Source organism: Embleya sp. NPDC127516 (assembly GCF_044765325.1).
Classification (GTDB): Bacteria; Actinomycetota; Actinomycetes; order Streptomycetales; family Streptomycetaceae; genus Embleya.
In genome coordinates this window covers 1-41241 of the sequence record NZ_JBIWJT010000055.1, presented here as the reverse complement: position 1 = coordinate 41241, position 41241 = coordinate 1, and the positions used below count along the sequence as shown (strand labels likewise).

The window sequence follows — 41241 nt, the reverse complement described above, 5'->3', positions numbered from 1 at the left end:
CTGCTCCACGATCACATGCGCGTTCGTCCCACTGACACCGAACGACGACACCCCGGCACGCCGCGGACGACCCGTCTCCGGCCAAGCCCGCGCCTGCGTCAACAACTCGACCGCACCCGAAGCCCAATCCACATGGGGAGAAGGAGCATCCACATGCAGCGTCCTGGGCAGCACACCGTGCCGCATGGCCATCACCATCTTGATGACGCCACCCACACCCGCCGCGGCCTGCGTATGACCGATATTCGACTTCAACGAACCCAACCACAACGGCCGATCCCCCGACCGCCCCTGACCGTAGGTCGCCAACAACGCCTGCGCCTCGATCGGATCACCCAACCGCGTACCCGTACCATGCGCCTCGACCACATCGACCTCGTCCGCCACCAGAGCGGCATTCGCCAGGGCCCGCCGAATGACGCGCTGCTGCGCGGGCCCGCTGGGGGCGGTCAGACCGTTGCTGGCACCGTCCTGGTTGATCGCCGAGCCGCGCACGAGGGCGAGTACCTCGTGGCCGTTGCGACGGGCATCGCTCAACCGCTCCAGGAGCAGTACGCCCACGCCTTCGGCCCAGCCCGTGCCGTCCGCGCCCTCGGCGAACGCCTTGCAACGGCCGTCCTGTGAGAGCCCGCGTTGGCGGCTGAACTCCACGAACATGCCGGGGCTGGACATCACCGTGACGCCGCCCGCCACGGCCAGCTCGCAATCGCCCACGCGCAGTGCCTGCGCGGCCAGGTGCAGGGCGACCAGGGACGAGGAGCAGGCGGTGTCCACGGTGACGGCGGGGCCGCGCAGACCGAACGTGTAGGGGACACGGCCGGAGAGCACCGAGATGAAGTTGCCGGTCAGCAGATATCCGCCGGCCTTCTCGTCCGCCTCGTGCAGTCGCGGCCCGTAGTCCTGGGCGAGCGCGCCGAGGTAGACCCCCGTGCTGCTCTCGCGCAGCGCGGCCGGATCGATCCCGGCCCGCTCCAGGGATTCCCACACGGTCTCGAGAATCAGGCGCTGCTGCGGGTCCATGGCGAGGGCCTCGCGCGGACTGATACCGAAGAACTCGGCGTCGAACCCATCCGCGTCGTGCAGGAATCCGCCCTGGCGGGTGTACGAGCGGCCCGCGCGGGACGGGTCGTCGTCGAAGAGGGTGTCCAGGGGCCATCCCCGGTTGACGGGGAAGCCGGAGACGGCGTCCTTCTCGTCCAGGACGAGCCGCCACAGGTCTTCCGGTGAGGCCACGTCACCGGGGAAGCGGCAGGCCATGGAAACGATGGCGATCGGCTCGTCCGGCGCGGCAGCGGTGATCACCGGTTCGGCGGGCGCCGCCTCGGCGGCGGTGCCGGTCAGTTGCGCCGCGAGGTGGCGGGCGAGTTCCGCCGGCGTCGGGTGGTCGAAGAGCAGGGTTACCGGGAGCCGCAAGCCGGTGGCCTCGACGAGGCGGTTGCGCAGTTCCACCGCGCGGGCGGAGTCGAGGCCCAGGTCCCGGAACGACTCCGCGCCGTCGACGCCGCCGTTGGGGTCGAGCCCGACGACCAGGGCGGTCTCGGCACGCACCAACTCCAGGAGACCGTCCGTGACCTCATCCGAAGCGCGCGCGCCCGCCGTGGCCGCGGCCTGCTCGTCCGCGACCCCGCCTCGCGACGGGGCCGGGCGCGCGGGCAGTTCGGTGAGCGCGGAGTCCGGGCCGAACGCCGGCCGCCAGTCCACGGTGACGCCGCCGGTGTGCAGCCGCGCGAGCGAGGCGAGGAAGCGGCGTGCTCCGGGTTGGTTGCGGCGCAGCGACTCCACCAGGATTGCGTCGGACCCCAGGTCGTCCAGGGTCTGCTGGAGCGCCATGGTGATGACCGGGTGCGGGCTGACCTCGATGAAGACCTGGTGGTCCGCCTCGAGTGCGCGCACGGAGCGCTCGAAGCGCACGGTGTTGCGCAGGTTGGCGTACCAGTAGGCGGCGTTCAGCGCGGTGGTGTCGAGGAAGTCGCCGGTCACCGTCGAGTGGAACGGCACGGTGGCGGTGTGGGGCTCGATCGGCGCCAGTCCGGTGAGCATCTCCTCGCGCAGTGCCTCGATGTGCGGGGAGTGGGCCGCGAGGTCCACCGGGATCCGCTTGGCCGCGATGCCCTCGGCGGGGAGTTCTTCGAGCAGCCGGTCGATGACGTCGCGGTCGCCGGACAGGATCACCGCCTGCGGTCCGTTGACCGCGGCGACGGCGAGTCGGTCGCCCCACTCGACGAGTTTCGGCTCCAGCGAGGCGAGCGACGCCGCCACGGAGATCATCGCGCCCCGGCCCGCGAGTCGTGCCTGGGCCTTGCTCCACAGTGAGACGACCCGCGCCCCGTCCTCCAGGGACAGGCCGCCTGCGACGACGGCGGCGGCGATCTCGCCGTTGCTGTGTCCGAGCACGGCCGCGGGCCGCACCCCGAAGGACTTCCACAGTTCGGCGAGGGCCACCATCACCGCGAACAGGGCGGGTTGCACGACGTCGTCACGGTCGAGGGACGCGGCGCCGGGTGTTCCGCGCAGCACGTCCTCCAGCGACCAGTCGATGTGCGGGGCGAGTGCCCGGGCGCCGGCCCGGATGCAATCGCGGAACACGTCGGAGTCGTCGAGGAGTCCGGCAGCCATGCCGATCCACTGGGAGCCCTGGCCGGGGAAGACGAAGACGACCCGGTTTCGCGCCTCGGCGTTGCCGCTGATCCGGGTGGCGCTGCGCTCGCCGTGGGCGAGCGCGGTCAGTTCGTCGGTGAGTTGCCGGCCGTCGTCGGCCCAGGCGACGGTCCGGTGGCGCACGGCGGAGGGTTCGGAGTCGGCGTGCGCGGCCGCGAGGGACAGGGCGAGGTCGCGTGGCGCGGACCGGTTCTCCTCGCGGTGCGCGAGCAGGTGACGTGCCCGCTCCCGTACGTCGTCCTGGGTCGCTCCGGAGACGATCAGGGGCAGTGTGGCGGTGCGAAAGCCCGGGCGTCCGGTGGCGAAGTCCCCTTCCGCGGCGGCCTCGACGAGGATTCGGCAGCCCGCGCCGCTCGTGCTCGACGAGGACCGGCCGTGCCGGACGGACAGCACGGCCTCCAGCAGCGCCGCCATGCCGGATGCCGGGCCCGACTCGCGTGGCGCCCCGTCCGGTCCGTCCGTCGCGTCGGTGTCGTCGGCGTGCAGTACCGCGTGTACGTGATCGCGGTCGGCTCGGGCCCGGGTGAGCGTCTTGAGCACCAGTACGACGCCGGCGGTGCTTTCGGGGCCGTCGACCCCGCCCGCGAGCGCCACGTCGGTCCGGCCCTCGCGCAGGCTCCGCGCGGCCAGGAGTACGGCCCGCGGCGCGGACGCGGCGCCGGTGGTAACGGTCGGCTCGAGTCCGCGCGGGCCGACGGTGCGGCCGGTGTCCGGCACCGCGAGGAACAGTTCGTCCCCGCCGCCGCGGAAGTCCTCCGGCGCGATGCCGGCGGTCGCCAGTGCCTTGCGGACCAGGGTGCGGAGCCGTCTGCCGGCGCCGGCGGTGGAGCCGGGCTTCGGGGCCGGCACCCGCCCCTGGGTGAACAGCTTCCAGTAGGACTCCGGGTCACGGGCACCGGGGAGGCTGCAGGACATCCCGACCACGGCCACGGGGTCCCCGGCAAGTCCTGCCGCGCTGCGGGTGTCGTCAACAGACATGCCATTCCTCACTGGTGGTCAAGTGGTGTCCGGGGAGGGCCCGCGGCGGGCGGTTCGCGGCCGGCGGGGCGGACGGGTGTGTTCCGTCCGTGCGGCGCGGACCGGGTTCCGCACCGCGGCCCGCGTCGGGTCCGGGTGCTCCCCGTCGGCATCGACGACCGCGGCCCCCGGGATGTCCCGGTGTCCGCCCCGGTGGACCCATCGGGTTCGGTGGGCCCACCGAGGGGCGGGGCCGCGCGGTGTGCCGCGTGGCCGGACGACTCCGGTCGTTCCGCCGCGGGCGGCGGACGAGCCGGTTGCGGGGCGGCTGCTGGGTGCAGCGGCCGCCCCGGGTTCGAGGGCGACGACGGCGGGGACTCCCGCACCGTCGTCGCCGGAGCGGGCCAACCCGTCGCGGGCGTCGAGGAACCAATCCGAGGTCGCGGTTGCCGACAGGGACCGGAATTCATCCGGGTCGTGCGCGCCGGGGGCGTCGCACGACATCGCGGTGTCGGTGATGTCGGTGGCCGTGGCACACATGCGAACCCCCTTCCGGTTCCCTCGACGTACGGCTCTCACGGGTTGTGCTGTGGTCACCGCCGGGAGGCCAGCAGCTTCAGCAATGCGTCCGGCGCGTGCATGAAGTCGTGGTGGCCGCCGTCGACGACCCGGATGTCGACCGAGTCCGAGTACGCCCGCCATCCCTCGAGTTGGTCGAGGCTGACGTCGGGGTCGTCCCGCCAGTGCAGTACGACGATGGGACAGTGCAGCACGACCGGCTCCACCCGCCGGTACTCGCGCGCCGCGGCGAGGTCGCGCAACAGCACGGCCATGCCCAGGTCGACCATGTCCGGCCGCGGCTCGATCCCCCGGCCGCGCACGACCGACTCCAATTCGGCGCGCAATCGGGTCTCGCTCATGGTGAGCATCCGGTCGTTCGAGGCGTCGTGCGGTGCCGGCTGGCCCGACACGAACAGGCACTCCGGTCCCGGCAGGCAGCGTTCGGCGAGCCGGATCACGGTCTCGAACGCGGGCAGCGCGCCCGCGCAGTGCCCGAAGAACGCGAACGGCCGGTCGAGCCGCGGCACCAGGGATTCGGTCAGGTCGGCGGCGAGGTTCTCGTAGGTGTCGTAGTGGGGTTCGGCCAACCGATTCTCCCGGCCGGGGAACTGCACCGGGCAGACCTCGACGTCGTCGATGGCGGCCGGCCAGGCGCTGAAGGCCGAGGCTCCGGACCCGGAGTAGGGGAAGCAGAAGATCCGGGCGCGGTGGTCGCCGGTCTGCGGTCGGACGAACCACGGCGACGGGGCGGCGGAACCGGAGGTCATGGCGTCGTTCGTTTCTGGGCGACGATGGGGAGGTGGGTCATCCCGGCGATGAAGTACGAGCGCAAGTGCTGCGGTTCACCGCCGAGTTCGATCGATCCGAACCGTCGGAACAGTTCCTCGAAGAAGATCCGCAGGGTCATCCGGGCCAGCGGTCCACCGATGCAGTAGTGCGGGCCGAAGCCGAACGCGACCTGACGGCTCGCGTTGCGCGTCACGTCGAAGGTGTGTGGGTCGGTGAACCGGGTCTCGTCCCGGTTGGCCGACCCGATCCACGCGACGGTTGCCCCACCGGCCGGGATCGTGCCCTCGCCGATCCGGGTGTCGCGCACCGCGTACCGCATGAAATTACAGGCGGCCGAGGTCCAGCGCAGCCCTTCCTCGACCAGGTTCGGTACCAGCGACGGGTCGGCCCGGACCTTGTCGAACTGTTCGGGCCGCTCGATCAGCGCGAGCACCGTGCCCGAGACGGTGTGCGGCGTCGTCACGTTGGCGCCCAGGAGGATGCTGTAGCCGTCGAGGGCGATCTCTTCGTCGGTCAGCGGCGCGCCCCCCGCTCGCACGCTCATGAGGTGGTCGAGCAGGCTCCCGTCCTCACCCCCGGTGGATCGCCGCCGTTTGACCCGGTCCGTGACGTAGGTGACCAGTTCGTGGTGGGAGATGGCCAGGGTCGCGGCTTCGCTGCCGTGCTTGAAGTGCGGATCCGAGGGCGCCGTCACCATCGCGGTGAGCTGCACGAGCTCGTCCCAGTCCCGCTCCGGGATGCCGAGGAGCGGCCCCGTGACGATCGCCGGGAGGCGCAGCGCCTGTTCGGCCAGGTCCCAGGTGCCGCCGTCGAGCGCGGGTTCGAGGAAACGCGCGACCGACTGCCGGATCCGGTCCTCCCAGGGCGCCACCGCGCGCGCGGTGAGCTTGGCGCCGATCGCCCTGCGGACCTGGGTGTGTCGGGGCGGGTCGGTGGAGGTCAGCAGTTTGCCTGCCGCGACGTCGTCCACCCCGAGGTGGGTGACCACCGTGCCGCGCTCCGAGGTGAACTCCCGGTGGTCGCCGAGCACGCGGCAGACATCGTCGTAGCGGGTCACCGACCAGAACTCCCGGCCGTCCGGCAGGACTTGGTGGTGCAGGGGGGCCTTGGCCCGCATCACGTCCCAGATCGGGTGCGGATCGCCCGAGGTGTACAGGTCCAGGTCGAACAGGTCGACCCGGTCGAGGTCGACGTCGCGTGCTGCACCCGGCGTCAGCCTCACGTCCCTCCCCTCCCCCGCTCGATCAGCGCGGCGACCCGGGAAGGGGTCTGCGCCAGGTAGAACTCGCGCACGGACAGTGCGACGCCGTAGTCCTCGGACACCCGGTCGATGATCTTGATCCCGATGAGCGAATTGCCGCCGATCGCGAAGAAGTCGTCATCCGCCGCGACTTCGCGACCGTCGAGATATTCGCTCCACAACGCGGAGATCTCCCGCACGAGTGACTCCGGTGCGCTCGAAGGCGCGGCTTGCCCGTCCGATGCCTCGTCCTGCCCACCTCGCCGATGGACCTGCGGCGACGATTCCATTGCCAGCCTTTCCTTTCTCCGCCGAACCGGAGTGCCCACCCATGCCATTACCGGCACCATCCATCGGACCGTCACCGCCTTCGCGGCCGCCGGGGTCCCTTTTCCCTGTCGGCCCGGCGAGACGAATTCTCTTGAACAGCCGGGCGAATGTCTTGCGAATGTCTTCCGCGCACGCCGTGCCGGTGGTGTTCGGCGGTCGGATCACGCCGCGGTTTCATCGGTGCGAGTTTTCGACCGCGCACCGGGGTCATCGTGCGGCCAACGTATTTGGCCGGGAAAGCCAGGGCAAGAGACGTAGGTACGGACCCTGCTCCGGACACCTCTTGTCCCGCCGACGGGACATGCCACGTGGCACCGATCCCCGACCCGCCGTGAAGTCGGCACGAATCACCCGGGTATCGAATCCGACACCGCCGCCTCGATCCGTCCTCCGGCCGGAGCGGTGCCGTAATCCGTCCGGAAATTCACGATGTCGCGCCGATGGCGGGAATCGGGGTGTCACGCATACAGTCGGAGCGGATGGCGCAGGAAGAAGGCGCCTAGCGGGCCGTCTCCCGGGCCGTGGCGGAGAGGCCCCGGACGGTGCCGGAGATGAGGTCGGTGACCTCCCGGCTGTGCTCGTCGAGGTAGAAGTGGCCGCCCTGGAAGACGTGCAGGGCGAACTCGCCGGTGGTGTGCTCCCGCCAGGCTTCGGCCTCGGCGATCGTGGTGTGCGGGTCGTCGGTGCCGACCGACATCGTGATGGGACAGTCGAGCCGGACATCGACGACCCGGGGGTGCGTCTCGATGGCCGCGTAGTCGCCGCGGACGGCGTACAGGATCGAGGCCATCATGTGTTTGTTCTCCAACCAGACGGGGTCGGTGCCCCCGACGGAGCGCAGTTCCTCGAGGATGCCGGCGTCGTCACGACGGTGGACCGTTCCGCCGCGCAGTCGCGAGGGCGCGGGGTAGCCGGAGGCGAACAGCCAGGCGGGCGGGGCACCGGTGTCCTCCTGGAGGCGGCGGGCCACCTCGAAGGCGAGGGTCGAGCCCATGCTGTGGCCGAAGAAGACATTGGGCCGACCGTCCTCGCAGCGGCGCAGCGCCGCGTAGGTGAGGTCGGCGAGTTCGGCCACGCTGTCCACGCAGCCCTCGGCACGCCGGTCCTGCCGTCCGGGGTATTGGATGGCGAGCACGTCCAGTTCCGGCGAGAGGGCTTTCGAGAGTGTGTAGTAGTAGCTCGCCGAACCCCCGGCGTGCGGAAAGCAGACGACTCGGAACTCGCTGTCGTCGCGGGGATGGAAGCGTTGGATCCACTCCCCTGTGAATTTCGCCGATCCCGTCATGCCCAACCCTTCCGTGAGTCTGCCGATTTCGCTGTGCGGCCCCGCCTGTCGGCGGCGGCTTCAGGAGGCCCGGTCGGCCGAACGGGCGGCCTGCTCGTCCAGGAGGGACGCCACCAGGCGTGGCTCGACGTTGCCGCCCGAGACCAGTACTCCGATGTCTCGGGCGCGCCCGTCGGCGGCGAGGCGCAGGGCCCCGGCCACGGCCGTGGCGGCGGCGGGCTCGATCAGCAGTCGGGCACGCAGAAGCACCAGGCGCATCGCCTCGGCGATGGCGCTCTCCTCGATCGTGAAGACCCCGGCGACCGTGTCGTGGACCAAGTCGTAGGGCAGTCGGCCGATCCGGTCGGGGCGCAGTCCGTCGGCGATCGTGGGCTTCGCGTCCACGGTGACCGGTCCCCCGGCGCGCAACGCCTCGGTCAGGGCCGGTACGGCGCCGGGCTCGGCACCGTAGACGTCGATGCCTCGGCCGGCGGTGGCCAGGCAGGCGCCGGCCACCGCGCTGCCGCCTCCGACGGGCACCACCACCGCGTCCAGGCGGCCGTCGGCCGCGGCCACCTGGTGGATCAGTTCCGCGGTGGCGGTTCCCTGGCCGACCACCACGTCCGGGTTCTGGTAGGGGTCGATCTCGTCGTAGCCGCGGGTGTGCCCGAGTTCCTCGACCACCGCGATCCGCTCGGCCAGGGTGGTGCCGGCCAGGAGCACCTCGGCGCCGGTCTCACGAATGCGCCGCACCTTGGTCGGCGCGGCGTCGGTGGGCAGTACCAGCACGGCCGGCAGTCGGCATCGGGCGGCGGCCAGGGCCACGGCTATGGCGTGGTTGCCGGTGGACTGCGCGACCACGCCGACGCTGCCGGCTCCCGTCAAGCGATCCATGGCCAGGAGCGCGCCGCGTATCTTGAAGGAGCCTCCACGCTGGAGGTTCTCCGCCTTCAGCCAGAGCCGGGCCCCGGTCGGCCGCTCCAGTTCCTCGCTGCGGACGACGGGCGTCCGCGTCACGCGGCCGGCGATTCGCCGCCGAGCGTCCTGCACGCCTTCGAAGCTCAGCAGCGGTGGCTGGTCGGTGACGGCCACGGCGTCCCGGCCGATCGGCATCACGCGTCTCCGTTTCGCCGCGACGTCGAGGTGTCCTTCGCGGATCCGACGGAAACGACCCGGTGATCGCGGGCGGATTCCGCCGCTATCACCTCCAGCACCTCGCGGCCGAGATCGACCAGGTACATGTGGTCGCCCGGGAACTCCACATAGCTGAAAGCGCCCGTGGTGGCGTCCCGCCACTGGCGGGCCTCTTCGGCGGTGACCAGGCCGTCGGAGTCGCCTCGCAGCGAGCAGATCGGCACCGACACGGGCTCGTCGACGCTCGGGACGTAGTTCTCGTGCATCTCGCAGTCGGCCTGCAGCACCGGCAGGATCAGTTCACGCATCTCCGGGTGGTCGAGGGCCTCGTGCCTGAACCCCGCGAACTCCTCCACCCGGGCCAGGAATTCCTCGTCGGGGAGCCCGGTCGCCCGCCGCTCCCGCTGTGTCCACGGCCCCGGCGAACCGCTGACGACCAGCCGCTCGACGTGCACGTCGCGCTTGCTCAGCAGATGCACCAGCTCGTACGCGAGCACCGCGCCCAGGCTGTGCCCGAACAGCACCACCCGCGCCCCTTCGCCGAGGTCCGCGACGATGCCCTCGATCTCGTTCTCGGCCGCCTCGACGACGTTCCGGTACGGCGTCTCCAGGATCCGTCGCTCCCTGCCGGGCAGTTCGACCGAGAGCACGCGCCACCGGTCCGCGGCCGGCGCCCGCCACGGGTGGAAGAACGACGGTCCCGCTCCCGCGAACGGCACGCACAGCAGCGCGGTCCGGTCCCCGTTGTCCGCGGACATGCCGGGTTCTTTCACCCCGACCAACCCCAATCATGCATTCGATGGTTCGGCGAATCGGTTCCGGGAAATCGTTGTCCGGTCATTCCGCCAGCTTGCGGACGATGACCTCCATGGCTTCGGCCACGGGTGCGGGCATATTCATTTCGTGGTGCGAGGCGTGCACGTCGTGCACCTCGATGGAACCGAGGACGTACGGCCGCCACAGGTGCGCGTACGAACCTTCCTGATCCGTCGCGCTGAAGAACAGCACATCGCCGCGGTAGACCGGCGATTGGAAATCCATCATCAGGTTCGTGTTGTTGGCCAGCACCTTCGACATGGTGTCCAGGGCGGATTGCAGATTGTCGGTGCCGATGTATTGGCCGAAGTAATCCTCGAGTTCCGCCCGGTAGTCGGAGAGGGTTTTGCCGGCGTGGATCTCGGTGAACCCGTGCCCTCCCGGTTGGGAGTCCAGGATGGCCGTGAGAGCGACTCGGTGCCCACGCCGGTCGAGCCCCTCCGCGACGGCTTGCACGAGTGTGCCGCCGTAGGACCAGCCGACGAGGTGGAAGGGCCCTTCGGGCTGGATCTTCAGCATCTCGGCGATGTAGTCGTCGACCATCTCCTCCACGGACCCCACCGGCGTGTCCACGCCGTCGGAACCGCGGGACTGCAGGGCGTAGGCCGCCCGGTCCCGCACGTACGGCACGAAACCGAAGAACGCCCAGCCCAGCCCGCCGCCCCCGTGGAAGAACCACAGCGGCGGCTTGCCCGTGCCGGGATCGTTGTTCAACGGCAGCACCACCGCGAACGGGTCGGGGTTGTCCACGGGTATGCCGCCGATCACCACCAGCGAGGCCAACTCGGCCACCGTGGGGTACTTGAGGATCGTCCTGAGCGGCATGTCGACGTCGAATCGACTGCGGATGCGGTCGCTGAGCCGGGTGGCCAGGAGCGAGTGCCCGCCGAGCGCGAAGAAGTCGTCGTCGATCCCGACCCTCTCGATGCCGAGCAACTCGGCGAAGAGGGAGCACAGTTCCTCTTCGTGGGCGTTGCGCGGCTCGCGACCGACCTCGGTGTTCGCATCCTCGGCCGGCAATGCCTCGCGGTCGAGTTTCCCGTTCGGGGTCAGCGGGATCTCCGAGAGCGGAATCACCGTGGCGGGCACCATGTACTCCGGGAGGCGCCCCCGCAAGTACTCGGGCAGCTCGGCGAGCAGCGCCTGCACGCCGTCGTCGGCCTCGGCCGGCTCGGGCATCACATAACCCACGATGCGCTTGTCGCCGTCCTGGTTCTCCCGCACCACGGCCGCCGCCTGGGCCACGCCCGGATGTCCGGTCAGCACATGTTCGATCTCGCCCAGCTCGATCCGGAAGCCCCGGATCTTCACCTGGAAATCGGTGCGCTCGATGTAGTCCAGCAGACCGTTGCCGTCCCAGCGCACCACGTCCCCGGTCCGGTACATCCTCGCGCCGGCCGGGCCGAACGGGCACGCCACGAACCGCTCCGAGGTCAGCTCGGGCCGACCCTGGTACCCGCGGGCCATTCCGGCACCGGCGATGTACAGCTCACCCCGCACCCCGGGCGGCACCGGATGCAGCCGCGAATCGAGCACGTACACCTGGGTGTTCCCGACCGGCAGTCCGATCGGCACACCGTCCCCCACCTTCAGGCGCGCCTCGGTGCACCACGTCACCGTCTCGGTCGGGCCGTACATGTTGAACACCTCGGCGGCCTGGGCCGCCAGGGTCTCGGCCAGGCGCAGCGGCACGGCTTCCGCGCCGATGATGATCCGCAGGCCCTTCGCGGCGGTCGGCTCGTGCATCAACAACATCTGCCAGAACGCGGGCGTGGCCTGCACCGCGGTGACCTCGTGCCGGCGCAGCATCGCCAGCACGGCCGACGGATCGGTGACGGTGTCCTTCCCCGCCATCACCATGGTCGCGCCCGCGATGAACGGGAGGTACAACTCGGTGTTCGCCATGTCGAACGCCACCGTCGTGCTGAACAACATCCGGTCCGCGGCCGACAACGGGAACCGCCGCTGGGTCGTGGCCAGGTAGTTCGCCACCGCGCCGCGCGGGATCGCCACCCCCTTCGGCTTGCCCGTCGACCCCGACGTGTAGATCACGTACTGGGCGTTCTCCGGGCGCACGACCACCTCCGGTGGCGCGTCCGGATACCCCGAACAATCCGCGCCGGCCAACGCGTCGGCGTCGAGCACCAGCAGCGGGTCCGCGTGCTCGAGGATGAAGTCGATCCGGGAACGCGGGTGATCCGGATCGATCGGCACGTAGGCGCCACCGGACTTGAGCACCGCCAGCAGCGCCACCACCAGATTCACCGTCCGGGGCAGGAGGACGGCGACCCGCGACTCCGCCCGCACACCGCGCTCGACCAGCCAGTGCGCCAGCCTGTCGGATCGCGCGTCCATCTCCCGGTAGCTGAGCGACTCCTCTTCGCCGATGATCGCGAGTGCCTCCGGGGTCGCCTCCACCTGCCTGCGCACCGCCGCGATCAGGCCGTGCTCCAGGGTCGGTTCGGCGGTGTCGTTGACCTCCGTCACCAGCCGCTGCCGCTCGCCCGCACTCAGTACGTCGACATCCCCGACGCACATGCCCGGATCAGCGACCGACTGCTCCAGGACACGCACGAACCGGGCGGCGATGGCCTCGACCGTCTCCCGCTCGAACAGGTCGGTCGCGTACAGGATGTTGCCCCGCAGCGCCCCCGATTCGTCCGCGATCACGTTGAAGAACAGGTCGACCTTGGAGGTCGACGGGAGGGCCTGCTCGGCCTCCAGGGTGAGCCCGGCCAGTTCCAGGTCGGGCCGCTCGTAGTTCTGTAGGCCGAGCATCACCTGGAACAGCGGCTGGTAGGCCGCGGAGCGTTCGGGGTTGATCGCCTCGACCACCATGTCGAACGGCACGTCCTGGTGCTCGTAGGCGGTCAGCGCCTTGTCCCGCACCTGCGCGAGCAGGTCGATGAACGACGGGTCGCCGGAGAGGTCCACCCGCAGTACCTGGGTGTTGACGAAGAACCCGATCAGATCGGCCAGCGCTTCGTCGGTCCGCCCGGCGATCGAGCTGCCGATCGTCACGTCGTCCCCGCCGCCGAGCTTGCGCAGCAGCACCGCCAACGCGGCGTGCAGGACCATCGACATGCTCGTCCCGCGCTCGTCGGCCAGCTTCTGCAGCCCCTTCGCCACCTCCGGCTCCACCACGAGGTCGACCATGGCGCCGCGCCCACTCGTCTCCGCGGGTCGCGGGCGGTCCAGCGGCAGGTTCAACGGCTGTGGCACTCCGGCCAGTTCCCTGCGCCAGTACTCGACCTGCGTCGCGGCGAGACTGTTCGGGTCCGTGACGTCGCCGAGTACCTCCCGCTGCCACATCGTGTAGTCCTTGTACTGCACGGGCAACGGCTCCCACCGCGGCGCCTCGCCGTCGCGGCGGGCTGTGTAGGCCGTGGCCAGGTCCCGGGCCAGCGGCGCGCCCGAGCTGCCGTCCGAGGCGATGTGGTGAAGCACCAGGACCAGCACGTGTTCCTCCGGCGCGCAGCGGAACAGGCGCACCTGAAGCGGTGGTTCGGCGGTCAGGTCGAAGCGGTACGCGATCGCCTCCTCGATCGCGCCGGCCATGTCCTCCGGCGCCACCTCGACCACCGACACCTGCGGCGAGGCCGCGGCGGTCGGGAGGATCCGTTGCCCGAGCTCACCGTCGTCGTCCGTCACGTAGATGGTGCGCAGGATCTCGTGCCGCTCGACCACGTCGCGGATCGCCGCGGCGAGGGCGGCGTGGTCCAGGGGTCCGGTCAGCCGGAAGGCCGCCGGCATGTTCCAGTTCTCCGACCCGCCCTCCATCTGGTGCAGAATCCACATGCGGCGCTGGGCGAATGACAGCGGAATCATGGCTTTTACTCCTCTACGAACATCTTGCGCAGCCCGGGGCGACGGGGAGCGGCCGATTCCTCCGACCACGCGGCGAGCGCGGACACGGTCGGCAGGTCGAAGATCTTGCGGATGGGGATCTCGATCCCCAGTTCGGCGCGGGCGCGGCTGATCAGCCGGGTGGCGAGCAGGGAGTGCCCGCCCAGGTCGAAGAAGCCGTCGTCGAGGCCGACCCGGTCCACGCCGAGCACCTCGGCGAACAGCGCGGCCAGGGCTTGTTCCCGGGCGGTGCGGGGGGCCCGGTAGGCGGCACCGGTGTACTCCGGCTCGGGCAGCGCGGCCCGGTCCAGCTTGCCGTTCGGGGCCAGTGGCCACCGGTCGAGGACGACGAAGGCGGACGGCACCATGAAGTCCGGCAGCCGCTCCGAGACGAAAGCGTGCAGGTCCCTGGGATCCGGGCCCAAGGAGGCCTCGGACGTCGTGCCGTCGTCGGTGACCGAGGGCACGACATACGCGACCAGTCGCCTGCCGGTGTTGCCGCCGCGCCCGTCACGGGCGATCACGGCGGCCTGTGCGACGGCGGGGTGTGCGGTGAGCGCGGCCTCGACCTCGGCGGGCTCGACGCGGAAGCCGCGCACCTTGACCTGGGTGTCGCCGCGACCCACGTATTCCAATTCGCCGTCGCCGTTGACCCGGGCCAGGTCACCGGTGCGGTACATGCGTGTGCCGGCCGGACCGAACGGGTCGGCGACGAAGCGTTCGGCGGTCGGCGCGCCGCGGCCGTGGTAGCCGCGGCCCACGTTCCCGCCGACGTACAGCTCGCCGATCGCCCCCGGCGGCACCGGAGCCAGGCCGGGGCCCAGGACGTAGGTGCGCATGTTGCCGAGGGGGGTGCCCACCGGCGCGCTGCCCGACCGGCCCCGGGGATCCGCGTCGACGGCGCAGGTGGTGGCGTAGAACGACTCGCTCTGCCCGTAGGCGTTGACGATCCGTACTCCCGGGAAGGCGGCCCGGGTCCTCTCCACGAGCGACGAGGGCAGGGCCTCGCCGGCGAAGACGACCGTCTCCACGGCGGTGCGATCGGAGATCTCGTCGACGAGTTCGGCGAAGGCGGACGGCACGGTGGAGATGACGCTGCCGCTCCAGCCCTTGCGGTCGCCCAGGACCAGGACGTCCTGGACGACGTCGACGACGCCGCCGGTGGCGAGGGTCGTAAAGATCTCGAAGGCCGAGACGTCGAAGTTGATCGACGTGCCCGCGAGAAGCCGCTTGCCCGGCCCCATGCCCACACGCGCGGCGAGCCGCAGCACGCCGTTGACCACGTTCGCGTGCGTGATGGCGACGCCCTTGGGCTTGCCGGTGGAGCCGGAGGTGTACATCACGTATGCCAACTGCTCGGCGTGGATCCGACGTTCGAGATCCGGGGCGTCCTGGGAAGGCTCGAGTGTGTCGAGGAGCAGATCCGGGGCGTCGTGCTCGGGCAGCACCGCGACCGTCGCGGAGTGCGCCACGACCAGGTGCGGCCGCGCCTCCTCGAGGATCGCGACGAGGCGGTGGCCGGGATACCTGGGATCGACCGGCAGATACGCGCCGCCCGCCTTCAGGACCGCGAGCAGTGCGATCACCAGGTCCGCCGTCCGCGGCAGCGACACCGCGACCAACGCTTCCGGGCCCACGCCACGGTCGACCAGTTCGCGCGCCAGGCGGTCGGCCCGGGCGTTCACCTCGCGGTACGTGAGCGACTCGCCCCCGGCGACCACGGCGACCTCGTCCGGGGTCCGCGTCGCCTGTGCTTCCACGAGCCCGGCGATCGTGACGTCCGGGGTCGGGACGGCCGTGTCGTTGAACTCGACGAGGAGTCGGTGGCGTTCGGCCGGGTCCAGGACGTCGAGCTGCGCGATCCTCAGCTCGGGCGTGGCCGCGAGTTGTTCCAGGACGCGCACGAATCGGTCCGCGTACACCTGCACCGTGTCCCGGTCGAAGACACCGGGCGCGTACTGGAGGAGGAACTCCAGGCCCGGATCGGCCGCCGCCATCAGCGCCAGGGGGTAGTGGGTGCCGTTGGACGGGCGCATGCCGAGGAAGGCGATCCCGTCCGCGGCCTCGGTGGCGGCGCCGATGCCCTCCCGGTCGACCGGATAGGACTCGAAGACGACCAGCGTGTCGAAGAGGGTCTGCAACCCCACCACACCCTGGATCTGGGTGAGGCTGTAGTGGTGGTGCTCCAGGAGGCCGGCCTGCCGGTGTTGAAGGCGGGTGACGACCTCGGCGAGGGTGTCGCCGGGCGCGTACTCCACACGCACGGGCAGGGTGTTGATGAACATCCCGACCATCGACTCGACCCCGGTCACCTCGGCCGGGCGCCCGGAGACGGTCGCGCCGAACACCAGGTCCCGGCGGCCGGTGAGTTGGCCGAGCAACAACGCCCAGGCGGCCTGGACCACGGTGTTGATGGTCACGCCCAACTCGGACGCGCGCCGGTTGAGTCGGCTCGACAAGTCGAGGGAAAGTGCGAACTCGACCTGGTCGAGGCCGTCTTCGCTCGCGCCCTTGGAGCCGGGAGCCAGCAGGGTCGGCTCCTGGACCCCATCGAACTCGGCCGCCCACGCCCTTGCCGCCTCGTCCTGGTCCTGTCGTGCGCGCCAGGCCAGGAACTCGCCGTAGCTCCGCGTTTCGGGCAGCTCGACGCGGTCGCCGTCGGCCGCGTAGAACAGCAGCAGTTCGCGCATCAGCAAGGGCGTGGACCAGCCGTCGTAGAGCGCGTGGTGGGTGGTCAGCACGAGTTCGGCCCGATCGGGCCCGAGCACGACCAGCGCCAGCCGCGTCAGCGGCGGGTTCTCCACGTCGAAGTGGGCGGCCCGATCCCGGACGAGGAACTGCTCCAACGCCTCGGTTCGCTCCGCCTCGCCGCGCCCGGTCAGGTCGAGGTGCTGCCACGGCAGGGTCACCCCGGCCGCCGGCACCACCTGCACGAAGTCGCCGTCGGATCGGTTGACGAACGCCGCACGGAGGTTGGCGTGACGCTCCAGCAGTGCCTGCCCGGCCCGGCGCATCCGCTCCGGGTCCACCGCACCGGCCAGGTGGAACGCCATTTGCACGTGATAGGCGTCGAACGAGGATCCGGCCAGCATCGAGTGGAAGAGGATCCCGGACTGCGCCGGGGTCACCGGCCACACCTCGGCCAGCCGGCCGAATCGGGCCTCCCAGGCGTCGATCTCCCCCTGGCTCACCCCGACCAGGGGCGCGTCCGTCGGGGTCATCCCGCCCGCGTCGGGGCTCGCGGCGTGCCGGGCCAGGGCGGTCAGTGCCTCGACCCACAGCCCGGCCAACTCGGTCGCCTCCTCGCGGGAGAGCACACCGGTGGGGAAGGCGAACCAGGCGGTCAAACGCTCGCCGTCGGGGGCGCCGGCGGCCACCGCGTTGATCTCCAGCGCCGACAGCGCCGGCATGTCCGCGTCCGGCGCGGCGATCAGGTCCGGCTGTGTGGTGTCCGGTGCCCAACCCAGGCCCCGCAGTTCCTCGGGGATGTCCGCGCCGGAAGTCCGACCGAGGTAGTTGAACCCGATCTGCGGTTCCCGTTCCGCGGCCAGCGCGGCGGCGGTCTCCGGGTTGAGCCGGCGCAGCAGGCCGAAGCCGATCCCGTTGTCCGGAACCGCCCGCAGTTGCTCCTTGACCGCCTTGATCGCCCGACCGGCGGCCGGACCGCCGGCGAAGGCTTCCGCCACGTCGACGCCGGCCAGGTCCAGCCGCACCGGATACATCGCGGTGAACCACCCGATCGTGCGCGAGAGATCCGCGCCGGGCACCACCTGCTCCTCCCGGCCGTGCCCTTCCAGGCGGACCAGCGTCGAGGAGGCGGGCACGCCCCGCGTGCGACGCCAGTGGGCCAGCGCGAGCGCCAGAGCGGCCAGCAGCCCGTCGTCGACGCCGCCCCCGAAGATCGCGGGCACCGTGTTCAGCACTGCCTCGGTGACCTGTGCCGGTACCTGGACGCGCACCGTGTCCACGGTGGCGGCGACATCCCGCGCCGGATCCGGCTTCCGTGCGCCGAGCACCGGCTCGTCATCGCGCAGGATCCGCTGCCACAGGGGCAGTTCCGCCACCCGCTCCGGGTTGTTCGCCTCGTCGGCCAGCGCGTGTGCCCAGCGGCGCAACGAGGTCCCCACCTCGGCGAGTTCCGGCGCACGACCGTCGCGGACCCGCTCCCATGCCGCGACCAGATCCGGTAGCAGGATCCGCCACGAGACCCCGTCGACCACCAGATGGTGCAGCACGATCAACAACCGGCCCGCGTCCGTGGGCGAGGTGAACCACACGAACTGCGCCATCACCCCCGCGTCCGGATCCAGCCGACCCGCCGCCGCGTGCAGCTCGGCGAGAGCCGCGTCCGCGGCCGTGCCGGTGTCGCCCACGGCGACCTCCCGCAGCAGCGTGTCGGCGTGCACTCGGCCGGGCGATTCGATCCACAGGCCCGACCGCGCCCGATCGAGCCGCGAACGCAACACGTCGTGCCGGTCCAGCACGGCCTGCACCGTCGCCACCAGCCCCGCCCGGTCGATGTCCTCGGGCAGGGTCAGCATCGCGGTCATGCAGAGCCGGGACAGGCCACCGCCGAGCGCGAGCACGTGCTCCGCCGTCGGGGGCAGCGGAGCCCACCCCGTGCCGCCACCCGGCAGTTCCGCCAAGCTGAGGCGTTCCTCTTCGCGTCCTTCGACCAGTTCCGCGAGCCGAGCGACCGTGCGGTGCTCGAAGATCTCCCGTGTGTTGATGTCGATGCCTCGGGCCCTGGCCCGCGCGACGATCTGGATGGAGCGAATGCTGTCCCCGCCACTGGCGAAGAAGTCGTTGTCGACGCCGACGCGCTCGACGCCGAGCACTTCCGCGAACAGCGCGCCTAGGGCCTCCTCGTGTTGACCACGCGGTGCCCGGCCGGTCGATACCCGCGCGTATTCCGGCGCGGGCAGAGCCCGGTGGTTCAGTTTTCCGCTCGGAGTCAGCGGTAGCGCCGAGAGCGGCACGATCGCGGTCGGCAGCATGTAGTCGGGGAGACGCCCACGCAGGTATTCGGGCAGTTCGACGAGCAACGCACCGATCGATCTGGCCAGTGCGGGGGCGTTCGCCCACGTGCGCCCGCCCGCACCGGTGGGAACGAACGAGCCGGAGACGGTGCGCGGTCGGATCTGCCGCTCGGGCAGCAGCACCGCTTCGAAGCAGCGCGCGTCCTCGCCCGACCAGGTGAGAATCGCGTCCCGACCGTTCTCGCGTGCCCACCGGAGCAGATCCTGCGGATCCACCGGTGCTCCCGGCGGGGACGCCGAGTCCAGGAGACCGGCCGCGACGGTCACGGCGACCTCCTCGACCAGACGCGCGTTGGGTATCCCGCTGACCCGTACCGGGCCCTGTGCCGGGTCCGCGTGGCGGGCCAGGTCGGCCAGGTCGGCCGACTGCCCACCCCACGGCACCGACCGCACGCCGGCCAGGTCGAGGACGTCGGCCGGTTGCTTGTGCAGGACGACCTCGTAGCGGTGCCGGGTCAGCTCGTTCTGCGCCCGCCCGGGCTTCAACCGGATGTCGACCGCGACCGGATCGCCTCCCGCCCACTCGGTGAACCACTCCGGAGCGATCACCAACTCCTGCTCGGCGAGCAACGCCTTCTCCACCAGCCGGCGCAGCTCCTCATGGGAGGCGTGGGGGTTTTCGGCGTATTGCACGGCGGTCAGCAGCAGGCGGCGGGTCGTGGCGTTGCGGACGTCGCCGACGATGACGCGGCCGCCGGGCACGAGGAGTTCCATCACCTGGCGGAGCACCTGGTCCAGGTACTCGATGCTCGGGAAGTACTGCACCACCGAGTTGAGCACGACGGTGTCGAACCGGCCCCGGGGCAGCCCGGAGACGTCGTCGGCCGGTTGGGCGCTCAACCGGACCCGGTCGCCGTATCCGGCCTGTTCGGCCTGCGCCCGGACCCGGTCCACCACCGTGGCCGAGATATCGGTGCCCCAGTACTCCTCGACTTCACCGACGATCTTCCCCAGGAGCAGACCGGAACCCACGCCGATCTCCAGCACCCGCCGCGGCGCGTACCGCAACACCTGTGCGACCGCCGCGTCCTGCCACTCCAGCATCTGCTCGAGCGGGATCGGCTCACCGGTGTAGCTGGAGTTCCAGCCTCCGAAGTCCTCGCCCAACACCTCGTCACCGGAACCGGCGTAATTGTCGTCGTAGAGGTGACGCCACTCGTCCACCTGGGCGCCGGCATCGGCCGGCGCGGCATCCGGCCTGGGCACCACGTATCCCACGAGCTGCTTTTCGCCCTGCTCGTTCTCCCGCAGCACGACCGCCGCCTGCGCCACACCGGGATGGCCCGCCAGCGCGTGCTCGATCTCCCCCGGCTCGATCCGGAAACCACGGATCTTGACCTGGAAGTCGGTGCGGCCGAGGTATTCGACCTGGCCGTCCCGGTTCCATCGCACCAGGTCCCCGGTGCGGTACATCCTGCTTCCCGGTACACCGTAGGGGCACGCGACGAACCGATGCGCGGTCAGATCCGGTTGCCCGAGGTAGCCCCGGGCGAGCCCGACGCCGGCCAGGTACAGCTCACCGGCGACCCCGGGCGCGACCGGGCGCAGCTCCGTGTCCAGCACGTACACCCGGGTGTTCCAGATCGGCGCGCCGATCGGCAGCCGGTCCGAACCCGGTACGTGCTCTCGCGCGGTGACCTCGACCGCCACCTCGGTGGGGCCGTAGAGGTTGTGCACGGCACAACCCGGCAGCAGGTCGGCGACCTTGTCGGCCAACTCGGCGGGGAACGCCTCACCTCCCGCCTCCACCCAGCGCAGCCCGGAGCACCGCGCCGCCGAGGGCTCGGCGACGAACACTTCCAGCAGCGAGGGAACGAAGAAGGCGCCGGTCACCCCCTCCCGCCGGATCAACTCGGCCAGATACGCCGGATCCCGGCGCCCGTCCGGTCGCGCGATGACCACGGCCGCACCGGCCAGCAACGGCGTGAACGACTCCGGCACCGAGGCGTCGAAGCTCGCCGACGAGCTCACCAGCACCCGGTCCCGGACGCCGATCCCGAAATAGGCCAGGCGCCACGCCATCAGGTTCATGATCGACCGATGCGAGACCTGCACACCCTTGGGAGCACCGGTGGACCCGGAGGTGTAGATGACATACGCGGGGTTGTCCGGCGACAACGACCGCTGCGGGTTGGCCTCCGAGTACCCGGACACCTCCGGAAGCTCTTCCTCGAGCACCAGCAGCGGCCTCGCGGTGTCCAGCAGATACCGCACCCGGTCCTCGGGCAGTTCGGTGTCCACCGGCAGATAGGCCGCGCCCGTCTTGATCACCGCGTAGATCGCCACCAGCAGATCCACCGAACGCGGGATCCGCACCACCACCAGCCGCTCCGGACCCGCGCCCTGCTCGACCAGCCAATGCGCGAGTTGATTGGCGCGCCGGTTGAACTCCCGGTAGGACAGCGTCTCGTGCTCGCCGATCAGCGCCACCCGGTCGGGCTCGCGCGCCACCTGGGCCTCGAACGCGCCCGGCAGGGTGTCCGCGACCACCGGATGCGCCGTGTCGTTGACCTCCCCTATCAACCAGTCCCGTTCCTGTGTCGACAGCACCTCGATGGCGCCGACCGGCAGCGTCGGGTCCTCGAGCACCTGCTCGAGGATGCGCACGAACCGGTCGACGATCCGCACGGCCGTGCCGTGCTCGAACAGGTCCGTCGCGTACTCCAGGAGCCCGAGCGCGCCCCCGGACGCCTTCGGGACGATGTTGAAGAACAGGTCGAACTTCGCGGTACCGGTGCCCGCCCCGACCGGGGTGACCCGCAGACCCGGCATCTCGATCTCCGGCCACACGAACTGCCAGCCCAGCACCGTCTGGAACAACGGCTGGTACGCGGTGGAGCGATCCGGGTTGAGCAGCTCCACCAACCGTTCGAACGGAATGTCCTGGTTGTCGTACGCGGCGAGGGCCTTGTCCCGTACCTGCTCCAACAGCTCGCCGAACGTCGGGTTCCGCGACAGATCGGCGCGCAGTACCCAGGTGTTGACGAAAAACCCGATCAGGTCGTCGAGTTGCTCATCGGCGCGCCCCTCGATCGGACTGCCGATCGTCACATCCTCCCCCGCGCCCAGCTTGTGCAGCAGCACCGCCAGCGCGGCCTGGGCCACCATCGGCGCCGTGCCACCGTGGTCCACGGCCAGCTTCTGCAACCCGGACAACACCTCGGGTGCCAGCTCGAAGTGCACTTCGCCGCCGCGATAGCTCGCCACCGTCGGCCGCGGCCGATCCAGCGGAAGTTGCATGGGCTGCGGAACTGCGGCCAACTCGTCTTTCCAGTAAGCGAGTTGCGCTGCGGCTACGCTCTCCGGGTCGGCTTCGTCACCCAGCACCTGCCGCTGCCACAGCGTGTAGTCCTTGTACTGCACCGCCAGCGGTGCCCACTCCGGCGGCCTCCCCCGGTGGCGGGCCTCGTACGCCGACATCAGGTCCCGCAGGAACGGCGCCATCGACGCCCCGTCCGCGGCGATGTGGTGGAACACGAACACCAGGACGTGCTCCTGCGGAGCGATCCGGAACACACTGGTCCGCAAAGGAAGTTCGGTGACCAGGTCGAACGGCTCGCGCGCGAACTCGTGCAGCGCGGCATCCACCGCGTCCGCGGCCACGTCGACCACCCGAAAGGGCAGGGTGGCCTCCTCCGGAGACAGGATCCGCTGCTCCGGCGTACCGTCCGCGTCCTCGACGACCAGGGTGCGCAGGCTCTCGTGCCGGGTTGCGACATCCGTCACGGCCGCGGCCAGGATCGTGGTGTCCAGCCGTCCTTCCAGGCGCAGCGCGAACGGCACGTTATAGGTCGCGGAGGGGCCTTCCAGGCGGTGGAGGAACCACATCCGACCCTGGGCAAAGGACAACGGGATCATCGACGCTTCTCCTCTATGGTCATCTGTCGCAGCTGGGGGCGCTTCGATGTGGCCAACTTCTCGATCTGCTCCGCCAGCTGGGCAACGGTCGGATTGCGGAACACCGTCGTGACCTTCACGTCGACGTTGAGCTCGCCGCGGATGCGGCCGGTGAGCCGGGTGGCCAGCAGCGAGTGCCCACCGTGCTCGAAGAAGTTGATGTCGATGCCGACCTCGTCCACCCCGAGCAGCTCGGCGAACAGTCGGCACAGGACTTCCTCGGTGTGGTTGCGCGGCCCTCGCCCGGCGGCGACCTCGGCGTGGTCGGGTGCCGGCAGCGCCTTGCGGTCGAGCTTCCCGCTCGATGTCACGGGGAACTCGGCGAGCGGCACGATCACCGAGGGGACCATGTACTCCGGCAACCGCTCCCGGGCCAGCTCCGCCAGGCCGATGAGGTCCGGCTCGAACGGTTCCGCCTTGCCGTTGCCCGGCACCACGTACGCGACCAACCGCTGGTCGCCGGAGCGCTCCTCGCGCACCACGACCACCGCGTGCTCGACGTCCGGGTGCGCGGTCAGCGCCGCCTCCACTTCGCTCAGCTCGATCCGGAAGCCGCGGACCTTGACCTGGAAGTCGGTACGTCCGAGGTACTCGACCCGGTCGTCCTCGTTCCACCGCACCAGGTCCCCGGTGCGGTACATCCGGGTTCCCGGTGCTCCGTACGGGCAGGCGACGAAGCGGTGTGCGGTCAGGCCCGGTTGCCCGACGTAGCCCCGGGCGAGTCCGGCACCGGCCAGGTACAACTCGCCGGCGACCCCGGGCGGGACCGGGCGCAGCGCCGCGTCCAGCACGTACACCCGGGTGTTCCAGACCGGTGCGCCGATCGGCACCCGGTCCGCGCCGGGCACGTGCTGCCACGCGGTGACCTCCACCGCCGCCTCGGTGGGCCCGTAGAGGTTGTGCACACCACACTCCGGCAGCAGTTCCGCCGCCCTGTTCGCCAGCGCGGCCGGGAACGCCTCGCCCGCGACCTCGATCCAGCGCAGGCTCGTGCACTGCTTGGCCGAGGGCTCGGCGACGAACGCCTCCAGCAGGGAGGGCACGAAGTCCGCGCCGGTCACCCGCTCCCGGTGGATCAACTCGGCCAGATAGGCCGGATCCCGGCGGCCGTCCGGGCGCGCGATCACCACGGCCGCCCCGATCTGCAGGGGGGCGAACAACTCGGGCACCGAGACGTCGAAGCTCGCCGAGGTGCTGAGCAGCACCCGGTCCTCGGCGCCGACGTCGAAGTGCGCCAATCCCCACTTCAATCGGTTCATGATCGAGCGGTGCGACACCAGCACACCCTTGGGGCCGCCGGTGGAGCCGGAGGTGTAGATGACGTACGCGGCGTTGTCCGGCGACAACGTCCGCTCCGGATTCACCACCGGGTAGCCGGACACGTCCGGGAGCGCCCGGTCGAGCACCAGCAGCGGCTCGGCGCTGTCCAGCACGTGCCGCACCCGGTCCTCGGGCAGGTCGACGTCCACCGGCAGGTAGGCCGCACCCGCCTTGACCACCGCGTAGAGCGCCACCAGCAGGTCCACCGAGCGAGGGATCCGCACCGCGACCGCGCGTTCCGGACCGGCGCCCTGCACGACCAGCCAATGCGCGAGTTGATTGGCGCGCCGGTTGAACTCCCGGTACGTCAGCGTCTCGTGCTCGCCGATCAGCGCCACCCGGTCGGGCTCGCGCGCCACCTGGGCCTCGAACGCGCCCGGCAGGGTGTCCGCGGCCACCGGATGCGCCGTGTCGTTGACCCGCCGCACCAGCCGGTCCCGCTCGTCCCGCACCAGCACCTCGAGGGCGCCGACCGGCGCCGTCGGGTCCTCGAGCACCTGCTCCAGCACACGAACGAGCCGAGCCGCGATGAGCTGGGCCGCTTCCCGGTCGTAGAGGTTGTTGCGGTAGTCGAGGGAGAGCCTCAGGTAGGGGTCGGACGCGTTGAGGGTCAGGGCGTAGTGCGAGCCCGCGAACGGCCGGATGGCGTCGATCGTGAACCCCGCCGCGGTGTTCGCGTCGACGATGCCCTCGCGGTCGACCGGGTAGTTCTCGAACACGACGATCGTGTCGAACAGGGCGGGCAGTCCGACGCCGCGTTGGATGTCGGCCAGCCCGTAGTAGTGGTGGTCGAGCAGCGCGGTCTGCCGCTCCTGCAATGCGGTGACGATGTCGCCCACGCTGTGGTCCGGCGGGCAGAACACCCTGGTCGGCAGGGTGTTGATGAACAGGCCGACCATCTCTTCCGAGCCGGGGAGATCCGCCGGGCGGCCGTTGACCGCGGCGCCGAACACCACGTCCCGCCGCCCGGTCAGCTTCGAGAGCAGGATCGCCCACGCGCCCTGCAGGAGCGTGTTCAGCGTGACCCCGAGTTCCGCGGCGCGCCCGGCGAGTTCACGTCCCTGGTCGATCGACAGCGGTACCTCGACCCGCCCCAGGGCCGCCGCCTTCTCCTGGAGGGGAGCGTCCGGGGCCATCAGGGTCGGCTGGTCGAATCCGGCGAGCTCGGCCCTCCACCGCTCGGCCGAGGCCGCCCGGTCTCGTGTGGACAGCCAGGCCAGGTAGTCACCGTAGCTCCGGACCGGAGCAAGTTCGTGGGTCCCGGAGTACAGCCGAATCAGATCCTTGAACACCAACGGCGACGACCAGCCGTCGAACACGGTGTGATGCGCGGTGATGACGAGTTTGCCCCGCTGCGCCCCGCAGGTGAGCAGTGCCAGGCGGAACAACGGCGGCCGGGTGGGGTCCAGCCGGTCGGCCCGATCCTCGGCGAGGACGTTGTCGAGCACCGCGTCCTGCTCGGCCACGCTGCGATCGCCCAGCTCGATGTGCCGCCAGGGCAAGGCGACGTGTTCCGCCACGACCTGCACCGGATCGCCGCCGGCCCTGATCAGGAACGCGGAGCGCAGGTTCGGATACCGCTCGAGCAGCGCCTGCCCGGCCGACCGCATGCGCTCCGGGTCCACGTGCCCGGACAGGTGCAGCACGAACTGCATGTGGTAGACGTCGAAGGAGCCGTCGGCGATCGCGGCCTGGAACTGGATCCCGGACTGGCCCGGCGCCTGCGGCCACACCTGGGTCAGTCGGCCGTAGCGCTCTTCCCACGCCTCGATCTCGTCCTGCCGCACCGGAACCAGCGGGGCGTCCGACGGCGTGAGCCCGCCCGTCCGCGGCTGTGCGGCGTGCCCGGCCATGCCGTGCAGCACCTCGACCCACAGGTCGACCAGTTCGCGGACACGCTCGCGGGAGAGCAACCCGGTGGGGAACATGAAGGCCGCCTGCAACCGGGCGCCGTCGGCGGTGTCCGTGGCGACCGAGCCGACCTCCAGCACGGACAGCGCGGGCAGGTCCGGGTCGGGAGCCGGGATCAACTCGGTGGACCACGACGCCGGTCCCCATCCGTGCGCGCGCAGGTGTTCGGGCACATCGGCGTCGGAGATCCGGCCGAGGTAGTTGAATCCGATCTGCGGCGCCGGGTGCTCGGCGAGTTGCGGGGCGGTCTCCGGGTTCAGATAGCGCAGCAGTTGGTAACCCACGCCCTTGTCCGGGATCCCACGCAGTTGCTCCTTGACCAGCTTGATCGCCTTCCCGGCCGCGGGTCCGCCCGCGAGCACGTCGGCCGCGTCCACCCCGCGCACGTCGATCCGGGCCGGGTACATGCTGGTGAACCACCCGACGGTCCGGGAGAGGTCGGCCCCGGGAACGAGGTCCTCCGCGCGACCGTGCCCCTCCATTCGGACCAGGGTCGAGTCCTCCTTGCCGCGCCACCGGTTCACCGCCAGAGCGAGCGCGGCGAGCAGCACGTCGGTCCCGGTGCCCCTGTACGCCGCGGGAAGCCTGGTCAGCACCGCGTCGGTGACATCGGCGGGCAACTGCACGCGCACGCTGTCCACCGTGGACATCACATCCACCGCCGGATCGAACGCCCGCGTGCCCAGCGGGGGGTTCGGCGCGGCGAGCAGGTCGCGCCAGTACGCCACTTCCGCCTCGCGCTCGGGGGCGAGCGCCTCGCTCTGCAGCGCCGACGCCCAGCGCCGGGCGGAGGTCCCCACCGCGGGCAACTCGGGCGTCCGGCCGGACCGGACCTGCTGCCACGCCTCGGCGAAGTCCGACATGAGGATGCGCAGGGAGACGCCGTCCACGACCAGGTGGTGCAGGACCACGAGCAGCCGGCCCGCACCCGACTCGGGGGCGAACCAGACGAAGTCCGCCATGGTCCCGGCTTCCGGGTCGAGTCGCCCGGTCGCCTCGTCCAGTTCCGCCTTCGCCGCCTCCACCGAGGACGGCTCGTCCCACCGGCCGGCACAGGAAACCCGGCGGATCAGATCCGCGGCCCGTACGGCGCCCACCGGGCGTACGACGAGCGAGGGTTCGTCGCCGCGCACGAGTCGCGCGCGCAGCAGGTCGTGCCGCTCGAGCACGGCGTCCAGCGTCGCGGCCAGACCGCTCGCGTCGATGCCCGCCGGCAGTTCCAGAGCCATCGCCATGGCGAACCGGTTCGTCCCGCCGCCGTTTTCGAACACCTGGCGCGCCACCGGCTGCAATGGCATCGGGCCGATGCCGCCACCCTCGTCCTCGGCGAGCGCGGGCGTGCGGTCCCGGCGGGCCGAGGCCACTTCGGCCAGCCGGGCCGCCGTGCGGCACTCGAAGATCTCCCGCGTGGTGAGGTCCAGGCCCCGGGCCCGGGTCCGCGCGACCACTTGCAGCGACCGCAGACTGTCCCCACCGACCGCGAAGAAGTCGTCGTCGACACCGACCCGGTCCACACCGAGCACGTCCGCGTACGCCGCGGTGATGATCGCCTCGGCCTCGGTGCGCGGCTCCACGTAGGTCTCGCCCACGAACTCCGGTTCGGGCAGCGCCGAGCGGTCCAGCTTGCCGGTCGGCCCGTACGGCATGCGGCCAAGCGTCACGAACGCCGACGGCACCATGTAGTCGGGCAGCCGTGCCGCGACGAACCTGCGCAGTTCGGCTGCCGAGGCGCCGGCCAGGAGTTCCACATCGCCGATCCCACCGGCGCCGTCGTCACCGACGGCTCCGTCGCCGGCGTGCACCACGTACGCGACGAGCCGACGCCCGCCCGAGGGCACCTCCCGGCTGATCACCACCGCCTCGCTGATCCCGGGGTACAGCGCGCACGCCGCCTCGACCTCCGCGGTTTCGATCCGGAAGCCGCGCACCTTCACCTGGCCGTCGACCCGGCCGACGCACTCCAGTTGCCCACGGGCGTTCCAGCGGGCCAGGTCGCCCGTGCGGTACATCCGCTCGCCCGAGGGGCCGAACGGGTTCGCCACGAACCGCTCGGCGGTCAGGCCCGGAAGGCCGTGATAGCCGCGGCCCAGGCAGATCCCGACCACGTACAGCTCACCGATTACGCCCTGCGGCACCGGGGCGAGTCCCGGGCCCAGCACGTAGGCGCGCATGTTCCCCAGGGGGGTACCGATCGGCACAACGTCGTTCTCCGCCCATTCCTCGGACCCCGCGAGGGAGAACGTGGTGGCGTAGAAGCTCTCGCTCTGCCCGTAGGAATTCACCACCTGCACCCCGGGCAGCGCCTCGCGCACCTGGCGCACCAGCCGGGCCGGGAGCAGGTCGCCCGCGAATACCACCGTGCGCACGTCGGGCGTCTTGCCCAGGTGACCCACGAGTTCCCCGAGCACCGAGGGAACCGCGCTGATCACGTGACCGTCCCAGCCGTCCCGTTCGCCGAGCGCCAGTGCGTTCGGCACCACCTCGGCCGTGCCGCCGGTGGACAGCGTGGACAGCAGTTCGAAGACCGAGACGTCGAAGTTCACCGAGGTACCGGCGAGCATCCGCCACCCGGGCGGCGCGTCCAGCACGCGCACCAGTTCCCGCACTCCGTTGACGACGTTGCGATGCGTGATCGCGGCGCCCTTCGGCTTGCCCGTGGAGCCGGAGGTGTACATCACGTACGCCAGGTTGTCCGGACCCAACGGCGAGATCCGGCTCGCGTCGTCCGGCGCCCCCTCGGGCGAGTCCCATTCCGCGCGCAGGTCGAGGTCGACGGTCGAGATGTCGTTGCGCGGCAGGTTCCGCCATGTCCCGGTGTCGGTGACCGCGAAACGCGGAGCCGCCTCGGCCAGCACGCTCTCCGCCCGCCCGCCGAGATACTGCGGGTCCATCGGCAGGTAGGCGGCACCGGACTTGAGGATCCCGAGCAGGCCGACCACCAGGTCCTCGGTGCGCGGCAACGCCAGCACCACCAGGTCCTCCGGACCGGCACCACGCCGGATCAGTTCCCACGCGACGCCGTTGGCCCGGTCGTCGAGTTCCCGGTAGGTCAGCGTGCGGTCGGCGCAGACGATCGCCGGGGCATCCGGCGTCCCGGCCGCCCGGCGTTCGAACAGTTCCGGGATGGTTGATTCGGACACCGTCGCGGCGGTGTCGTTGTAGCGGGTGAGCAACCGGTCCCGCTCGGCGTTGTCGAGCACGTCGAGGCCGCCGATCCCGCGTTCCGAGTCGGCGACGAGCCGGCTCAGCACGCGGACGAACCGGTTCGCGATGCCCTCGACCGTCTCCCGGTCGAACAGGTCGGTGGCGTACTCCAGACGGCACGCCGCCCCGCCCGAGCCGTTCGGGATCATGTCGAAGAACAGGTCGAACTTGGCGGTTCCGGTCTCGAGCCGCTCGGCCCGGACCTCGAAGCCCGGCAGTTCCAGATCCGGTACGGGCGGCTGCCAGGAGAGCATCACCTGGAAGAACGGGTCGTAGGCGGTGGACCGGTCCGGGTTCAGCAGCTCCACCAACCGCTCGAACGGCATGTCCTGGTTGTCGTACGCGGCGAGGGACCGGTCCCGCACCCGCCGGAGCAGTTCGCGGAAGGTCGGGTTCCCGGAGAGGTCGACGCGCAGTACCCAGGTGTTGACGAAGAACCCGACGAGGTCCCGCAGTTCCTCGTCCGTCCGCCCCGCGATCGGCGCGCCGATGGGGACGTCGTCCCCACAGCCGAGGTGGTACAGGAGGACACCCAACGCGGAATGCATGACCATCGAGACCGTGGTGTCCGCTTGCGCCGCCACCTTTTCCACGGACCGGAGCAGGTCGGGGTCGATCGAGAACGGGACCCGATCGCCGCGGCGGCTCATCGCCTTCGGACGCGGGCGATCGGTGGGTATCGCCAGCGGCTGTGCCAGGTCGGCCAACGCCTCGCGCCAGTAGGCCAGTTGCCTGGCCGCCAGGCTGTCCGGATCGGACTCGTCACCGAGCACGTCCCGCTGCCACAGCGTGTAGTCCGCGTACTGCACCGCGAGCGGCTCCCACGCCGGGGCCCTGCCCTCCCGGCGGGCCGCGTAGGCCGTGGCGAGATCGCGGAACAGCGGTCCGAAGGACTCCCCGTCCACGGCGATGTGGTGCACCACCAGCACCAGGGTGTGGTCACGCGGTCCGCACCGGATCAGCCGGGCACAAATCGGCGCGTCGGCGGCCAGATCGAAGGTCGCGGTGGCCACCTCGTCGATCGCCGCCGCCCGTTGCTCCTCCGCCGCGACCTCGACGACCGGCAGGTCGAACGGCTTGCGACCGGATGGCAGCACCTGTTGGTGCGGAACGCCGTCGTCGTCCTCGACGATCACCGTGCGAAGGGCCTCGTGCCTGTCGATGACATCGTGGAGCGCCGACTCCAGCGCACCCACGCTCAATTCACCGGTCAGTCGCAGGGCGGACGCGCCGTTGTAGGTCGGCGAAGGGCCTTCGAACCGGTCCACGAACCACAGCCGACGCTGCGCGAACGACAACGGGATCATTGTTTCTCCAAATCGGCAGGACCACGAGGGAGCGAGCCGTCACTCAGCTCTGATCGAGCACCGTCAAGAGGTCGGTGTTGTAGAAGTCGTCGATGGAAATGGCACCCGACAGCGTCGAGAAGTACCGATCGATCAGCTCCTGGTGACCGACCAGGTTGCGCAGCAACTCGGCCCGCCCCTCGGGCTTCAACTCGGCCACGTTGAGCGCGCCCTGGTAGAAGCCGGAGAAGGTCTCGTCCAGGTCTTCCTCGTAACGCTCCAGCGCCTGTTCGAGCGCCGCGTCGTCGTGCAACCGCTGACCGATGTGGCCGGTGAGCGACTGGGCCTGGACGAAGGCGTCGGTGATGCCGCGGGCGGTGATGGAGTCCTTGTGGTGCACCGCGTCCCCGAGCAGCGCCCAACCGGGCCCGAACGCCTTCCGGAAGAAGTTCTCCTGATGGCCGGTGCCGTACAACTGCTCCACCCGCCGGCCCGCCGACATCCGCTCGGACAACCGGGGAGCCGTCGAACGCACGGCTTCGAGGTAGGCGGGCTCCACCGCGGTACGGACGTCGGAGAACTCGTCCTGCGGGAAGTAGGTCATGATCAGCGTGAGGTCGTCGTTGGTGGGGATGACACCGATCCAGCGCCCCTGCCGTTCGTACAGCTCGAAGTGCGCGGGAACGTCCGCCCAGTAGCTGTAGTAGGTGCAGGTCATCCGGGGGTGCTCGACGACGTTCGGTGCGCCGACCTTGCGGGCCACCAGCGAGCGCATGCCGTCCGCACCGACGACCAGCCGCGCCCGCTCGCTCGCCTCGGCGCCGCCGGGCGTCGTGTACCGCACCCCGACGACCCGATCGTCGGCGAACACCAGATCGGTGACCGAGCAGGACTCCCGGAACTCCACACCGGCCGCCACGGCGGCGCCGGCGAGGATCGGGTCGAGCACATACCGCCTCGGGGCGTACGTGGTCCGTTGGCCGTCGACCGGCAGGGAGAAGCCGTCCAGCCGCACACCGGGCGCCTCGTAGCTCTGGTGGTCGATCGGCCGGCAGCCCGCGTCGCGGAGTGCGTCGAGCAGCCCCCATCGTTCCAGCAGCGCCACGCCCGGCTGGTGGATGTAGTGCGAGGACAGCGTGTCCTGTGGGAAGCGCGCTTTCTCCAGGAGCAGGACGCGATAGCCCTGCCGGGCGAACAACATGGCCGCCGGCGAACCCGCACAACGGGCACCGATGACAATGACGTCGTACATGGCGCCTCTCTTACCGATTGGTAATTGGATCACAATGCGGCAGCGGTCGGATAATTCGCGGTGATCGAGCGCGCCGGCGACGCAGCGGGCGGAAAACCGCTGCCGAGCACGAATGTGATGCTAACCGTCCGGGCCCACGGGAGAAACGACCCGGCAGCGCGGGCCCATTCTCGCGACTCGAAAAGGAAATTGTCGGGATGGCCGTCACGAAGTGACTTCGAATTGGAAATCGTCGGCCCGGGCGACGCCATAACCGTCACGCGGCGACTCGGAATCGGAAATCTCCGGCCGGGTGCGGGGCTCGCCGTTCGACGTCGTCCCGTCGACGGGACACCCGGCATCCACAGCCGGCCCGGAATGCCGACGCCACCGTAGGTCTCGACCGCCGAGGGTCACAAGGGAGACAGGATCGCCGACTTCCCGGCCGAACGCCGTCCCCCCGGGCCCCTGATCCCGGCACGAGCGGGCGACGGCCTGTCGTCGTCCGCGCGACCGCCCGCATGCACCCCACGCGCGACACGGGTGATCTACGCTGCCGCCGACGGACCGCGCGGGTACGGCACACGGCCGAGTACGGACGACTCCCAGGAGCGCGCAATGACGTTACGCAAGAGATCCAGGGCCGCCGCGATCGGCGTGGCGGCGGTCCTGATGGCGGCCACCGCCTTCACCGGTTCCGCCCAGGCGTCGCGGGACGCGTCCTGCCCGCCCGGCGACCACCGGGCGACGCAGCGCGCGATGGACGCGGCCGTGCGGGCCGGTGTTCCCGGCATCACCGCCCAGGCGCGAGACGGCGACCGGGTCTGGAAGGCGACATCGGGCGTGGGCAACCTGAGGACGGGTGCGCCGCGCGGCAGGAACGACCGGTTCCGCATCGGCAACATCACCGACACCTTCGTGGCGACCGTCCTGCTCCAGATGGAGGCGGAGCGAAGACTCGCTCTCGACGACGCCGTGGAGCGCCATCTACCCGGCTTGGTGCGAGGCAACGGCAACGACGGCCGCACGATCACCGTTCGGCAGCTTCTCAACCACACCACCGGCCTGTTCGACTACCTTGCCGACAAGGAGTACGGCGAGACGTACCTGGAGGGCGACGGCTTCCTCCGGCACCGCTATGACACCCTGACGCCCGAGAAGCGCGTGGCGGTGGCCTTCTCCCACGCACCGCTGTTCGCGCCCGGCGCCAGACACTCGTTCTCCGGCACGAACGACGTCCTGGCCGCGCTGATCGTCGAGAGGGTCGGCGGCAGGTCGTACGAGGACGAGGTGCGCGATCGCATCATCGAACCACTGGGGCTGAGGGCGACGTCCCACCCCGGCGACAGCGTCCACCTGCCCCGGCCGAGCAGCCGCGCCTACTCCAAACTCTTCAGGTCGCAGCCGGATCGGATCGAGGACGTCACCGCGATGAACGGGTCCCAGACCTGGGGCAACGGCGACATCATCGCCGACGCCGAGGATCTGAACGTGTTCTACCGGGCCCTGATGCGCGGGAGACTGCTGCCGTCGCGGCAGCTCGAGGCGATGATGACCACCGTCGACAATCCCGACTTCCCCGGCGCGTCCTACGGACTGGGCATCGAACGGTTCACGCTGGGCTGCGGTACGACCCTGTGGTACCACGACGGAGGCACCGCGGGGTCGACCTCCCTGGTCGCCACCACCGAGGACGGCCGCCGGCAGATCGCGATCAACTACAACAGTGACTGGGGAGGAGAGACCGGCCTGGCGATTCTGAGCGCCGAATACTGCCCGTCCTGACCACCGGGCACCCGAGACCGCGTGCTTGCGCTCGCTGTACGCGAATGCCACGGTGCCATGATGGCGCCATCACCGTCGACCATGGCCACAGGCCACTCGAACCACCCTCATCCGGCAGCCCGCAGAAATGCGAACGATGACCACCGGCCCATCGAAACGCCGTGTTCACCCGGACGCGAGGGCCGCGGAAAACTACCGGGCCAGGCAGGCGCCGCGCGGCGCAATCAACGTGCCATCATGATTCCATGGAACTACGGGAGTACGTCGAGGCGCTGCGCGACGAGCTGGTCACGGCCTCCGCGGCAGGGGATGCCGAGACCCGCGCGGTCGCCGAGCGACTCGTCGCTCCGCTGGAGTCGGCCGTCCGGCTCACGTTGCTCAAGGTTTTGTCGGCCGCGGCCGACGAGATCACCCGCGACCTGGCGCCCGGCTCGGTGGACCTGCGCCTGCGGGGGATGGAACCCAGTTTCGTGGTGACGGCGCCCTCGGGCAACGGCGCGGGGGAAGGCGCCGCGGAGGAGACCGACGACGCGGCGGGCGACTGGTCGACCGGTACGGCGAGGGGCGGCGCCACGGCCCGGATCAATTTTCGGCCTCCGCAGGAGATGAAGGACGAGATCGAGAAGGCGGCGTCCCGGCAGGGCATCTCGGTCAACACGTGGATGGTCCGAGCCTCCGCCGCGGCCCTGTCCAACAGCAGGCGATCCCACCGCGGCAAGCAGCAGTTCAGCGGCTGGGTGCAGTAGCCGCCGCGAACGAGCACCAACCGAACCCGGCCGGCCGACCGCACACCCACCCGTTACCGACGGGATGCGTGTGCGGTCCGCATCCCGTCGACGGCCGGGGAAGACTTGACGAAGGGCCGCCCCGTCCCGCGCGTCGCGTCGTACCCGCCGTCCCTTCGACGAGAGTCGTTCGTCAGGCGCGGTGGATCGTGATGTCTCCGTAGGAGGAGTGCGCCCGCACCTCGATGCCTTCCTCGGACGACGCGGCGACCTGCTCCAGCATGTTGTTCACCCGCCCGTATCCGGTGGCCACATCCAGCTTCGCCGGGCGGTCCCCGCCGATGCCGACCTCCAGGTCACCGGAACCGGTCTTGAGCACGACCTCGCCGCGACTGACCTCCGCGATACGGATGTTGCCGTTGGAGGTCTTGGCGTCGGTCCTGGACCCCGAGGCGTGGTCGATGGAGATGTCGCCGTTGGAGTTGCGGACCTGGACGTCGCCGGTGACCGTGCCGATCTCGGTGTCGCCGTTGGAGTTCTTGGCCTTGATCGAACCGTCGATCTCGCCGATCCGGATCCGTCCGATGGAGGTGCCGACCTCGGCGTCGCCGTCGACCCGGCCGACGGTGATGTGGCCCGCCGAGTTCAGGCGCAACGGGCCGACGTGGTCGAGGTGGACGATCGCGGTGGAGGTCTTGTACGCGCACTCCCCCAGGCGACCGGAGGAGCGCAACTCTCCCAGTGCCGCCTTGCCGTGTACGTGCGAGCCGACGGGCAGCGCGATCGTGACGTCCACCGAACGGGTCTTCCGGGAGAGGTCCAGTCCCGCGAGCGGTTTCGGGCCCTTGACCACCAGTACGCCGTCCGCGTACTCGACGGTCGTCTCCTTGGCGGCCTTCACATCCGAGGCATCGCTCACGTCGCTCGGCCGTACCTCGACGACGGTGTCGGTCCGGTCTTCGGCGGTGATCTGCACGTCGCCGACGTGGAGTTCGATCGTGACCGAGATCGACTTGGGCGTATCGAAAACAGGCATGGCTGTCCTTCTCATCACGAACGGGCCGACATCGATGGCGCCATCATGGCGCACATGATGTGCCATGGCAAGCTGCAATGACCCCGATGGCGCCATCACAGTACTCGTGCGTACGCCCTGCGGAACACTCCCCGTACGCTACTCGGCCCGACACAGCCGGCGTGTCCGCCAGTCGCACCGCCTCCTCCCCACGACCGGTCCGACCGGTGTGGTCACCCGACGCTACTGGGATATCGCACCCAGGGATTCGATGTACGCGGAGATCGACGCCACCGTCGGGTTGAGGTACATCCGGTCCGCCGGGACCTCGACGCCCAGTTCCTCGATGAAGGCTCCCTGGATCCTGGCCATGATCACCGACTGGCCGCCCAGGGCGAAGAAATCGTCGTCGACGGATATGTCGTCGCGCCGGAGTTCCCGGCACCAGATGGCGTGCACCCGCTCGGCAATCATCACAGTCCTCTCCGTTGTGTCATCAAGGTCCGTCGACTATGCCGAAGTGCCGCTGTCGGCGTACCGGTTCCGGCACGCGTCGAGCAGCGCCGCCCGGTCCACTTTCCCGTGCGGACTGAGCGGGATCCGCGGGATGTTGACGAACCCGACCGGAACCATGTTCCGCGGCAGCGTCTCCAGCAGGCGGGCGCGCACGTCGTTCTCGGCGAGATCGTCCCCCGTCGGAACGATGAACGCGATCAACTCGGCCTCGCCGGAGTCGGTATACCTGGTCACCACCGCCGCCTGCCGGACCCCGGCCAGCCGACCGAGCGCGCGCTCGATGTCGGTGGGGTCGATACGCATGCCCCGCACCTTCACCTGCGCGTCCATCCGGCCGGCGACGACCAGGTCCCCGGCCTCGTTCACCCGACCGCGGTCGCCGGTGCGGTACAGCCTGCGCGGCTCGCCGTCGACCACGATCGTGGTGAATCGCTCGGATTCGGGACCCGTGCCGTTGAGGTAGCCGGCGCCGACGCTGGTTCCCGAAATGCAGATCTCGCCGTACTCCCCCGCCCCGACACCGCGCATGTCCTCGTCGACGAGGTGGAGATCGGTGTTGTACGCCGGTCTGCCCACCGGTGCGATCTCGTGTTCGCCGGGCCGGTAGTCGGCGAGGTCGTACGACGACGCGACGTCCGTGCACTCGGCGACGCCGTACTGGTGCAGGAGGGTGCACGTGTTCCCGGCGCGCCCCGCCCAGTCGGTGAGCCGTTCCGCGTGCAGCGGCTCGCCGCCGAAGAGCACGTAGTCCAGCCGGGTGAGCGCGTCGCCGCCGCGTGCGGTCTCCCAGTCCACCAGCAGGTACAGCGTGCTGGAGGCGCAGTGCACCGTGCGGATCTCGTGCCGGTTCAGCATGCCGTAGGCCATCGCGGCGTCGAAGTTGCGGCTCGCCATCAGGTACTGGGTGGCACCACAGAACAGCGGCATCATCAGGCTGCGTTGCGAGAGGTCGAACCCGAACGCGCTGACGACCAGGTTGTTCGACCCGGAGTGCAGACCGTACTCGATCATCAGCCAGTTCAGCAGGTTGAACCAGCCCTCGTGCCGCACCGCGGTCAGCTTCGGCGTACCGGTCGACCCGGACGTGAAGACCGCGTAACACACGTCGTCCCCGGTGACCGGGACGTCGGGACCGGTCGTGGGAAGCGTGTCGAGGTGCTCGGACAACTCCTCGAGGACGAGCACCTCGACGGCCGCCGACTCGACCAGTTCGGCCGTGGCCGGGGAGGCCACGATCAAGGCGAGGTCGGGGACCTGCCCCAGCAACAGTCGCAACCGCGCCGCCGGGTACGCCGGGTCGAACGGAACGTAGGCCGCGCCCGCCTTCAGCGTGCCGAGGATGGCGACCACGATGTCGATCGAGTAGTCCAGGCAGACGCCGACCTTCGCACCCGGGCCGTGTCCGCGCGCGGTGAGGAAGTGCGCGAACCGGTTGGCCTTCGCGTCCAGTTCCGCGTACGTCACCTGCCGTCCGGCGCAGAAGACGGCGACCTCGTCCGGCGCGGCCCGCGCGTGCGCCTCGAACCGCCTGTGCACGACGGGCACCGCGGGCAGGGCGACCCGCTTTCCCTGAAGGATCATCAACTGACTCCGATGTGACGGGTGTCCGGTCGACCAGGGCGCGCCGGCACACCACGGGGAACGGGCTGGTCCGGCGCTCGGCGGGCGGCGCGCCGCTCGGCGTCTCCTCGACGGGCTCGGTCGGTCCTCCGCCGTCAGTCCGCCGCCATCGCCTCCTGCAGGCTCTTCGGGCGCATGTCGGTCCAGTTCCGCTCGACGTACTCCAGGCAGTCGGCCCTGGACGCCTCGCCGAAGACCACGCGCCAGCCCGCGGGCACGTCGGCGAACACCGGCCACAGGGAGTGCTGCTCCTCGTCGTTGACCACGACGTGGAAGCGGCCGTCCTCGTCATCGAAGGGGTTCGTGCTCACGGGCACCGTCCTTAATCGTCACGACGCGACTGTGGATTGAAAAACGCGGGACCGAGCGGCATTCGATCGGCAGCGGGAAATCAGGATTGCAATTCGCCGCGCTCCGGGCGACCCCCGACCGTCACGGGGCGAATCGGGTATGCGCGATTCCGGAATCGGGCGCGGGTTCGCCTTTTCCGTGTCGTCCTGTCGACAGGACACCCGGCATCCGCAGCCGAACTCGGCCTGCCGACACCACACGGTAGGGCGCGACCACCGACGCCACAATGCCGAATGCTCGCCCATCTCCCGGTGTTCCATCCGAACCCGTACCGCACCGAATTCCGTGCCACCATGACCGGGCATCGGGCCCGGGCCCCGTCATGGCTGCGCCCGAGTCGTGCGATCGCCGTGTACGTGGGCGCGTACCCCCTGCATGTCGAACAGGACGAGGAGTTCCACCGCTCCGCCGTCCGCGCTTCCCAGCCAGTGCGGCAGTGAGGTGTCGAATTCGGCCGCGTTGTCGGCCTTGACCGTCAGATCGCGCTCTCCGACCACCAGTCGCAGCGTGCCACTGAGCACGTACAGCCATTCGAAGCCCTCGTGCGTCTGCAAGGTCGGTTCGAGTGGCTCCGCCCGCGCCGGAATGATCATCTTGAAGGCCTGCGTTCCGCCCGGCCGCCGGGACAGGGGTACGAACGTCATCCCGAATCGCCGAATCGGCTTCAGATGCATCCGCGGGTCGCCGGTGCGCGGCGCACCCACGAGATCGTCCAGCGGGACGTCGTAGACCTGGGACAGATGCAACAACAACTCCAGAGTCGCCCGGCGCTGACCGCTCTCCAGACGGGACAGCGTGCTTTCCGACACCCCGGTGCTCGCGGACAGATCGGCGAGGGTGATCCCGCGGGCACGGCGCAGCGCCCGCAGCCGCGGACCGACCGCGTCGAGCACGTCTTCCATTGCAGAGTCCATGGGACCAGCTTGCCGAAACGGCAAGGATCCGCGCCACTTCGTGACCCACCGGCCGAGACTGGCCGCACGGAAACCGAGTGGAAGGAACCCTCATGGAGCGCTCCGACGCGGCCGAATACTGGGACGACGTCTACGCGGAGCGGCCCGCGTCCGCCGACCCGCGGCCGAACGACCGTCTCGTCGAGACGGTGACCCCGCTGCCGCCGGGCGGCGCGCTCGACCTCGGATGCGGTGGTGGCGGCGACGCGCTGTGGCTCGCCCACCGGGGCTGGCGGGTCACCGCCCTCGACGTCTCGGCCGTGGCGACGACGCGACTCGCCCGGCAGGCCGAAGCGCGCGGCCTGAGCGACCGGATCAGCGCCAGGCAACACGACGCACGCGACTCCCTGCCCGAAGGCCCGTTCGATCTGGTCACCGCCCACTACTTCCACACCCCGTACGCACAGGACAGAACCGCCATCCTCCGCTCTGCCGCCCACCTGCTGCGTCCGGGCGGACGACTCCTGGTCGTGGACCACGGATCGACGGCGCCGTGGTCATGGAATCAGGACCCCGACGTGCGGTATCCGACCCCCCGAGAGGTCGCCGCACCCATGCGCCTGTCCCCCGATCGGTGGACGGTCGAACGCGCCGACACGCCGCGCCGAGTCGCGGTCGGCCCCAACGGGCACACGGCCGAAGTCGTCGACCACGTCCTGCTCATCCGCCGAACCGGCTGACACCACCCCACACGGAACCAAGCACCAACCCAGGAGAACCGCCGTGCCCACCGCCTCCCGCCGCCGCGACACCCCGCCGCCCCGCACCGCGAACAGCGAAGCCGACGTCCTGCGCGGATTCCTCGACTACCTGCGCGCCTCGATCGCCAAGAAGGTCGACGGAGCCCCGGAGCCTCGAGTCCGGACGCCGGCAGTCCCCTCGGGCACGAATCTGCTCGGCCTCCTCAACCACCTGATCGCCGTCGAAAAGGCAACGTTCCTCGGCGAAACGGTCACCGACTGGCCTGCGACATTCCGCCCCGCCCCGCAGGACAGCGTCACCGACCTCGTCGCCCGCTACCGGGCAACCGTCGACCGCGCGAACAAGGTCCTCGACGCATGCGGCGACCTCGCCGCCCCTCTCCCCCGACCCGGACGCTCCGGCTCCGCCCCCAGCATCCGCTGGGCCCTCACCCACATGATCGAGGAAACCGGCCGCCACACCGGCCACGCCGACATCCTCCGCGAACTCATCGACAACACCACAGGCCGCTGAACCCCGCCTCTTCGCCGACGTGGCGTCACCGGGAGGGATGATTCGCACGGCGAAGCCGGGCGGATCGGCCCCCCGCCGGCGGTACTTCCCGCGCCCGGTCACAGCCCGGACCACGTGGGGCGGCTTCTCCCGGCACGAGATGATCCGCTCGTTCCCGCGCGGCCGCGACCGCGGCCGAGAGAGCGGGCGTGGCGGTGTCGATCACCGGTTCGTCGGCCGGACAACCACGGCGGCCACTGCGGTTCGTACCGTACGCGTCCTCACAGGGCTCTCCCTCTCGCCGGAGATACCCCATGACGTCCCATCACATGACCCTCAGTGAATACTTCACCACTCTTGGTGGTTGTCCGACACCATCGGACTCGCGAAAGCGGTGAGCCGGTCGGCCGCGTCGGCGACCCGACGGACCGCATCGGCCGCGCCCGCCCCAATGCCGCGGAGTTCACCAACGGCCCGGCAGGTGCCCCCGGTTGCGGAGGCGGCCGGTCGGGTGTGCGGGTTCAGGCGTACGGGTGGGGGTGTTGGGCCCGCCAGGTGTCGGTGGCCACTCCGGACATGACGATCATCACGATGTCCTCGGCCAGGGAGTCGGTGATCGGGAGGTGGCCGAAGAGGGCGCGGTAGTAGGTGGTGGACGCCAAGAGGTCGAGCAGGAGATCGAGATCGGTGTCGGGCCGGATGTCGCCGCGGTCGATGCCCCGGCGCAGGGCGGTGGCGGTGGCGGCGCGTCGGGGGTCGAAGAGGCGGGCGAAGAAGGTTTCGGCCGGCGCCGGATCGGCGGCGATGTCGGCCACCAGGGCGGGCCACACGCGGCGGGTGCCGGGGCCGGCGAAGGCGGTGGTGAGGGTGGCGATACCGGCGATGAGGTCGCAGTGGGTGCAGCCGGTGTCGGGCGTGGGGGCGTCGCCCATCGCGGCCGCGAGGGCGTCGACGACGAGGTGGCGGCGGGAGGGCCGGCGGCGACGGCCCTGACGCACCACCACGGCGCGGGTATGGGAACCGCGCTCGGCGTGACGTTCGGGCTGACGGCGCTGCTTGCCTTGACGGCCGTGGTGGTGTCCGGCCGGATCAAGGCACCGGCCGAAGTCTGAGAACTCGGCGAGTGACCAAGGTCGAATCCCGGGCGCCGGACGTACGCGTCGCCGAGCATGGCGGGTGGATACGCACATGCTCGGCGACGAGTGACGATTCCGCGGGCCGGGCCGTTGGCCGTGCGACTCTCCTCGGGTTACCCGCTACCGGATCCGACGCGCGTCACGACGGCCCGCCGGGCCCGTGGACTCAGCGGGACGGCAGGTCGAAGTTCCAGCCCTTGGCCTTGTATTCGATGATGAGTCGATCGACCGCGTCCACGGTTTGTTGGCGGTCGCCGCCCGCGTCGTGCAGGGTGACCACGCCGGTCGGGGTGATGCCGTCGCGAAGCCGCTGAAGGAGGACGTCCACGCCGGGCAGTTCCCAGTCGCCGGGCATCAGCGTCCAACTCAGAAGTCGTTTCATTTGGCATATTGGCGGTAGCAGATCAATGCGGCAGCGATGCTGACGAACGCGCCGAAGTGCGCCGCCTTGACCTCGTATCGG

At 70.4% G+C, this 41241-nt stretch carries 22 protein-coding genes; 4 read left to right on the top strand and 18 right to left on the bottom strand.

Translation table 11 applies throughout. From position 1 onward, the window contains the following. The 11 genes from ACIRL2_RS49420 to ACIRL2_RS49370 form a co-directional block, all read right to left on the bottom strand. Nucleotides 1-3636: beta-ketoacyl synthase N-terminal-like domain-containing protein (locus tag ACIRL2_RS49420; protein ID WP_402242026.1), on the bottom strand; the 3636-nt coding region annotated here is incomplete at its 3' end. 572 nt (nucleotides 3637-4208) lie between these two features. Continuing rightward, nucleotides 4209-4943 (bottom strand): thioesterase II family protein, encoded by a 735-nt coding sequence (locus ACIRL2_RS49415; RefSeq protein WP_395873248.1) that lies wholly within the window; start codon nucleotides 4941-4943, stop codon nucleotides 4209-4211. Next, complete coding sequence (locus ACIRL2_RS49410; protein WP_402242023.1) at nucleotides 4940-6187, bottom strand: cytochrome P450; 1248 nt, start codon at nucleotides 6185-6187, stop codon at nucleotides 4940-4942. The genes ACIRL2_RS49415 and ACIRL2_RS49410 overlap by 4 nt, the downstream gene beginning before the upstream one ends. Then, entirely contained in the window at nucleotides 6184-6405 is a 222-nt protein-coding gene (locus ACIRL2_RS49405) for a phosphopantetheine-binding protein (RefSeq protein ID WP_395873250.1), read from the bottom strand. The genes ACIRL2_RS49410 and ACIRL2_RS49405 overlap by 4 nt, the downstream gene beginning before the upstream one ends. Before the next feature lie 629 nt (nucleotides 6406-7034). Further along, nucleotides 7035-7820, bottom strand: coding sequence for a thioesterase II family protein (locus ACIRL2_RS49400; RefSeq protein ID WP_402242020.1), 786 nt, complete (start codon nucleotides 7818-7820; stop codon nucleotides 7035-7037). 60 nt (nucleotides 7821-7880) lie between these two features. After that, complete coding sequence (locus ACIRL2_RS49395) at nucleotides 7881-8912, bottom strand: threonine/serine dehydratase (protein WP_395873252.1); 1032 nt, start codon at nucleotides 8910-8912, stop codon at nucleotides 7881-7883. Beyond that, nucleotides 8912-9691, bottom strand: a complete 780-nt coding sequence (locus tag ACIRL2_RS49390) for a thioesterase II family protein (RefSeq protein ID WP_395873253.1) — start codon at nucleotides 9689-9691, stop codon at nucleotides 8912-8914. The genes ACIRL2_RS49395 and ACIRL2_RS49390 overlap by 1 nt, the downstream gene beginning before the upstream one ends. A 79-nt stretch (nucleotides 9692-9770) precedes the next feature. Beyond that, nucleotides 9771-13577 (bottom strand): amino acid adenylation domain-containing protein, encoded by a 3807-nt coding sequence (locus tag ACIRL2_RS49385; RefSeq protein WP_402242016.1) that lies wholly within the window; start codon nucleotides 13575-13577, stop codon nucleotides 9771-9773. A gap of 5 nt (nucleotides 13578-13582) precedes the next feature. Beyond that, nucleotides 13583-22492, bottom strand: coding sequence for an amino acid adenylation domain-containing protein (locus ACIRL2_RS49380; protein ID WP_402242013.1), 8910 nt, complete (start codon nucleotides 22490-22492; stop codon nucleotides 13583-13585). Next, nucleotides 22489-30273 (bottom strand): amino acid adenylation domain-containing protein, encoded by a 7785-nt coding sequence (locus ACIRL2_RS49375; protein WP_402242010.1) that lies wholly within the window; start codon nucleotides 30271-30273, stop codon nucleotides 22489-22491. The genes ACIRL2_RS49380 and ACIRL2_RS49375 overlap by 4 nt, the downstream gene beginning before the upstream one ends. 43 nt (nucleotides 30274-30316) lie before the next feature. Further along, nucleotides 30317-31504, bottom strand: coding sequence for an NAD(P)/FAD-dependent oxidoreductase (locus tag ACIRL2_RS49370; protein WP_402242007.1), 1188 nt, complete (start codon nucleotides 31502-31504; stop codon nucleotides 30317-30319). A gap of 597 nt (nucleotides 31505-32101) precedes the next feature. Here ACIRL2_RS49370 and ACIRL2_RS49365 point away from each other — a divergent pair. Both ACIRL2_RS49365 and ACIRL2_RS49360 read left to right on the top strand, forming a co-directional pair. Next, complete coding sequence (locus ACIRL2_RS49365) at nucleotides 32102-33268, top strand: serine hydrolase domain-containing protein (RefSeq protein ID WP_395873258.1); 1167 nt, start codon at nucleotides 32102-32104, stop codon at nucleotides 33266-33268. Nucleotides 33269-33513: 245 nt separating this feature from the next. Further along, entirely contained in the window at nucleotides 33514-34014 is a 501-nt protein-coding gene (locus ACIRL2_RS49360; protein WP_395873259.1) for a hypothetical protein, read from the top strand. 172 nt (nucleotides 34015-34186) lie between these two features. Here the strand turns inward: ACIRL2_RS49360 and ACIRL2_RS49355 are convergent, their stop codons facing one another. From ACIRL2_RS49355 to ACIRL2_RS49335, 5 genes are all read right to left on the bottom strand, one after another. Continuing rightward, on the bottom strand, nucleotides 34187-35029 hold the full coding sequence (locus tag ACIRL2_RS49355; RefSeq protein ID WP_395873260.1) for a DUF4097 family beta strand repeat-containing protein: 843 nt from the start codon (nucleotides 35027-35029) through the stop codon (nucleotides 34187-34189). Nucleotides 35030-35251: 222 nt separating this feature from the next. Then, nucleotides 35252-35482: an acyl carrier protein gene (locus ACIRL2_RS49350; RefSeq protein ID WP_395873261.1), complete on the bottom strand. Its 231-nt coding sequence runs from the start codon at nucleotides 35480-35482 to the stop codon at nucleotides 35252-35254. Between the two features lie 36 nt (nucleotides 35483-35518). Beyond that, nucleotides 35519-37105, bottom strand: a complete 1587-nt coding sequence (locus ACIRL2_RS49345) for an amino acid adenylation domain-containing protein (RefSeq protein WP_402242004.1) — start codon at nucleotides 37103-37105, stop codon at nucleotides 35519-35521. Between the two features lie 134 nt (nucleotides 37106-37239). Beyond that, nucleotides 37240-37455, bottom strand: a complete 216-nt coding sequence (locus tag ACIRL2_RS49340; RefSeq protein WP_395873263.1) for an MbtH family protein — start codon at nucleotides 37453-37455, stop codon at nucleotides 37240-37242. Nucleotides 37456-37815: 360 nt separating this feature from the next. After that, the gene (locus tag ACIRL2_RS49335) at nucleotides 37816-38409 is read right to left on the bottom strand and encodes a helix-turn-helix domain-containing protein (protein WP_395873264.1); all 594 of its coding nucleotides are present in this window, start codon (nucleotides 38407-38409) and stop codon (nucleotides 37816-37818) included. Nucleotides 38410-38501: 92 nt separating this feature from the next. On the opposite strand from ACIRL2_RS49335, the gene ACIRL2_RS49330 reads away from it, so the two are divergent. Further along, the gene (locus tag ACIRL2_RS49330; RefSeq protein ID WP_402242002.1) at nucleotides 38502-39128 is read left to right on the top strand and encodes an SAM-dependent methyltransferase; all 627 of its coding nucleotides are present in this window, start codon (nucleotides 38502-38504) and stop codon (nucleotides 39126-39128) included. A 43-nt stretch (nucleotides 39129-39171) separates the two neighbouring features. Continuing rightward, nucleotides 39172-39663 (top strand): DinB family protein, encoded by a 492-nt coding sequence (locus ACIRL2_RS49325; protein ID WP_402241999.1) that lies wholly within the window; start codon nucleotides 39172-39174, stop codon nucleotides 39661-39663. 500 nt (nucleotides 39664-40163) lie between these two features. Here ACIRL2_RS49325 and ACIRL2_RS49320 read toward each other — a convergent pair whose 3' ends face one another. Together ACIRL2_RS49320 and ACIRL2_RS49315 are read right to left on the bottom strand one after the other, a co-directional pair. Further along, complete coding sequence (locus tag ACIRL2_RS49320; RefSeq protein ID WP_402241996.1) at nucleotides 40164-40646, bottom strand: TetR-like C-terminal domain-containing protein; 483 nt, start codon at nucleotides 40644-40646, stop codon at nucleotides 40164-40166. A gap of 298 nt (nucleotides 40647-40944) precedes the next feature. Beyond that, a complete protein-coding gene (locus ACIRL2_RS49315) occupies nucleotides 40945-41160 on the bottom strand; it encodes a hypothetical protein (RefSeq protein ID WP_402241993.1) in 216 nt (71 codons plus the stop codon). Between the last annotated feature and the right edge of the window lie 81 nt (nucleotides 41161-41241).

What these genes read in the sequence shown, in the direction of transcription:
- ACIRL2_RS49385 (WP_402242016.1), bottom strand. Translation starts at nt 13,577, where the DNA reads ATGATTCCGCTGTCATTCGCCCAGCGCCGCATGTGGATTCTGCACCAG.
- ACIRL2_RS49365 (WP_395873258.1), top strand. Translation starts at nt 32,102, where the DNA reads ATGACGTTACGCAAGAGATCCAGGGCCGCCGCGATCGGCGTGGCGGCG.
- ACIRL2_RS49390 (WP_395873253.1), bottom strand. Translation starts at nt 9,691, where the DNA reads ATGTCCGCGGACAACGGGGACCGGACCGCGCTGCTGTGCGTGCCGTTC.
- ACIRL2_RS49360 (WP_395873259.1), top strand. Translation starts at nt 33,514, where the DNA reads ATGGAACTACGGGAGTACGTCGAGGCGCTGCGCGACGAGCTGGTCACG.
- ACIRL2_RS49330 (WP_402242002.1), top strand. Translation starts at nt 38,502, where the DNA reads ATGGAGCGCTCCGACGCGGCCGAATACTGGGACGACGTCTACGCGGAG.
- ACIRL2_RS49315 (WP_402241993.1), bottom strand. Translation starts at nt 41,160, where the DNA reads ATGAAACGACTTCTGAGTTGGACGCTGATGCCCGGCGACTGGGAACTG.
- ACIRL2_RS49370 (WP_402242007.1), bottom strand. Translation starts at nt 31,504, where the DNA reads ATGTACGACGTCATTGTCATCGGTGCCCGTTGTGCGGGTTCGCCGGCG.
- ACIRL2_RS49355 (WP_395873260.1), bottom strand. Translation starts at nt 35,029, where the DNA reads ATGCCTGTTTTCGATACGCCCAAGTCGATCTCGGTCACGATCGAACTC.
- ACIRL2_RS49350 (WP_395873261.1), bottom strand. Translation starts at nt 35,482, where the DNA reads ATGATTGCCGAGCGGGTGCACGCCATCTGGTGCCGGGAACTCCGGCGC.
- ACIRL2_RS49335 (WP_395873264.1), bottom strand. Translation starts at nt 38,409, where the DNA reads ATGGACTCTGCAATGGAAGACGTGCTCGACGCGGTCGGTCCGCGGCTG.
- ACIRL2_RS49415 (WP_395873248.1), bottom strand. Translation starts at nt 4,943, where the DNA reads ATGACCTCCGGTTCCGCCGCCCCGTCGCCGTGGTTCGTCCGACCGCAG.
- ACIRL2_RS49380 (WP_402242013.1), bottom strand. Translation starts at nt 22,492, where the DNA reads ATGATCCCGTTGTCCTTTGCCCAGGGTCGGATGTGGTTCCTCCACCGC.
- ACIRL2_RS49395 (WP_395873252.1), bottom strand. Translation starts at nt 8,912, where the DNA reads ATGCCGATCGGCCGGGACGCCGTGGCCGTCACCGACCAGCCACCGCTG.
- ACIRL2_RS49375 (WP_402242010.1), bottom strand. Translation starts at nt 30,273, where the DNA reads ATGATCCCGTTGTCGTTCGCGCAGCGTCGGCTGTGGTTCGTGGACCGG.
- ACIRL2_RS49400 (WP_402242020.1), bottom strand. Translation starts at nt 7,820, where the DNA reads ATGACGGGATCGGCGAAATTCACAGGGGAGTGGATCCAACGCTTCCAT.
- ACIRL2_RS49345 (WP_402242004.1), bottom strand. Translation starts at nt 37,105, where the DNA reads ATGATCCTTCAGGGAAAGCGGGTCGCCCTGCCCGCGGTGCCCGTCGTG.